The organism is Shewanella psychrophila, from assembly GCF_002005305.1.
Lineage (GTDB): Bacteria > Pseudomonadota > Gammaproteobacteria > Enterobacterales > Shewanellaceae > Shewanella > Shewanella psychrophila.
In genome coordinates, this window is record NZ_CP014782.1 from 2,710,557 (window position 1) to 2,768,227 (window position 57,671).

Annotated in this window: 48 protein-coding genes and 1 other annotated feature (1 of these 49 only partly in view); of the genes, 17 read left to right on the top strand and 31 right to left on the bottom strand. The window is 43.4% G+C overall.

The window, feature by feature from the left end:
- Nucleotides 1-17: 17 nt before the first annotated feature.
- Nucleotides 18-2,654, bottom strand: a complete 2,637-nt coding sequence (locus sps_RS11650; protein WP_077752683.1) for a TonB-dependent receptor — start codon at nucleotides 2,652-2,654, stop codon at nucleotides 18-20.
- Between the two features lie 432 nt (nucleotides 2,655-3,086).
- On the opposite strand from sps_RS11650, the gene sps_RS11655 reads away from it, so the two are divergent.
- A complete protein-coding gene (locus sps_RS11655) occupies nucleotides 3,087-4,100 on the top strand; it encodes a LacI family DNA-binding transcriptional regulator (protein ID WP_077752684.1) in 1,014 nt (337 codons plus the stop codon).
- A 94-nt stretch (nucleotides 4,101-4,194) separates the two neighbouring features.
- Here sps_RS11655 and sps_RS11660 read toward each other — a convergent pair whose 3' ends face one another.
- Entirely contained in the window at nucleotides 4,195-4,533 is a 339-nt protein-coding gene (locus sps_RS11660; RefSeq protein WP_076407836.1) for a P-II family nitrogen regulator, read from the bottom strand.
- Nucleotides 4,534-4,789: 256 nt separating this feature from the next.
- Here sps_RS11660 and sps_RS11665 point away from each other — a divergent pair, with 256 nt between their 5' ends.
- Together sps_RS11665 and sps_RS11670 are read left to right on the top strand one after the other, a co-directional pair.
- Nucleotides 4,790-5,299, top strand: a complete 510-nt coding sequence (locus sps_RS11665) for a GspH/FimT family pseudopilin (protein WP_077752685.1) — start codon at nucleotides 4,790-4,792, stop codon at nucleotides 5,297-5,299.
- Between the two features lie 164 nt (nucleotides 5,300-5,463).
- A complete protein-coding gene (locus tag sps_RS11670) occupies nucleotides 5,464-5,970 on the top strand; it encodes a GspH/FimT family pseudopilin (protein WP_077752686.1) in 507 nt (168 codons plus the stop codon).
- Between the two features lie 2 nt (nucleotides 5,971-5,972).
- Here sps_RS11670 and sps_RS11675 read toward each other — a convergent pair whose 3' ends face one another.
- The 12 genes from sps_RS11675 to murJ form a co-directional block, all read right to left on the bottom strand.
- Nucleotides 5,973-6,290 (bottom strand): TapY2 family type IVa secretion system protein, encoded by a 318-nt coding sequence (locus tag sps_RS11675; RefSeq protein WP_077752687.1) that lies wholly within the window; start codon nucleotides 6,288-6,290, stop codon nucleotides 5,973-5,975.
- Nucleotides 6,287-6,676: a type IV pilin protein gene (locus tag sps_RS11680; RefSeq protein ID WP_077755655.1), complete on the bottom strand. Its 390-nt coding sequence runs from the start codon at nucleotides 6,674-6,676 to the stop codon at nucleotides 6,287-6,289. Before sps_RS11680 ends, sps_RS11675 begins: the two co-directional genes overlap by 4 nt.
- A 28-nt stretch (nucleotides 6,677-6,704) precedes the next feature.
- Entirely contained in the window at nucleotides 6,705-10,220 is a 3,516-nt protein-coding gene (locus tag sps_RS11685; protein WP_077752688.1) for a pilus assembly protein, read from the bottom strand.
- A 2-nt stretch (nucleotides 10,221-10,222) separates the two neighbouring features.
- A complete protein-coding gene (locus tag sps_RS11690; protein ID WP_077752689.1) occupies nucleotides 10,223-10,654 on the bottom strand; it encodes a pilus assembly PilX family protein in 432 nt (143 codons plus the stop codon).
- 9 nt (nucleotides 10,655-10,663) lie between these two features.
- Nucleotides 10,664-11,647, bottom strand: coding sequence for a PilW family protein (locus tag sps_RS11695; protein ID WP_077752690.1), 984 nt, complete (start codon nucleotides 11,645-11,647; stop codon nucleotides 10,664-10,666).
- A 13-nt stretch (nucleotides 11,648-11,660) separates the two neighbouring features.
- Nucleotides 11,661-12,212: a type IV pilus modification protein PilV gene (pilV, locus tag sps_RS11700; RefSeq protein WP_077752691.1), complete on the bottom strand. Its 552-nt coding sequence runs from the start codon at nucleotides 12,210-12,212 to the stop codon at nucleotides 11,661-11,663.
- Nucleotides 12,213-12,454: 242 nt separating this feature from the next.
- Entirely contained in the window at nucleotides 12,455-13,402 is a 948-nt protein-coding gene (gene ispH / locus sps_RS11705) for a 4-hydroxy-3-methylbut-2-enyl diphosphate reductase (RefSeq protein ID WP_077752692.1), read from the bottom strand.
- A 3-nt stretch (nucleotides 13,403-13,405) separates the two neighbouring features.
- Entirely contained in the window at nucleotides 13,406-13,828 is a 423-nt protein-coding gene (gene fkpB, locus sps_RS11710; RefSeq protein WP_077752693.1) for an FKBP-type peptidyl-prolyl cis-trans isomerase, read from the bottom strand.
- A gap of 5 nt (nucleotides 13,829-13,833) precedes the next feature.
- A complete protein-coding gene (gene lspA / locus sps_RS11715) occupies nucleotides 13,834-14,364 on the bottom strand; it encodes a signal peptidase II (protein ID WP_077752694.1) in 531 nt (176 codons plus the stop codon).
- Nucleotides 14,365-14,501: 137 nt separating this feature from the next.
- Nucleotides 14,502-17,324 (bottom strand): isoleucine--tRNA ligase, encoded by a 2,823-nt coding sequence (gene ileS / locus sps_RS11720; RefSeq protein WP_077752695.1) that lies wholly within the window; start codon nucleotides 17,322-17,324, stop codon nucleotides 14,502-14,504.
- Nucleotides 17,325-17,355: 31 nt separating this feature from the next.
- On the bottom strand, nucleotides 17,356-18,291 hold the full coding sequence (gene ribF, locus sps_RS11725; protein WP_077752696.1) for a bifunctional riboflavin kinase/FAD synthetase: 936 nt from the start codon (nucleotides 18,289-18,291) through the stop codon (nucleotides 17,356-17,358).
- Between the two features lie 193 nt (nucleotides 18,292-18,484).
- Nucleotides 18,485-20,044, bottom strand: coding sequence for a murein biosynthesis integral membrane protein MurJ (murJ, locus tag sps_RS11730; RefSeq protein WP_077752697.1), 1,560 nt, complete (start codon nucleotides 20,042-20,044; stop codon nucleotides 18,485-18,487).
- Between the two features lie 248 nt (nucleotides 20,045-20,292).
- Here murJ and rpsT point away from each other — a divergent pair, with 248 nt between their 5' ends.
- Complete coding sequence (gene rpsT, locus sps_RS11735) at nucleotides 20,293-20,559, top strand: 30S ribosomal protein S20 (RefSeq protein WP_077752698.1); 267 nt, start codon at nucleotides 20,293-20,295, stop codon at nucleotides 20,557-20,559.
- A 137-nt stretch (nucleotides 20,560-20,696) separates the two neighbouring features.
- Here the strand turns inward: rpsT and sps_RS11740 are convergent, their stop codons facing one another.
- A complete protein-coding gene (locus sps_RS11740) occupies nucleotides 20,697-20,993 on the bottom strand; it encodes an ArsR/SmtB family transcription factor (protein ID WP_077752699.1) in 297 nt (98 codons plus the stop codon).
- 135 nt (nucleotides 20,994-21,128) lie between these two features.
- On the opposite strand from sps_RS11740, the gene sps_RS11745 reads away from it, so the two are divergent.
- Nucleotides 21,129-22,532, top strand: a complete 1,404-nt coding sequence (locus tag sps_RS11745) for a M20/M25/M40 family metallo-hydrolase (RefSeq protein ID WP_077752700.1) — start codon at nucleotides 21,129-21,131, stop codon at nucleotides 22,530-22,532.
- Between the two features lie 386 nt (nucleotides 22,533-22,918).
- Here sps_RS11745 and sps_RS11750 read toward each other — a convergent pair whose 3' ends face one another.
- The 3 genes from sps_RS11750 to sps_RS11760 all read right to left on the bottom strand — a co-directional run bounded on the left by sps_RS11750 (nucleotide 22,919) and on the right by sps_RS11760 (nucleotide 26,413).
- Nucleotides 22,919-23,473, bottom strand: a complete 555-nt coding sequence (locus sps_RS11750; protein ID WP_077752701.1) for a hypothetical protein — start codon at nucleotides 23,471-23,473, stop codon at nucleotides 22,919-22,921.
- A 601-nt stretch (nucleotides 23,474-24,074) separates the two neighbouring features.
- The gene (gene yaaA, locus sps_RS11755) at nucleotides 24,075-24,851 is read right to left on the bottom strand and encodes a peroxide stress protein YaaA (RefSeq protein ID WP_077752702.1); all 777 of its coding nucleotides are present in this window, start codon (nucleotides 24,849-24,851) and stop codon (nucleotides 24,075-24,077) included.
- A gap of 122 nt (nucleotides 24,852-24,973) precedes the next feature.
- Nucleotides 24,974-26,413, bottom strand: a complete 1,440-nt coding sequence (locus sps_RS11760; RefSeq protein ID WP_077752703.1) for an alanine/glycine:cation symporter family protein — start codon at nucleotides 26,411-26,413, stop codon at nucleotides 24,974-24,976.
- A gap of 432 nt (nucleotides 26,414-26,845) precedes the next feature.
- Here sps_RS11760 and sps_RS11765 point away from each other — a divergent pair, with 432 nt between their 5' ends.
- The 5 genes from sps_RS11765 (at nucleotide 26,846) to sps_RS11785 (ending at nucleotide 33,978) form a co-directional block, all read left to right on the top strand.
- Nucleotides 26,846-29,212, top strand: a complete 2,367-nt coding sequence (locus sps_RS11765; protein ID WP_077752704.1) for a phosphoketolase family protein — start codon at nucleotides 26,846-26,848, stop codon at nucleotides 29,210-29,212.
- A gap of 255 nt (nucleotides 29,213-29,467) precedes the next feature.
- Nucleotides 29,468-30,568 (top strand): OmpA family protein, encoded by a 1,101-nt coding sequence (locus tag sps_RS11770; protein ID WP_077752705.1) that lies wholly within the window; start codon nucleotides 29,468-29,470, stop codon nucleotides 30,566-30,568.
- Nucleotides 30,569-30,950: 382 nt separating this feature from the next.
- Nucleotides 30,951-31,907, top strand: coding sequence for a transaldolase (gene tal, locus sps_RS11775; RefSeq protein ID WP_077752706.1), 957 nt, complete (start codon nucleotides 30,951-30,953; stop codon nucleotides 31,905-31,907).
- A gap of 13 nt (nucleotides 31,908-31,920) precedes the next feature.
- Nucleotides 31,921-33,558, top strand: a complete 1,638-nt coding sequence (gene pgi, locus sps_RS11780; protein ID WP_077752707.1) for a glucose-6-phosphate isomerase — start codon at nucleotides 31,921-31,923, stop codon at nucleotides 33,556-33,558.
- A 234-nt stretch (nucleotides 33,559-33,792) separates the two neighbouring features.
- The gene (locus sps_RS11785; RefSeq protein WP_077752708.1) at nucleotides 33,793-33,978 is read left to right on the top strand and encodes a DUF3545 family protein; all 186 of its coding nucleotides are present in this window, start codon (nucleotides 33,793-33,795) and stop codon (nucleotides 33,976-33,978) included.
- Between the two features lie 385 nt (nucleotides 33,979-34,363).
- Here the strand turns inward: sps_RS11785 and sps_RS11790 are convergent, their stop codons facing one another.
- The 3 genes from sps_RS11790 to sps_RS11800 form a co-directional block, all read right to left on the bottom strand.
- Nucleotides 34,364-34,912, bottom strand: a complete 549-nt coding sequence (locus tag sps_RS11790) for a hemerythrin domain-containing protein (RefSeq protein ID WP_077752709.1) — start codon at nucleotides 34,910-34,912, stop codon at nucleotides 34,364-34,366.
- Nucleotides 34,913-35,055: 143 nt separating this feature from the next.
- Nucleotides 35,056-36,153 (bottom strand): response regulator transcription factor, encoded by a 1,098-nt coding sequence (locus sps_RS11795; protein ID WP_077752710.1) that lies wholly within the window; start codon nucleotides 36,151-36,153, stop codon nucleotides 35,056-35,058.
- A gap of 170 nt (nucleotides 36,154-36,323) precedes the next feature.
- Entirely contained in the window at nucleotides 36,324-38,366 is a 2,043-nt protein-coding gene (locus tag sps_RS11800; protein ID WP_077752711.1) for a hybrid sensor histidine kinase/response regulator, read from the bottom strand.
- Between the two features lie 156 nt (nucleotides 38,367-38,522).
- On the opposite strand from sps_RS11800, the gene nfo reads away from it, so the two are divergent.
- The gene (gene nfo, locus sps_RS11805) at nucleotides 38,523-39,377 is read left to right on the top strand and encodes a deoxyribonuclease IV (RefSeq protein WP_077752712.1); all 855 of its coding nucleotides are present in this window, start codon (nucleotides 38,523-38,525) and stop codon (nucleotides 39,375-39,377) included.
- 11 nt (nucleotides 39,378-39,388) lie between these two features.
- Here the strand turns inward: nfo and sps_RS11810 are convergent, their stop codons facing one another.
- The 4 genes from sps_RS11810 to thrA form a co-directional block, all read right to left on the bottom strand.
- Nucleotides 39,389-39,685: a hypothetical protein gene (locus sps_RS11810; RefSeq protein ID WP_418346733.1), complete on the bottom strand. Its 297-nt coding sequence runs from the start codon at nucleotides 39,683-39,685 to the stop codon at nucleotides 39,389-39,391.
- Nucleotides 39,686-39,944: 259 nt separating this feature from the next.
- The gene (thrC, locus tag sps_RS11815) at nucleotides 39,945-41,225 is read right to left on the bottom strand and encodes a threonine synthase (protein ID WP_077752713.1); all 1,281 of its coding nucleotides are present in this window, start codon (nucleotides 41,223-41,225) and stop codon (nucleotides 39,945-39,947) included.
- Between the two features lie 38 nt (nucleotides 41,226-41,263).
- Nucleotides 41,264-42,196 carry a homoserine kinase gene (gene thrB, locus sps_RS11820; RefSeq protein ID WP_077752714.1) on the bottom strand — a complete coding sequence of 311 codons (933 nt, stop codon included), beginning with the start codon at nucleotides 42,194-42,196 and terminating at the stop codon, nucleotides 41,264-41,266.
- A 61-nt stretch (nucleotides 42,197-42,257) separates the two neighbouring features.
- Nucleotides 42,258-44,723 (bottom strand): bifunctional aspartate kinase/homoserine dehydrogenase I, encoded by a 2,466-nt coding sequence (gene thrA, locus sps_RS11825; protein ID WP_077752715.1) that lies wholly within the window; start codon nucleotides 44,721-44,723, stop codon nucleotides 42,258-42,260.
- 715 nt (nucleotides 44,724-45,438) lie between these two features.
- Here thrA and slyD point away from each other — a divergent pair.
- Both slyD and sps_RS11835 read left to right on the top strand, forming a co-directional pair.
- Complete coding sequence (gene slyD, locus sps_RS11830; RefSeq protein WP_077752716.1) at nucleotides 45,439-46,071, top strand: peptidylprolyl isomerase; 633 nt, start codon at nucleotides 45,439-45,441, stop codon at nucleotides 46,069-46,071.
- A gap of 166 nt (nucleotides 46,072-46,237) precedes the next feature.
- Entirely contained in the window at nucleotides 46,238-46,624 is a 387-nt protein-coding gene (locus sps_RS11835; protein ID WP_077752717.1) for a hypothetical protein, read from the top strand.
- A gap of 11 nt (nucleotides 46,625-46,635) precedes the next feature.
- Here the strand turns inward: sps_RS11835 and trpR are convergent, their stop codons facing one another.
- Nucleotides 46,636-46,914 (bottom strand): trp operon repressor, encoded by a 279-nt coding sequence (trpR, locus tag sps_RS11840; protein WP_077752718.1) that lies wholly within the window; start codon nucleotides 46,912-46,914, stop codon nucleotides 46,636-46,638.
- A 231-nt stretch (nucleotides 46,915-47,145) separates the two neighbouring features.
- On the opposite strand from trpR, the gene sps_RS11845 reads away from it, so the two are divergent.
- Nucleotides 47,146-47,607 (top strand): c-type cytochrome, encoded by a 462-nt coding sequence (locus tag sps_RS11845; RefSeq protein WP_077752719.1) that lies wholly within the window; start codon nucleotides 47,146-47,148, stop codon nucleotides 47,605-47,607.
- Between the two features lie 112 nt (nucleotides 47,608-47,719).
- On the opposite strand, the gene sps_RS11850 is transcribed toward sps_RS11845, so the two are convergent.
- Nucleotides 47,720-48,388 (bottom strand): cytochrome b/b6 domain-containing protein, encoded by a 669-nt coding sequence (locus tag sps_RS11850; protein ID WP_077752720.1) that lies wholly within the window; start codon nucleotides 48,386-48,388, stop codon nucleotides 47,720-47,722.
- A gap of 303 nt (nucleotides 48,389-48,691) precedes the next feature.
- Between sps_RS11850 and hpf the strand changes: the two genes are divergently transcribed.
- Both hpf and pheA read left to right on the top strand, forming a co-directional pair.
- The gene (gene hpf / locus sps_RS11855; protein WP_077752721.1) at nucleotides 48,692-49,051 is read left to right on the top strand and encodes a ribosome hibernation-promoting factor, HPF/YfiA family; all 360 of its coding nucleotides are present in this window, start codon (nucleotides 48,692-48,694) and stop codon (nucleotides 49,049-49,051) included.
- A 1,112-nt stretch (nucleotides 49,052-50,163) separates the two neighbouring features.
- Nucleotides 50,164-50,284: a sequence feature (Phe leader region), on the top strand.
- 33 nt (nucleotides 50,285-50,317) lie between these two features.
- Nucleotides 50,318-52,300: a prephenate dehydratase gene (gene pheA, locus sps_RS11860; RefSeq protein ID WP_077752722.1), complete on the top strand. Its 1,983-nt coding sequence runs from the start codon at nucleotides 50,318-50,320 to the stop codon at nucleotides 52,298-52,300.
- Nucleotides 52,301-52,373: 73 nt separating this feature from the next.
- On the opposite strand, the gene sps_RS11865 is transcribed toward pheA, so the two are convergent.
- Nucleotides 52,374-52,709, bottom strand: coding sequence for a hypothetical protein (locus tag sps_RS11865; protein WP_077752723.1), 336 nt, complete (start codon nucleotides 52,707-52,709; stop codon nucleotides 52,374-52,376).
- A gap of 201 nt (nucleotides 52,710-52,910) precedes the next feature.
- On the opposite strand from sps_RS11865, the gene sps_RS11870 reads away from it, so the two are divergent.
- A complete protein-coding gene (locus tag sps_RS11870) occupies nucleotides 52,911-54,119 on the top strand; it encodes an IS256 family transposase (RefSeq protein WP_077751066.1) in 1,209 nt (402 codons plus the stop codon).
- A 54-nt stretch (nucleotides 54,120-54,173) separates the two neighbouring features.
- On the opposite strand, the gene sps_RS11875 is transcribed toward sps_RS11870, so the two are convergent.
- The 3 genes from sps_RS11875 to tyrA form a co-directional block, all read right to left on the bottom strand.
- Entirely contained in the window at nucleotides 54,174-55,277 is a 1,104-nt protein-coding gene (locus sps_RS11875) for an FAD-binding oxidoreductase (protein ID WP_077752724.1), read from the bottom strand.
- A 76-nt stretch (nucleotides 55,278-55,353) separates the two neighbouring features.
- Nucleotides 55,354-57,012 (bottom strand): hydroxylamine reductase, encoded by a 1,659-nt coding sequence (gene hcp, locus sps_RS11880; RefSeq protein ID WP_077752725.1) that lies wholly within the window; start codon nucleotides 57,010-57,012, stop codon nucleotides 55,354-55,356.
- Between the two features lie 336 nt (nucleotides 57,013-57,348).
- Nucleotides 57,349-57,671, bottom strand: partial view of a bifunctional chorismate mutase/prephenate dehydrogenase gene (tyrA, locus tag sps_RS11885; protein WP_077752726.1) — the 3' portion only. Its footprint extends 817 nt past the window's final position; only the last 323 of its 1,140 coding nucleotides appear in the window; its start codon lies off the right edge, out of view; the stop codon is at nucleotides 57,349-57,351.

Consider the following 57,671-nt stretch of genomic DNA (forward strand, 5'->3'; position numbering starts at 1 on the left):
CCTTAATTCTAATTAGATTAGAACCTTACACTCGCACCTAAAGTCACACGACGAGCCATTTCATATTCAAATGTAGGGAAACCATTAGTGAAACCGCTACGGTTTGTCTGGAAGTTATTGTTACCAGTCTGAACCGAACCTTCTTCAAGTAAGTTATTACCATCAAGTTTGATATCTAAATAATCAGTTACATGCCAGATAGCACTTAAATCTAAGCTACCAAATGCATCATGTAAGCGATTTCCATAAGAACCTTGCTCACGGATCATGTACTCACTACGCCAATTATATGCTAAACGAACTTGGAAAAGATCATTTTCAAAGTAACCTGTCACGTTATATGAATGTTCTGAGCTATCACTCAAGAATGGATTCATATCAGTGTAAGTATCCTCACCAGTCTCTGTATCAGTGTAGGTATAGTTAACAATAGAACCTAAACCATTACCGTAATCTTGTTGATACTGAAATTCAGCACCTTGGATAATCGCTGACTCACCGTTTTGTTTCTCTTGAACAGTCCAACCAGCAGCTTCTTCATCAGGTCGTAATGTTCCCTCGAATGGAATGTCTGCACTATCTGCACGGTATTCATTGATAGTTACGAAGTTCTTAACATCTTTCCAGAATAGGCCTACAGATACTAAAGAGTCCTCGTTGAAGTACCACTCAATACCTAAATCCATTTGGTTAGCCACGTATGGATTAAGACCAATATTACCTACTACCCAGTACTGATTATCAGGCAGATCATCATCAGCACCTAAAACATTCGGGTTAACATACATATCATCATATTGTGGACGAGCCATAACTCGAGCTGCTGAAGCACGCATTATCACATCATCAGAAAGGTCCAAGACTACGTTTAAGCTTGGTAACCATTCACCATAACTTGCATCATCCGAAACTTTCTTACCACTTTGATAATATGTTGAAGTTGCTTCAGTCCCAGCATAACGAACACCAAAGTTACCGCGCATGCCGTCTGTACCAAAGTTCGCCATCACATATGCAGCATAATTATCTTCATCAACTTCACGATATGAACCTAAATCTTCACTTTCGCCAATTATGCTAGATTTAGCCCACGCTTTTAGCGCTTCAGGATCAAACTTTGCTATCTGATAGTCACCGGCTCCGACATCTATAGTTCCAGCAGCAACACTACTTGTTGCAATAGTCGTATCAAAACCTTCAGCCTGAATATACTCATAGCGACGAGAAGTTGTATTGTGCTGTGCGTATTTAACACCAGTCTTAATCGCATTGATCACACCGAAATCAACATCGAATTTAATATCAGCTTGAATGTAGCTTTCATCATCAGTCTTTGGGGTGCGGTTAAAGTTTGAACCTGTCCCCATGGTTAATGACCCAGGATCGTAAGCTGCGATGTCGAAACCATTAGTATCCCAAGTCTGGCTTCCACCAGTAAAGTCATAGGAACCACCTGGGATTGGTGTGCCACCAGTACCGTCATCTACAACCATTTCAAAGTCTGTACCACCAGATGACGTTGTTGTGCCTATCTGTGTGGTAAATTCATAGTTATCACCTGCGTATTCCATCTTTAAATCGAATACTTGAGACTTCATTGTCGCTTCACGTGGACGAGCCTGCCAAAAAGCAACATTCAAAGGACCAGCAACTTGAGTCCCTGAACCATCAGCACTCGGAGCATCACCACCACATAGACCACAACCGCCTAACCAGGTTGTATCATCCCACGCACCAGAACCTGGGGCACCAGACCAAGATGTATCACCTTGAGTAAGCCAAAGTGCATAGTTGGTATTATTTGCTTCCATCTGCATATCAATCGCGTTGAAAACAAAGTTTAGCGAATCTGTTGGAGCATATTGGAAAGTAGCAGTAAGAGCAGAACGTTTACGCTCTTGCTCAAATGCAACGGGACCAGCTCCCCACTCCCAAAAAGCTTCATTACCCTGGCGCTGTAAGCTACGATCTTGCAAAACACCTGAAACTAAAACACCAAATGTTTCCTCATCATTTTTCCAAGAACCCAAAGCTGAAAACTGGGGGTCTACCGTATCAGAGTCACTCTGATATTGACCTTCAGCGGAAGCATAAAAAGTTAGAGAGTCCATATCAAGCGGTTTACGAGTATTAATAATTACCGTACCACCAATACCACCTTCGGCTAGATCTGCTTGAGATGATTTATAAACTTCTATATCGCCAACAAGCTCAGAAGGGAGTAGCTCATAGTTAAATGAACGCTTCGCAGGCTCTAATACGAACCAACCTGTTGACGCAACATTCTGACCATTAAGTGTAGTTAAGGTCAGATCTTGACCTGCACCTCGTATTGAAACACCTGCACCTTCACCGAACTGACGCTGGATAGTTACACCAGGAATGCGCTGTAAAGACTCAGCAACGTTTTTATCCGGGAACTTACCGATATCCTCAGCGGTAATCGCATCAACAGTACCGTCAGAGAAACGCTTGGCGTTCAAATTGGCCTGTTGCGAAGCACGAATCCCTCGAACTTCAATCTTTTCAATGTTTTCATCAGCCGTTACAGCTGAATCTGCTTCTGCCGCGATTGCAGACATAGAGACTGCAGTACCTAGCAATAGCGCTATATTTGTAGCTAGTACACTTTTCTTAAAATTAGATGGTCGCATCTCGTTTCCCTTCCATAACTTTATTTTATTTTTTAGTTTCCATAACCATTCCCTCAGGAATGACAACGCTGTCATGTCTAGTACAAACATTACACAATAATTTACATGGAAGCCACAAGAAAATAACCAAAAGAGCCGAAAACAAGTCTGTTTGAACATTTTTATTACAGGTGTCGGCCAGACACCCACTTGTTAAACCTTTGTTGCATGCGGGCTTGAGGGATAAAAATTCCTGTTATTAGTTATAAGAAAATTATTCTTATCGAAGGAAAATTACATTTGTCGATTGCTAATTAAGGTAAAAGTTCGCACTATAGACCGTAACAAAATGAAATAAAGTTCTTTGTAAACCTGAATACAAAAGACGTACACTCATCTTTACAAGTATTAGAGCTTACCTATAACACACTGATAAGACGAGTGTTTAGTTGTATGAAAGTCACAATAAATGACGTAGCGAAACATGCTGGTGTTTCAATTAAAACAGTTTCTCGAGTCACCAATAACGAGCCTTCTGTAAAACAAGCCACCATAGATAAAGTCAATAAAGCCATTACAGAGTTGGATTATCAACCTAATTTAGCGGCAAGAAACTTAGCAGGCACTAAGTCTTATGTAATTGGTTTTATCTATGATAATCCCAACGCTTATTATGTTATTGATATGCAAAACGGCATACTGTCCTCATGTAAAGATCTTGGATATGAGCTGCTAATTCACCCTTGCAATGCCAAATCTGATAACATTTGCGCCGAATTAACCACTTTGGTAAAGCATGCAAGACTGGCAGGTTTAGTCTTGACTCCTCCTCTATCTGAAGACCCAAAAATCCTCCAAGCATTAGATGAAATTGATGCGAATTATGTGCGGATTATTGCTGGAGAAAAAATAGATAGCGACACTGGGTTAGCCGTCCTTGTGAATGATAAACATGGAGCAGTTTCAATCACCCAGCACTTAATTGACTTAGGCCACAAAAACATCGCCTTTTTAAGTGGTGATCAACACCACGAATCTACCAAGGCACGTTTATCTGGTTATACCCAAGCGTTGCAGGATAATAACCTGAAGCTAGATAAACAAAACATTATTGAAGGCGAGTACTCTTTCGAATCCGGTGTATCCGGTGCAAAGACTTTACTTAACAGAGCAAACAAACCTACTGCAATCGTTGCTTGTAACGATGAAATAGCCGCTGGTGCACTGTTTGCTGCACGGCTCGAAGGATTGGATATCCCCAATGATATTTCAATCGTCGGCTTCGAAGATAGTCCATTTTCAAGACAAACCTGGCCAAAACTAACGACAGTTCATCAGCCTAATCAGAAAATAGCCCAGATGGCTACCGAACTCTTGATTGCGAAGAGACGATCTCAGAAGTCTGCGCAGGCGAAGATTTTCATACCTGAACCAGTGATCAGAGACTCATCTTCGAAAGCGACCTAGGTATACCGATTTATAACCAATACATATAAAATCAAAAATGGCGTTGAATCTCAACGCCATTTTTATAAATATCTACTAATGCTTATAAAGAGCGTTATACCGCCTCTTCATTCTCCTCACCGGTACGTATCCTAATCACACGCTCAATCTCAGTGACAAAAATCTTACCATCACCAATCTTACCTGTACGCGCCGTATCCACAATGACTTCAATGGCTTGATCTAGTTGCTCATCTTGGATCACTAGCTCTATTTTGACTTTAGGTAAAAAGTCCACCATGTACTCGGCACCTCGATACAGTTCAGTGTGCCCTTTTTGTCGGCCAAAGCCTTTGACTTCTAGAACGGTCATGCCGGTAATGCCGATCTCAGCAAGAGATTCACGAACATCATCCAACTTAAATGGCTTAATAATCGCCTCGACCTTTTTCATCAAATGCTCCTTAATAGGGTAATAAATTACTTATCAATATTATTGCTCAAGCTTATCACGAGCTTGTGGCTCTCCAAAGTTAATATACTAATCAATCTTATGGAAGGCATTTCCATTTCACAAAACAATAAAATTACCTTACCAATTCTTCCAATCTAACTATACTTTCACAATTGGCCACTGCTTTAATGTGATTGCAGGACGCAACACGGGTCAATGAAGATGATTTCTCGGGCTTATATTCAAAGGACTGAATATGAATACAAATAATGGCTTTACTCTAATAGAACTCATGACCACTCTGGTCGTATCTACAACCTTGATCAGTATTGCTGTTCCAAATTTCAATTCCCTCTATGAACACTATCGAGCAGATTCATCCATTCGAGTCATACAACAAACACTTCAACTGGCACGCAATACAGCCATCAACTACGGCGTACGTGTGACAGTTTGCCCCATAGTAGAAAACCAGTGTAGCGACGACTGGACGATTGGTATTACGGCTTTTATTGACTCAGGTGCCGGCAATGTCATAGATGGTCAAGATGAAATTCTGATCAAAACCGCCAGCTTCTACCACGATGACTTTGTCACTTATAACCGTAGCGCAATTAGATTTCAGACCGATGGACTAGCTTCTGGTACCAACGGTACCTTAAAATATTGTCCATCATCGACAATGAACGAATACTCGAAAGCAGTAATAATTAATCAATCAGGAAGGATCCGCTTCTCAAAAGCTAATATCATCGAATGCAGATAATGACTAAAGTAGAAATAACATTTTTAGGCCATAATAAAATAAACTGAAATAGTCAAAATTCCCTTTAAAGCCAATATATTGGCTTTAAATACTTGTTTTTTCATACTGTAAATAGACTGGTTCTCGCTTATACTTAATGGAGTACTAAAAACGAGGATGGTGTTATGCGGCCGCAACAAAATGGATTTACATTAATTGAACTCATGGTGACACTCGTAGTTGCCATGCTCTTAGTCGGTGTCGGCGCTCCGTCCTTAAAGTCCATGTATGAAGGATATCGAACTGATAGCGAGATACGTAAGGTCAACCAATCTTTGCAGTTTGCACGCAGCCACGCCGTTAGCTACGGCTCTAGAGTGACCATGTGCCCAATAGTATCAGGAAGCTGTAACGCAGACTGGAGTAAAGGCTTCAAAATATTTCTCGATAATGGCGCCCCAAATCAAATCGATGGCAACGACGAAGTTCTTACTGTCGTAGGCGCTTTTAATTCTAGCGATTTTGTTTCATTTGCACCCAGCGCAATAAACTTCACTACAGATGGACTCACCAGTGCAGGCTTATTTATCTACTGCCCCGGTAGTAAGGTGAGCGATGAAACTATGGGTCTGCAAATTAATGCCTCTGGAACAGCAAGGTTTAGCACAGCAACCAACCTTAACTGTAACTAACCCTACCTTGCAGTCTCTTCATCTAGTTTTTGAGCTGCGCCAGATGTAAATGAAGCATCAAGCTCTACACATTCTTCAACATTCTTGATATAGACACCTTTACCAGGGATCTTTCTTGACGGCAATTTGGCCATGTTTTTGGTAAAATTCTTTACCTCCCATCTATAGAAAGCAATTTCATGCCCTTTAGCCGTCTTCAAGTAACACTTATATTCAAGTTTTTCAGTTTTTCTATCATCCGCATTAACAGATGACGAGTTAACTAATAGTGCAGATGCAATAAATGAAAATATTATATATGTTAACTGTGACTTATTCATTCCCAACACTCCGCAGGTGACTTTTCTCCGATATCATTAATCTGAATAGTGATACATGCGCTATCTCTACTTGCCTGCTTCCCTTGAGCCGTTGCCACGACAATAAAGCTGGCCGTTCCGGTTGAATCTACACTATATAAGCCGTTATCAGTGACATAAGGATCTGCACCTAGGTTAAGGTCATTCATATCCGTAGCGTATTGCCTGTTATCCAGATAAAACTGCTCTTGCAAGTTCGCGACTCTCATTACCGCTGCCAAGCCATCTGCCCGTCCTCCCTTCGCCACAAAATCAGTATAAGTTGGGTAAATAACTGCCGCTAAGATCCCCATAATGGCAACAGCAATCATCAACTCAATTAAACTAAAACCTTTAATTTTATTCATCCGATTTTCACTCATCATATTGTAATCATTACTCGTTGATATGGTAGTAAATACGGTTGACACCTAAGCCACCACCAACACATTTCTCATCACCTGGAGGGCATCCATCTCCATCTCCACCTCCACCTCCACCGCCAGATTTCTCCATCTCATCACCAGCAGCACCGATACCTATCAGGTACATATAGGAATCTCCATTTCCATTAGGTGGAATAACCAATTGCGGCGTATCGGGCACTCTCTCGCCCATTTCTAGATATTCATGGGTATAAGAACGAGTCCCCTTATGAAGGTCGAACCCATAAAGTCGTCCGACGCCTGAAACTAGACACTGAGTACTCGAAGCCGTATCTCCGGGAACATATGAAGTAAAGAAAACTCGACCTTCAATGATTGAAGCACCTGCTAAACTTTTCTCGCCTAATGACCCAAAGCCATAATACCAGCCTCGCTTTAAGCCGAAGCTAATATTGTCTGCATCTGAGGAGGGCACTGCAGATGTCACATTATAAAGATTCGCTAAAGTCAGTGCTTCTGGTACCTCATTACCCGGTGCACCATTAAATGAGCGAGAAATAACATGGCGATCTTGAAGCATATAGAACATATCTGAACGTGAAGTGTCTGTCGGATGAGGTCTATGCCCAGTACCTACAACTACCGCATCATAAGCGACATTCTGATATGTTTTAGTTTTAGTTGTAGTTCCGCCGACAGTCACATCCACTTCAGACAGATTAGTAAATACCGTTTGCGCCACTGCAGGTTCTGAAAAGAATCGCCTATCAGAGGCTAAAGTACTACCGCCTAAATCAGCAAATTTAAACGCAGTCCAAGGATTAGTCGAGCTTTTAGGGCTAGCGCTTGGGAGATCCATACGCCAAACATTGCCGCCTGTATCGGTCGCATAAATTCTATCGGTCAACCTATCACCATTAGCATCGAGCACGGCAACAGAATTGGGAATGCTATCGGTTATCCCTGGCATCTGGGTCACACTTGTACCAGAACTAGGCCCAAAAGCGTGTACTAGCACTCCTGTTTTAGCATCTACAATAAATACACCGCGACCTTGTACATCAGGTAAACCAACAGCAGCTGGATCTTTTGATGAAGGAGAGTAACCAGCACCAAAAATAAGTACAGGTGAAGCAGAGGCTGGATCTGTATTACCTATTGGCCAGCCAGGGATAAGGGTAATAACAGGCTCAGACCAAGTTTGACCAAGCTCACTCATGCCTGCACTATCTGAATCAATTTTCCACATATAGCTAGGAGAGTCAGGACTAGTAATATCAATAGCATAGTAAGACTTGCCTCCACGTCTCATACCGGCAAAGATCCAAGCCTTCTCTATTCCGCCTGAGCCCGTTTTCACATAGGCCACTGGAGGGCTGTCCATCCCATAGACTGAGTGTACTCCGGTGGGAACATTCGCTCTTAATTCGACTAAATTAGGTAACAACTCATAGGGCATAAATGCCCATGACTCAGCGACTGAATCTCCCGAGTCCTTAAACATGTGTAAGAAGCCATGATTTGTCCCCACCAATATTCGCAGATCAGGTGATGATGAACTTCCGAAGTTAATGGCCAACGGCTTCGAGTGCAGCGGATCACCTAGTACATCCTCACGAATATCACTGGTGCTATTGTCATTATCGTCATCGTCGACATCTTTACCTTTAGCCCAATCAAATAACTTATTGAGTTCAGTGCTATTAACTCCCATATATGCCGCTAATGCACTGTCGCCGCCGGCAGAATTTGAAGCATTACTTTTTGTCAGCAACTTTAACGAACCACCTGTGCCTAGATTGCCATAGAGCTTCCTTGTAGTGGTTCCTCTCAAAGTATGTGCGGCTCCACCGACTCGGACATCATTACCATCACCTCCTCCACTAGAACCGGAGCAAACTGAATTTGGGGTCCAATATGAGCACGAGGATGCTTTGAGGTTACCATCAGTGCCTATTGCCAAAGCACCATTTTTATCGACGATATCACCACTACCTGTCACCCTAAACTTCTTGATATTACCCATCCATCTAGGCCCTTTGTTGGGCAAGAACATGGCGTAGTAAACAGAATCAAATGTTTGGGTTCTATCGAAATTATTACTTGCAATGGAAGGTGAAGTGAAGCTCGCATTGACCTCTAAGATCTGTGAGAAGACTTGTGAAAGTGCACTTTGTAATTGAGTCGCATCTTTCGCAGCAAAGTATGCACCTCCACCTAAGTCTGCCGTTTTCTTCAATATAGGAGCGGCATCATCAGCACCATCACTAAACCCAATAGTGAAAGTACTGACAAACTGATCACCCTCTAAATTTGTGTTTACATCTTTGCGATTTAAAATACTGGCGAGTGCAGGAAGATAGCTTCCATCTTCCTTATCGGCAGAGCGATAGCCCGACATACCTTTCACCAAAGAATTAGCTGCTGTATCACGAGTTGGCGAGCCATCGGTAACGTAAACGACATAGGAGCGATTCGAGCACTGAGTTTCACCAAATGGGGAAATATAATAGTTACCATCCTCGACACTTCTATCGCGTTCAGGATCTAAACTTCCCGCTTCTTTAGCAAACTTAACCTTTCCACCAGAAAAGTAACGATAGGCCTCATACAAGGTTTCACATAGTGGTGTCCAAGTATCAGCATCTAGATTATTAATCGTTTCAACTAATGTCTTTTTACTGGCCGCATTTCGTCTCTGTATTCCCGATATAATACGTCCACCATCACTGGTTCGGCCTGTATTATAGTTAAATACCGATAACCCAAAATCAACACTGGGTGTAGTGACAACAGTGTCCTCCATGACTCGCTTGGCAATCTCCATTCGAGTTGTCCAGCGTTTACTTTTGGTGCTATGGTACCAATCAATATAAGTTTTTGTGTATAAAGTAACAGATTTACCTATACCAAACTTTGTCAAAAATGCTTTATCAATAGCAGCTGTTTTATCTGAAGAAGATGAACTACTGGTTACATTGGTATAGGGTATTGGCGATGCTTTAGAGCCTAAGCTATCTACAGGAAAACCATCGGAAACCCCTGTAGCATTGCTAAATTGTAAAGCAGCATCATCTTCGAAATCTTCGAAGCAATCCACGTATGTAACAGTACTTCCTAGTTCATCAGGTAACTCTGTCCAGGTACCATTTTCACCTGTAAACCCATACTCCCTAATAAACCCAGTGAAAAACCCATAAGATTCCAGATATACTTTTGAGGTTTTACAACCATTTACACTTTGAAAAATATAGTTATTACTAGCGGACTCCGGAACCCCAACACCGCCTTTACTGTAATAGAGTTTGGTAGAATCACTGACTGTTTCCCCACGCTCGTAAAAAGTCTCCGTATATTCACTGGTATCCATACTGCCCGAATTATCGAAGATAATCAGAACCTGTGGCCTTGCACCGGAACGTGCCGATGACTCAAATACATAGAGCTCAGTATCATCTCCATGAGTCACTCCAGATATCGTGCCTAAACTCACGATAACGGCACAAAGAAAACGTTTAATCCACATAATTAACTCCCGGTTAATACTTCCTGTTCAACACCAGCGACCACGCTCAATTGCCCCAGATTCTTTTTCCCAAATGTTGCAGCACTTGAAATCTCTATCCGTCTACAACTCACTAAATTTGCCGAGCTAGCTTTTGTGCTTCTCTGGCAGTTCACATCTCCAGCGGCCAATGGATTAAGTGTATTGGTAACCCCAAGTGCGGCATCCACGAAAGTCATAGTGCCTTCCATGTTAGCCATCGTTGCCCCTTGATTGTTTGCAACCACCCTATCTTGCGCTCCTTGAGCGGCAGACATGGCTTCGATACGTTCTGAGCCAGCACCAGCCATCTTCATCGATTGACTAGAGTTGACGGCGAGTGCAACGCCAATAACAGTCATGATAATCAGTACTATCAAGGAGAAAAAAAGTACCATACCTTCTTGTTTCTTCATGATGACCTCCTAGTTCCTTATCAACACGGGGTTTTCGAGTACTATGGTGGCTGAAACCACCTTTCTTCTAAAATGGTCATTCGTAGCAGCAATGACTTTATCACCTAGCTGGTAACTAGATTCGTTGGTGAAACCTCTGTCTTCATCAATAGATCTGACTAAAATAAATATCCTTAAAGCAACCAAGCGTTGAAATAGCTCATTATCCCACATCAAGTTAGTGACATTTTGTACAGGCATAAAACTATCGGCGGTATCATCACCATCGTTATCGAAACCATAGAGCACACGAATATTCTCGATACCTTCCACCAGCTGTTCATAACTGCCCGAAGTATTCATTCCACCATTTCTCAGCACGCGGCGGCGAAGCACCGGGACACCGCTATCTTCCTGTATGTAGTAAATATGATGCTGATACTCCCAGAAACGAGCATTGTTCATAACCGGAGTGACTTGGTCACCACTGAAAATCACAGCTTCGTTGGCTGTCGCGCCCATGTAATAACGGTTATTATCATTAGGAACAGCAACAGATGGTCCGACTAAGCGTTTGATTTGTAATACATCGGTCGAAGCTGACACTCCTGTTAAACAGGCGAAGGAATCGGCTGAAACTCCTTGTTCATATCCCCAGAGTCGACGAAAATGTGCAGGGTTATTATTGGGCAAACTCGCATTATTAGCCCCACCGCCGACACAATCACTGCCAGCTGGAATAGCAAGGGCGTTAATCTGGGTGTTAGTCCCTATAATAAAATCGGTACCCGTCATATCCGCCATAAAGCCAAGTTGGCTGACATCACGCTCAATTAAAGCTAGCGCAATACGACCGTTTTCCTGTAGCTGGTTAAACTGACTAGTCGTTACCACATTTGTTGCTGACATATTAAACATTGAAAACAAGCCGGCACTTAAAAACAACGAGATAACCATAGCTACCATTAACTCTACTAATGATAAGCCTTGTTGTACTTTTAATTTATTGCTCATAGGATTAACCAAACTAAATAATCACAGTATTAACTGAATAGGCTCTTCTACGCTTGTTAGCGGTGCCGCAGGATTTCACAAAATCTCCTGCACTGGCTGCACCATCAGAAACAGCACGAATCCCCCTCCAGGTCATCACAACCAATACGTCTCCAGTACCCGATATCTGGATACATGCGGTCGGAGCATCCAAACCACCAATAGAACGGGTACCTTTGGTTTCACCAGCCCCATTCATTGACTGCTCCCACTGAAAAAGATCCCAAGCACGCGTCTCGATGCTGGTACAAATAGCATTTCCCCCCACAGCCACATCACAGGACTTTCCTGGTGCAGATAAACTACCAGTGTAAGTACCGGCATAGCCGGCTAACTGGCTTCTATTGAGTTTCATCCGATTGATAATATCGATGGCATAAAAGGATGCTTGTGTCTGCTGGAAGGATTCGAAGCTGCCTCTCTTGGCAACAAGGTGCAGATTAAAAATACCAATCAAGCCAATAACCAAAATAACTAAGGAGACTAAAACTTCAACGAGTGAGAATCCTTTGGTTTTATTATTCATAAGCGTCAAACTCCCTTCATCCGCCACATATTTGACGCTTTAATTAGTGATTTACCTGTTAAAAATCTGTAAGTTAGCATTCTAAACCATGATATAGGTTAATCATAGTTTAGTCGAATGTTACCCGCTAGTAATATTAGTGTCTAAAAATGGAACTTGTTAGACCCGGCTTAAACTTCAAACAATAAAAAAGGAGGCCTAAGCCTCCTTTTTTATTTGTTTTCATCAATTTGCAACGGCTTCTACCTCAGCTCAGCTGGCACAGCAAAAACGGTATCTTCTTTGCGCCCCTCAACTTCAGTGATCACACTGGGTGCGAGCTCAGCAATAGCATCTATCACTTGCTTAACCAGCACCTCTGGAGCCGATGCTCCCGCAGTTACTGCCACTTTAGTCACGTTAGTGAACCAAGCAGAGTTAATATCATCAGCATTATCAACCAGATATGCTTCTGTACCACGTTTCTGTGCTAATTCTCGAAGACGATTCGAGTTAGAACTATTCTTAGATCCCACAACAATAAACAGATCCACATCATCGGCAACATTGCGTACTGCATCTTGCCTATTTTGTGTGGCATAACAGATATCATCTTTACGCGGACCTTCAATCGATGGGAAGCGTTTCTGCAACGCTGCGATGACACCTGCAGTGTCATCCATCGACAAGGTTGTCTGAGTGACGAAACACAAATTATCTGCATTCTTAACCACAAGAGACTCGACATCTGCTGGAGACTCGACCAATAAGACTCCCCCTTCAGGGTTATCGTACTGGCCCATGGTGCCTTCAACCTCAGGGTGGCCGGCGTGTCCAATAAGAATACACTCGACTCCTTTACGGCTTGCACGAGTGACCTGAAGATGAACCTTAGTAACCAGAGGGCAAGTTGCATCGAATACCTTAAGACTGCGACGCTTAGCCTCGGCTCTCACTGCCTGTGATACACCATGTGCACTAAAGATAACGATACTATCATCAGGAACCTGATCCAGTTCCTCGACAAACACAGCTCCTCGCGCCTTAAGGTTCTCGACCACATAACGGTTATGCACCACTTCATGACGCACATAGATAGGTGGAGAAAACAGCTCTAACGCACGCTCGACTATGCTGATGGCTCTATCAACACCGGCACAGAAGCCTCTGGGATTGGCAAGCTTAATCTGTAGACCATTTGCTTTATTCATACACTAAAGTACCTGTATCACTTCCAACTCAAACGTAAGCACCTGACCCGCTAAAGGGTGATTAAGATCCACCGTCACAGAATCACCAGCTATATCCCTAACGATGCCTGGAATTTCACTGCCACCCGGACCACCGAAGCTCACAATAACACCAGGCTCGAGTTCCATATCTCCGGGAAACTTACTTCTATCCATATAATGAATCGCGTCTGGATTAGACTCGCCAAAGGCATCGACAGCTTCGAGAGTGAAACTATGGGTATCACCTTCCCCAAGAGACTCGATTTGTGCCTCAAAAGCCGGACTTAAACTTTCATCACCGATATTAAGCCTCACAGGTTTACCCGAAGCCTTGGTGCTATCGGCGGTAGAGCCATCTTCAAGCACAATATTCATATGACATAAAATAGAACGTACATCAGTCAATTCAATTACTCCTTTGCAGCACTTTTTTCATCTTGCGCTTTTTTCTGTTTCTCGAGGCGATCTGAGATAAATGAGTCAATAATAATAAGTGCAGCACCGACACAAATTGCAGAATCTGCGATATTAAATGCAGGAAAGTGACTCTTGTTCCAATAAAAATCCAAGAAGTCGACCACGTATCCATGTTGCAGACGATCGATAAGATTACCTAAGGCACCACCGATAACTAAAGTATAGGCAAGGTTGAGTCGCCACATCTTTGTCGGTTGTTTTCTTAACCAGAATGTCAGCAAGGCACTAAATCCCACTGCTATAAAGGTAAATAACCATTTCTGCCAACCACCAGCATCACTCAAAAAGCTGAATGCAGCCCCATAGTTACGCACATAGGTAAAATTAAATATAGGTAATAGTTTTACAGATTCATAAAGGTCAAAGTTAGCTAAGACCCATTGCTTAGAGACTTGATCGACAATGAATATCAGTACAACCACCCAGTACCAGCGTAAACCACTCTCTTTCCAATTAATTGGCATAGGGCCTTCCTCTTAAAAAAAATGACGCATAGTAGCGTCACTTTCCATAGTTCAAATATTCATGGCAGCTTTATTATTCAGCCGCCATATATAAAATATTGAGCCTGAAGATGTTATCAGGCTCTTAGTATCACAAGTTAGGCAAACTGGCGTACTTCACCCTCGCCTTCGATGTTAGTAACACATCGGGTACAAAGAGTTGGATGTGCTTCAACTTGAGCAACATCTTCTCTGTGATGCCAGCAGCGCTCACATTTAGCTGCTTCGGACTTCAACCAGCCAAGTTTAAGCGATGCAAGCTCAGTTTCAATCGCATCACTTGGCGCCTTAGACAAATCAAGTACTTGTGTTTTAGATGTCAGCAGTACGAATCTCAACTCGTCACCTAGACTGTTTAACGCTGTAGATAACGCTTCATCAGCATATAGGGTGATCTCAGCTTCCAATGAACCACCGACCAGCTTTTCACGTCTGGCTTGCTCGATAACCTTGTTGACTTCACCGCGAACGCTAAGCAACTGCTCCCAGAACTCATCACTAAGATCAGACTCTACAGTCACTGACTCTAGCCCTTGGAACCACTCTTGAGTGAATACATAAGCATCACGCTCACCAGGAAGTAGCTTCCAGATCTCATCGGCTGTGAAAGATAAGATAGGTGCAATCCAACGTACCATAGCTTCAGAAATCAAATACAGTGCACTCTGGCAACTGCGACGGGCATGGCTATCGCCTTTAGCTGTGTACTGTCTATCCTTGATGATATCGAGATAAAAACTACCAAGCTCAACCGAACAGAACTGCATTAATTTCTGAGTCACTGTGTGGAAGTTGTACTGCTCGTAGGCTTCTAATAGCTCTTCTTGCAAGGCTGCAGCACGACGTACCACCCAACGGTCCAGGGCTACCATATCTTCAATGGCGACCGCGTCTTTTACCGGGTCAAAACCGTTGATGTTAGCCAGTAAGAAACGTGTGGTGTTTCGAATTCGGCGATAGGAATCGGCGCTACGCTTGAGGATTTCATCAGAAACCGTCATTTCCCCACTATAATCCGTTGCTGCCACCCATAGACGTAGAATATCCGCGCCTAATTTATTGGTCACAGTCTGAGGAGCGATAACATTGCCCACAGATTTTGACATCTTACGGCCTTTACCATCGACGGTGAAACCGTGAGTCAATACTTGCTTATAAGGTGCTTTGCCATTCATCGCGGTCGATATCATCAAAGATGACATAAACCAACCACGATGCTGATCGCTGCCTTCAAGATAAAGGTCTATGCCATGCCCATGATATTCGGGGCGAGCCGCAACGACCGATGAGAATGAAGAACCTGAGTCATACCACACATCTAAGGTGTCAGTGACTTTACGGTATTGGTCGGCTTCATCACCTAGAAGTTCTGCCGCATCAAGATCCCACCAGGCTTGGATGCCCTCTTGTTCGATCTTATTAGCAACGCGTTCCATCAAGGAGATGCTGTCAGGATGCAACTCTTCGGTTTCACGATGAACAAACAAAGTAATAGGAACGCCCCAGGTACGCTGACGTGAGATACACCAGTCCGGACGATTCTCCACCATTTTCTCGATTCGACTCTGGCCCCAATCAGGGATCCACTGAGTCTTCTCTATTTCGCCCAGAGCTTGCTTTCTCAGGCCCTTATTATCCATAGAGATAAACCATTGAGGTGTCGCTCTAAAGATAATAGGAGTCTTGTGTCTCCAGCAATGAGGGTAACTATGAAGAATACTCTCGTGCTTGATCAACGCGCCCTTCTCTTCAAGAAGAGTGACCACATTCGCATTAGCTTTAAATACGTGTTGGCCAGCAAAAATTTCGGTATCTGATTTATAAACACCATTATCGCCAACAGGATTGGCAACTTCTAGACCATATTTCTGACCAATCACGAAATCGTCTTGACCATGGCCAGGTGCGGTATGAACAATACCCGTACCCGAATCGACAGTAACATGATCGCCTAAGATAACTGGCACATCGAAGTCATAGAAAGGATGGTCAAAGCGTAAAAGCTCTAATTCCTGACCTTTAACTTGAGCAAGGACCTTATGAGAATCGACTCCATAACGCTCCATGCATGACTCGACAAGCGCCTCGGCTAAGATAACGACTCTGGTGGCATCGTCCTTAACAAACTCAACCAATGAGTAATCAAGATCCGCTGCGATTGACAATGCACGGTTTGCAGGCAAGGTCCATGGTGTCGTAGTCCAGATAACCATAGAGACATCAGTTTCAGTCTCAACGCCACCAAACTTAGCCAACAAAGCAGCCTTATCCGTTGCAACAAAGGCAACATCGATAGCCGGAGACTTCTTATCTTCATATTCGACTTCAGCTTCGGCCAGTGCCGAGCCACAATCGGTACACCAATGCACAGGTTTGACACCTTTATGCAGATGGCCACTCTCGATCACCTTAGACAGTGAGCGCACTATGTTAGCTTCGGTATCGAAATCCATCGTTAGGTAAGGCTTATACCAATCGGCAAATACACCAAGACGAATAAAACCATCACGCTGGCCATCAACTTGCTTAGCCGCATATTCACGACACTTCTCGCGAAACTCAGCCGCGGTAACCTTATGACCAGGCTTACCCACTTTCTGCTCAACTTTTAGCTCAATAGGTAGACCATGACAATCCCAGCCAGGAATATAGGGCGCATCGAAACCAGATAGCGTCTTAGATTTTACAATAATATCTTTGAGGATTTTATTAACAGAATGACCAATATGAATATCACCGTTGGCGTAAGGAGGACCATCATGCAAAATAAATGGTGTACGGCCAATACGGCTATCACGGATCTGTTGATACAGTCCGTCTGCAGCCCAGGATTTCAACATTTCCGGCTCACGATTAGCCAGATTACCACGCATCGGAAACTCAGTTTCCGGTAAATTCAAAGTAGATTTATAGTCGCTCATTGATCCTATACCATTAATTTAGCAAAGCAGTTTAGCCTGCATCATTGCCAAGCAGAGCCTTGGCTTTGTCAGCGTCATTGTTAATTTGTTTTTTCAGCGCATCCAACGACTTGAATGGCTGCTCATCTCGAATCTTCGCTACCAACTCAACTTCGACGGTACGACCATAAAGATCATCATCGAAATCAAACAGGTGCACTTCTAACTGACAGATCTGGCCATTGACAGTCGGTCTAAAACCCACATTGGCCACGCCATCATAAATATCACTGCCGTCCCAATACAACTTAACGGCAAATACCCCCCTCACCGGAGACACTTGACGTTTAAGCGCTATATTGGCTGTTGGAAATCCTAAAGTCCTGCCTAATTTTTCCCCGTGGGCGACTTTACCACACAAGGTGAAAGGATGACCGAGCAGACGTCTCGCTTGCTCTAAGTTACCTTTAGCCAACTGATTTCTAATTTCAGTCGAACTGACTCGTTTATCGCCTAAAACGAAACTTTGAGTACTCACCACGGCAAACTGATGCTTTTCCCCAGCTAACTTAAGCATCTCAAAGTTACCTTTGCGCTGCTTACCAAAGCAAAAATCATCCCCTATTACCAAGTATTTAACCCCTAAGGACTCAATCAATAATTTGTCGATAAAGTCCTGAGCCGATAGATCAGCAAACTTAGCATTAAAGTTAATACATACTAACCTGTCAACCCCCAGCTCTTCGAGTAAAATGATTTTATCTCTAAGAGTACTGAGCCTAGCTGGCGCATTATCGCCTCTAAACATCTCTTGAGGCTGAGGCTCAAAGGTCATCAAGGTTGCAGGGACATTTAACTGTCTCGCCTTCTTGACTAACTTAGCGATAACTTCAGCGTGGCCTCGATGAACCCCATCAAAATTACCGATAGTGAGAACACAACCGTGATGTGCAGGTAAAATATTGTGAATACCGCGGATTAGTTCCATTAAATTACATAACTAGCAGGCCTAAGTGGGCGGATTATATACCAGCTGACGAGGATAATCAGCAAGGATCTTTCCCTGAGATAATTGATGTCAGTTTTAATAAACAATCAAAAGGTAAAATGCCGCCTTAATTAAGCAGGCATTTTACGGTTCACACAGCTTAGTCTCTGCAAGATATCAGCAATTCACAGCGTTACAGGCCGGTTTTTATTTTCCAGGGTCTGACTCCCAATATCACCAGAGTGATAAGATAACTGGCTCCACCACCCGCAATAAGCAACAACAAGTTCGCGGCTCGTTCATGGAACACTTGTCCTACCCAAATTTCTTGGGATGGAAGGAACTGCAGCAGTAAACCTATCATGACTCCACAAGATAACAGTGCCTTAATAAAGAAAAACGCTGTTTGTTTAGTGACCCTATATACACCAGCTTTATGCAGACCTCGATAGAGTAAACCAGCGTTGAGCAGTGCGGACATCGAAGTCGCCATGGCTAACCCAACATATCCAAAAGGAATCGCTAAAATCAGGTTAAATACCATATTACTGACCATAGCAATTATGCCATAGCGAACCGGTGTCCTCGTGTCTTGTCTAGAATAGTAACCTGGCGCCAACACCTTAATCAGCATAAAGCTCAATAACCCACAGCCATAAGCCACCAAGCTATATGATGCCATTTCAACATGGTGCAGAGTAAACTCACCACGCATAAACAGCACCATCAACATAGGTTTAGCCAGTACAATCAAACCACACATGGCGGGCATTCCTAGCAATAAAATCGCTTTAACGCCCCAATCCATAGTGGACTCAAATCCCTTTCCTTCGGCATTAACGTGCTTCCTCGACAGAGCCGGTAAAATAACCGTTGCGATTGCGATACCAAATAAACCAAGGGGGAATTCGAGCAAACGATCGGCGTAATAGAGATAACTGATAGAGCCCGTCATCAGAAAGCTAGCTATAAAAGTATCTAATAGCAGGTTAATCTGAGAGACAGACACACCAAAGAGTGCTGGTATCATCAAGGTACGAATTTTAGTCACACCTGGGTGGTTCCATCCCCAAGAAGGCTTGACTAAGGCTTTCTCTTTTAAGAGAAAAGGAATTTGAAACAAAAATTGAATTAGACCACCAAGAAATACACCAATAGACAGTCCTATCTCGGCCTGTTCCATACGAGGAGCCAGAAAAATAGCGGCACTGATAATGGCTACATTTAAAAATACCGGCGTAAATGCAGAAACAGCGAATCGTCCTCGGCTGTTTAAAATAGAGCCTGCAAGGGCGGTAAAGGTGATAAACCAGAGATAGGGGAAAGTGATCTTCAACATCAAGGATGCTAACTCAAATTTAGCCCCATCAGGCTCTCCATTTAACCATGCGAGAAACCAGCCACCACCGAATAGTGCCGTTAAGGCGGGCGAAGCGATGACACCGATTAGGGTCACCACTGTGATGATAACGCCTAATGTACCCGCCACCTTAGACAGTAAATCTCTTATCTCCTCGGAAGTTTGTTTCTGCTGATATTCAGTTAAAACAGGAACGAATGCCTGAGCGAAAGCGCCTTCTGCGAAGAGACGCCTTAGAAAGTTGGGAATTTTATTCGCGAAGAAAAAAACATCTGCGCTGGTTCCAGCCCCCATGAGATTAGCGATAACGACATCTCTGACTAAACCCAACACACGAGAAATCAACGTCATAGCACTAACAATCATGCCTGACTTAAATAAACTTTTACTCAAAAAACACCCCAGTTATGAGCGATACAATTCAGGCGAGTAGTCTCAAATATTGATTCTCCCCCTGTCACTGGCTAGCAATTGCTGCTAGAATAGTCGCCCATATTACACGAGTTAGGTTGAAGATAGCCAAGTCTGGTTGGATTAATTTATCTTTAAGATAAAGATTCAATCATTGTCATTGACAAAGTGACAAAAAAAGGGCATATTCCCGACCTTTAAAATATCTAACCCTATTTAGGAGTTGCACCTTGGCTAATAGCAAGTCTGCAAAGAAGCGCGCGCTTCAATCTGAAAAACGTCGTCAGCATAACGCTAGCCGTCGTTCAATGTTACGTTCATACGTAAAGAAAGTTATCACAGCAATTAAAGCTGGCGATCACACAGCGGCTACTGAAGCATTTAATGCTGCACAACCAATTGTTGACCGTATGGCGACTAAAGGCATTATTCACAAGAATAAAGCTGCTCGTCAGAAGTCTCGCATAAACGCTAAGATCAAAGCACTTGCTGCTTAATTTTTAGTTTATGTTTAAAAAAACCGGCCTTGGCCGGTTTTTTTATGCCTGCAATTTATGGATACTAATTCCACTCAATTTCAGGCATAAAAAAAGCAGAGCCTTCAGGCTCTGCCAATTTGATTCCCTTCACTGCTTCAATGACAATATATGTTATTGAGCAATTTGATAATTTCCGATACTTCTTTACTCTTCAAAGAGTAAAATACCGTCTGAGCTTCTTTACGAGTCTCAACTAGATTATCTTTTCGCAGCCAGGCTAAATGTTGAGAAAGAGCTGATTGACTCAAACCCAATTTCTTATTCATCTCACCAACACACATCTCTCCTTCACTAAGAAGATAGCATAGGATAAACAGACGACGTTCGTTTGCCAAAGCCTTCAACATCACAACGGCTTGGTCTGCCCGCTGCTGCATTAATTCAATATTCATTACGAGCAATTTCTCCTAAAACAATCCCCGTGACTAATATAGCGTTGCCTTACAGATATAGTCGGGACATAAAGCACACTTTTTGCTAGATTGTTTTCAAAAATGGGACATGAGTAATAAAAACAAAGGAAACTTATGAAAAACACACCCCGTAACCTGATCATTGGACTCCTCTTTGGAAGCCTTTTTGGTTGTCAGAACATATCAGCAGAAAAACCAGATGTTAAAATACCTCAGCAGTTACAGCAAAAAGCCTTGGGATCAAATTTGGCATACGAGCTGGTCGAATCCCTCACTGTAGAAGTGGGACCCAGATTGGCTGGCAGTGAAAAAGACCTCATTGCGGTTCAATGGGCTGAAGACAAACTCAATAGCCTGGGATTCGACAGAGTCTATAAGGAAGCGGTTCAAGTTCCCGTCTGGAACCGTGGGGAAGCTAAAGCAAAAATCATATCACCCTATAGCCAACCCATAGTGGTAACCGCTCTGGGTGGCAGTATTGCAACGCCAAAGACAGGAATACAGGCCTCCATCGCCCGATTCGATAGTTTAGCGGCATTAAAATTGGCCTCTAAGGCTGAAGTCAAAGGCAAGATAGTCTTTATCGACCATATCACCGAGCGTCATATCACAGGTAAAGGCTATGGAAAAACCGTGGGTGGTCGTTCTCGCGGCGCCATCACGGCAGCGGAGAAAGGCGCATTGGCTATTGTGATCCGCTCCATAGGCACAGATCACGACCGCATGGCTCACACAGGTATGATGCGCTACAAAGAGGGAGTAGCTAAAATCCCTGCTGCCGCGATGTCTAATCCGGATGCAGATCTCATCAAGTTGATGCTCAAACGAGATCCTAACGTGGTGCTTGACCTGTTCATGTCTCCCCAGCGTTTAGGGTATGCGACCTCATATAACGTTATCGCTGAAGTCACCGGCGGCAGCAAGCCCGATGAGATAGTGCTCATTGGGGCTCATTTAGATTCTTGGGATGAAGGAACAGGCGCCATCGATGATGGCGCAGGCGTGGCCATCGTTACATCGGCAGGGAAGCTCATTCAAGATCTGCCCATCAAGCCAGCACGTACGGTTAGAGTCGTACTCTATGCGGCCGAAGAAGTAGGCTTGGTCGGTGGTAAAGCTTACGCTAAGGCACATCAGCATGAGCTAGCCAAACATTACATAGCTGCCGAATCAGATTTCGGTGCAGGTCGTATCTATCAGATCGATTATAAAGTCAATGAAAAGGCCTTCACGCCATTACAGGCTCTTAGCTCCCCTATGATTCAAAACGGTGTTGTAATGGGCAATAATACTGCCTCAGGCGGCCCTGATGTCTCTATGCTGCCAAAGCAAGGCGTACCAGTGGCTTCACTGAGGCAAGATGGACGTGATTACTTTGATTATCACCACACACCAAATGACACCTTAGATAAAATCGATCCAGAGTCGTTAAAGCAGAACGTGGCCGCTTATGCCCAATTTGCGTATCTGATGGCACAATCGGAAATTAATTTACGCCCAATTGAGGTCGCTAAATAGCTGTTTAGCGGTTCAGCTGTTTTTGCCTTTGGGCACGATTTAGCTTTCATCTGATAACTAGTTAAACCACCGTCTATCGTCACGGTGGTTTAACTTTTTGATATTGGGTAGTTTGTTTGAAGATCGATCCTTCATGGTTATCTATCGCCTGCAGCGGGCTTATGTGCAGATACTTCTGCGAGACGCCGTGAACACATCCCTGTGGGCTCTGCGGTTTCATCCCTGAAACCGAAGCTCGCAGCCGTATCTACACAGGGTGATTCAAAAGAAGGTTATTTATTTAACCTTACCTGTAAACAATTTTAAATCATGAGACCTACCTAATTAGCTGCGACCCCTTTGTTCGATTTTTATCTTATAGCGACTAACATCGAGTAGTAAATAACTCACTTATCGTTAATTTTAGACAGTTCTATGGTTAAATCTATGTAGTATTCAGCTTCTTGATCAAGTGCATCAAGGCTTACATCAGGAACAGAAGAACTGTTATTAGCTATTTGAACATCTTTAAGAGCTTGTTCAATAGTTACACTGGCAGCTAGTTCATCTGTGCTTACATATTTCTTGAGGTAGCTGGTGTAGCTGTAGCGTGGAAAGTATAAATTGATAAGCATTTCTAGGTGTTTATGCTTCTTTAGTAAATCGTCCTTTACCTCAGAGTAAACTAACCCAGCCTTCTTCACATTCATACCAGCCATAACACTATCAAGATGGCGCTGCTCTTGGGCTCCTATTTCCTGCATATTTTCAATTAGGTGGATACAGTCATTAGTTATTTTGTATAGTTCTTCTATTTTAGAAACTCTGAATGCCGTCGATTCTCTCTTGGTAATTTGACGTTGTGTGTACCAAACCCCAACCCCTACAAAGAAAGCTGATAGTATAATTGCTAAGAACCTCGCTCTGTCTGAAGGGTCTGCAAACATCTCAACTATGTACATAAAGTCAACTCACTGTATTCGTTGTTTAAATCAATGCCACTATACCTTAATTTTGGGATTAATACGGGGCGCCTAAAACTTATTAAGGTTAAGCACGTTCACTACATTAATTTCTACTTAGCAACTACTCCTATCTCAATCCTCAGAACCCACAGATAACATAAGAGATACCCTAATTTTTCCCCCCGATACAAGATAAAGGGATCGTAGCTAACTTAAATCGAAGAGATAAACACTCAGGTGTGAACGCGGCTGTGACCTTCCGTGACAAGGATGTCACGGCAGAGCCCACAGGGATTGTGCTCGCGGCGAGCCACAGAAGTGTTGCACTTAAGCTCACGGCAGATGATAGATAAAACTGAAGTAAAATGATTCATTAAGCTAACCAAGTAACAAACTAACCTAATGAACCCTATCTAAAAAGCTATTTGAAACTTGCTAGCTGGCAAGTAGCACAAATGGCGTGTCACAGAAGTGTTTGCACTTAAGCCTGCTGCAGGCAATAAACACCATTGAAGCTATGGTACTTAGCAAACTAATCAAGTACCAAACCAGCTAAATGAAACTAAAAAATGTAATCCAGCTTCATTCGAAGGCTTACCTACAATTGTTCTTCACGCAAAAATACGGGTGAAAGCTGCGTTGATTCAGCTTCACAGTAGTGGTAGCCAGCACTATCAAATTTGATCAGCTCAGTAAGGGTACTCACCTTGTTGTCGAGAATATAGCGAACCATCATTCCGCGGGCTTTCTTGGCGAAGAAACTGATCACCTTGTATTGACCGTTTTTACGGTCTTTAAATACCGGCGTTATGATAGTACCCTTCACTAGCTTGGGCTTAACCGACTTGAAGTATTCGTTCGAGGCCAGGTTGACGAGGATATCATCGCCCTGCTCTTCCAGAGCGAGATTTACCTCATCGGTAACCGCATTGCCCCAAAACTGATAAAGGTTTGTGCCTTTCTGGTTAGTTAATCGGGTGCCCATCTCTAAACGATATGGCTGCATCAAATCCAGAGGACGCAAGAGGCCGTATAAGCCTGAGAGTATTCTAAGGTGCTTCTGAGCACGTGTTATGCCTTCTGCGGGCAAAGTGTCAGCATCTAATCCGGTATAGACATCACCGCGAAATGCATACAAGGCCTGCTTAGCATTGTCGGTAGAAAACAATGGGCTCCAACTCTCGAAGCGTGCAGCATTTAATCCGGCAATTTTATCACTCACCTTCATCAGGGAAGCTATCTCCGCTGGCGTCAATTTACGACACTCTTCGATTAACTGAGCGCTGTAATCGACAAGCTTAGGCAAGGTAAATTCAGCCGTCCCTGCGGGGTTCTCATAGTCTAATGTTTTTGCTGGTGAAACTAAAACTAACATAGCTGATCCTTATTGAACTTTATTGCTTGCTATCATACTGATGCAAACATAAAAAAACCACGCTAATTAGCGTGGTTTTTTAGATAGAGCCGATTCAGTTTACCGAATCAGTTCAACGAAAATTATGCCTTTTCAGCCATTTTTGCCGTTGACCACTCACCTTCCTCAATACCCTCAATCTCAGGGAATTGTTTAGGATCGAATGTTGGGGTAAGCCCATTTTTCATCTGTATTTCATAGTCTTTAATCACTGCGAATGCCACCTTAGATAACATGGTAATTGCCGCGATATTCACTAGTGCCATCAATCCCATAGAGACATCGGCAAAGTTCCATACTAGCTGTAGTGATGCTACAGAGCCCGCCATAACCATAGCCAAAACCAGGCCACGGAAGATATAAAGCACCTTCTTGCTCTTAGTTAAGAACATGATGTTGCTTTCCGCATAACTGTAGTTCGCAATGATCGATGTGAAACAGAACAGCAAAATGGCAAAAGAGATGAAATATGCTGACCAGCCACCTAACTCATTAGTCAGAGCCAACTGTAACAATCCAATTCCTTTCTGCTCTCCAGGGTTATCTAACACGCCAGATAGCAAGATAATCGCAGCCGATGCAGTACAGATAACGATAGTATCGACAAACACGCCTATCATCTGCACAAAGCCTTGAGATGCCGGATGATTAGGGTTCGGTGTAGCTGAAGCCGCAATATTAGCCGCACTACCCATGCCCGCTTCGTTAGAGAACAGACCACGAGCGATACCCGCCATCAAAGCACCCATTGCGCCACCAGCGGCCTCTTCCCAACCAAATGCGCTCTTAACGATTAAGGTCAATGCTGCAGGTACTTGATCAATATTCAATACCAGAACAACCATGGCAATAGCTAGATAAGCCACAGCCATCACAGGCACTATCAGCTCGGAAGCACGAGCTACCTTTTTAAGGCCGCCACAGATGATATAGGCTGAAGCGAGTACTATGATGACTCCAACAATCGTCTTGTCAAAGCCGAAGGCATTATTGAGGGCATCGGTCATGGTATTGGCTTGAGCCGCATTGAAAGCGAAGCCAAAAGCTATGATAAGCAATATGGAGAAAAGGGTTCCCATCCAACGCTTACCTAAGCCTTGCTCCATATAATAGGCTGGGCCTCCACGAAACTGACCTTCGCTGTCTTTAACTTTATAGACTTGAGCCAAAGTTGACTCAACGAATGCCGTCGCCATGCCTAATAATGCGATTAACCACATCCAAAAAATAGCACCCGCACCACCTACGGTAATCGCTACGGCAACGCCGGCCATATTACCAGTACCGACACGAGCAGCCATTGAGGTACAAAAGACCTGGAATGACGAAATCCCATCGACCTTTTCACGGCCTTGAATAACAATCTTGGCACCATGACCAAATAAACGGAACTGAATAAACCCCAGACGAAGTGTAAACAACACACCCGCAGCGACCAGTACATATATAAGCACGCTACCCCATAACATGCCATTAATGGCATTCACTACAGATTCAATAGCGCTAATTAATGATTCAAACATAATTCTTAATCTATCCCCATGATAATTACGGAAGCTTATACCATCAGCTCCGTGACTAACGTGTTTTAGTTTTCTTCCATCTATTCGATAAAAATTGGTAATTTTCTTTTAGAGTTTTGCTTTCGTGAATTTATTACATCACGCCCACCAATTTTCGCTGAGGCAAAATAGCATACCATCAAACTCACCTCGCGTGACCCAGATCACAGTTAATCATTTACATAACACCACCATCACCATCACATACCAAAACAAAATTAAGTTAGGCTAGCAACCGATTATACAAGTTTTTCACCTACACATCGCAACAAAATTGAAATGTTATGACTTTACAAAAACAAGATGTAGGACACATTCTTGTAATAAAATTACAAATATAGTGGTTTACATGAGCTTTGATTAACTTTTTGCTTACTATAAATGGGGTTATTTATGTCACAACAGCAAGAGATAGGCGCATTAAAGAAATTTGTAAGGGCTACAAACTTTCTAGCGACATCACAAATTTATCTAAAGAATAACGTACTTCATAAGCGTGCACTTGCGCACACAGATATCAAGCCTAGACTGTTAGGTCATTGGGGGACTTGCCCTGGTATCAACTTTGTCTACGCTAACATCAACCGTCTTATCGTTAAAAACAACCGCTCATTCGTCTACCTAGTAGGCCCAGGTCACGGTTTCCCTGCAGTACAAGCTAACCTCTTCATGGAAGGTTCTCTTAGTCATTATTACCCTGAAACCATTCCATACAATGAAGAAGGTATCACAGATATCTGTCAGAAGTTCTCTGCAGCTTATGGTTACCCTTCTCATGCAAACCCTGAAGCACCAGGACAAATTCTCGAAGGTGGCGAACTAGGTTATTCACTTTCAGTTGCTTGGGGGGCTGTGCTCGATAATCCAGGCCTTATTGCAGCGTGTCTGATTGGTGATGGCGAGTCGGAAACAGGTCCTCTTGCCGCTTCCTGGTATGCCAACCGTTTAGTAGACCCGGCCACTAACGGTGCGGTACTACCCATAGTTCATATCAACGGCTACAAGATCTCTGGCCCCACTCGTATGGGTCGAATGAGCCACGAAGAGTTAGATCTCGAATTCCGCGGCCTAGGCTATCACCCAATCATAGTTGACGATGAACTTGAAGAAGACGTCTATGTGCAGATGATAAATGCTATGGACAAGTCATATGAGATGATCACAGACATTCAGAAACGCGCTCGCAGCGGGGAAGATGTGGTTAAGCCACGCTGGCCGGTGATCTTGATGCGTACCGCAAAAGGTTGGACGGGTACAGCTCAGTACAATGGCAAGAAGCTTGAAGGTAACTGCGAATCTCATCAGGTTATTGTCAACAAATGTGCTAGCGATAGGGGTCATCTAGACGCACTCGACACCTGGTTAGCAAGCTATAAGTTTAATGAACTTTATTCGATTAACGATAAAGGCGAGCTCATCTTCGATGAAGAGATTCAATCTCTGCTTCCGCCTAAAGAGTTAACCTGTGGTCGTCAGCACCTAAGTTATGGCGGAGAGGTGGTCCGTGCACTTACAAACCCAGATCTATCTAAATTAGCTTACGGTCCAGAAACGCCTCGTGGTACCCGTGGTCACTCCATGTACAAGATGGGGGAGTGGATGCGTGATGCGATGAAACTTAACCGTGACCAACGTAATCTTCGTATCTTCAGCCCTGATGAAACTTATTCAAACCAGCTTCAAGCCGTATTCGAAGAGACAGACAGAGCATGGCAGTGGCCCATAGAAGAGTGGGATCAAGACATGGCCCGTGATGGTCGCGTCATCGAGCTACTATCCGAGAACTTGCTCTTCGGCATGATGCATGGTTATACAGTGACAGGTCGTCACGCCATGTTCCCAACTTATGAGTCATTCTCGCAAGTTGTTTCATCAATGGCAGACCAATACTGTAAGTATGTCTATGCCAGTCAGGGCGTTCATTTCCGTAAGCCGGTACCGTCATGTAACGTGGTACTCTCTTCATTGCTTGAACGCCAAGACCACAATGGTTACTCGCATCAGAACCCATCATTTTTAGGTGCTATGCTTGAGAAGCATCCTAAGATCATCTCGGCTTATCTGCCTGCCGACGGTAACAGCACATTAGTCTACACAGAACGCGCCTATGCCGACCGAGATAAATTAAACATCTTAGTGGCCGGTAAGAAAGATCTTCCACAATGGCTATCACTCGATGAAGCACGCCAACAAGCGAAAGATGGTGTCATGGTTTGGGATTTTGCCTCTGACGATAACCCTGATGTAGTTCTGGTAGGTTGTGGTGATTACGTCACTCAAGAAGCCATGGCCTCTTTAGTCTTAATCAGAGAAATCTTACCACGTGTTCGTATTCGTTTCGTCAGTGTCACCGAACTTACCAGCAGCGGCTTGGGTAGCCTCGACTTCCAAAGCAAGCCTTGGTTAATGGATGAAGTATTCACCTCAGATAAGGGCGTAATTTTCAACTACCACGGCTATCCAAATACCATTAAGAAACTGGTATTCGATTATAAAGGCAGTGACAGGTTCAGAATCAAGGGCTACGAGGAAGAAGGCTCTACTACCACGCCATTCGATATGGGTGTCAGAAACGGAACCTCACGTTACCATCTCGTTATCGACATGGCCTACAAGTTATTCCAGCAAGGCGTTATCGATGAGACACAACATGTCACCATCACTACAGATATGCTTCAACGCTTGGTAGAACACAGAAATTATATCAAAGCAAACGGTGTCGACCCTATCAGTTTAGAGAACTGGGTCTGGACTCGATAAAGAACATAAATAAAACACCATAGAAACACGTTAACAACAACTCGGAGTGCATTCTTTTAGAATGCACTTTTTTTATGCATATAAAACTATAAGCTTGATGATTTAAATCACATTTGCATTGGAAATAGATCGCAATCCCGTAGATAATAGCGACAGCTGGCGATAAAACTAAAGGAATCCCCTCCCAAAGTGCTGGCGGTGTTTCATCTTCAGGTGAAATAGCATTGGGGAATGATTAATAACAAAGGAATTGAAATGATGAACAATACATTGAAAGCTATTCTGCTGACTTCAATGCTCCCTTTCGCTGCTAACGCGGCACAAGAACTCACTCCTTGGTATGTCGGTGGCGGTCTTGGCGTAAATAATTACGAGCCAAACTGCGACATGAAGACCATGAAGAGCTGTGGCAAAGATGATCCTTACGCATGGGATGTGTTTGGTGGTTATCTTTTCAACGACTATTTCGGCGTTGAATTAGGTTATCGCGATCTTGGCCGTGCCGAATGGGTCGATTACGCCAACAAGATGAATGATGTAGGTGCTAAAGGATTGACCCTAGGTGTTGTGGGTTTCTGGCCAATCGCTAACCGCTGGAGCCTATCGGCTGAAGCTGGTGCGATGAATTACACTCTGTCGAACAACAAAGAGTATGGCAGTGAGTATTACAGTGACAGCGGTATTGCACCATACATTGGCGCAGGTATCGGATATAACATCACCGAAAACTTGAAACTTCAGGCCAAGTATCGTCGTTACGAAAACTTAGATGAAGACAAGTGGAACACACTTGCTATGGAAAGCAACTACTGGGGTCTAGAGCTTAGCTACCGTTTCGGTACTCCGGCACCCGTCGTAGTCGCTCCCTTGGTCCTAGCGCCTATCGATTCAGACAATGATGGCGTCACCGACGATATAGATCAGTGTCCAGACACTCCTGCCAACCACAAGGTTGATGCGAAAGGTTGTACAGTTTACACAGAGACGACAGAACAGCGCGATGTGGGCTCTATACAGTTCGCGAATAACTCGTCTGTGGTAAAGACTGAGTCTTTCGAGCGCATTGAGAAGCTGGCCACTTACATGAACAAGAACCCTAAATCGACTGTGTTGATCTCGGGTCACGCTTCAGATATAGGTAAAGCCGACTACAACATGGCCTTGTCAGACAAGCGTGCGAAAGCCGTTGCTAAGATCCTTGTCGAGAAGTATGGCATTAGCCAAGATCGCGTAGAAGCTAAAGGTTTCGGTATCACACAGCCTGTTATCCAAGGTAACAGCGCCGAAGCCAATAAGGCTAATCGTCGTATCGAAGCTCACGTTACTGGCGTGAAAAAAGAAGCACTGATTAAGTAATCACACTCTCTTGTCGATACATAAAAAATCGCTGCCTAGTGCAGCGATTTTTTTATGAGACAGATTCAATCCAAGAGCTTAATCTTGTCTATTTTCTAACTAGGCCTATTCTTTCACTCATTATTATCCAGAGCTTAATGATGCTGTAATAGTAAAGCTGGATTTTATCTATATCCAAATTAGGCTTACAGGCTATACTCTGCCCTACCTATTTTTGACTAATATTTAGGGTAAACTGGCTCTTTAAAAGCATTTTTACTGATATTTTACAACTTTCCTGTAATTTTTTTTCATTTACGGTTGGAAATATCATCAAGATCGCTTCTAATACTCCCAAGCAATCACAAACCTTAAGCTGCTTCTTAAGAAGGATGTTATTTTTATGGCTAATACACTCGAGCAATTGAAATCTTTTACCACCATAGTCGCCGATACAGGTGACATTGAGGCCATCAAGCGTTACCAACCACAAGACGCTACTACCAACCCGTCTCTCATTTTGAAAGCAGCCCAGATCCCAGATTATGGTCATCTAATCGACAATGCTATCACTTGGGCTAAATCACAAAGTGATGTAATTGAGCAACAGCTCGAGGATGCGGGCGACAAACTTGCGGTTAATATTGGCGTTGAGATCTTAAAAATAGTACCTGGTCGTATCTCCACAGAAGTTGACGCTAGGCTCTCTTTTGACCAAGCCGGTTCGATCGAAAAAGCTCACAAGTTGATTGAACTTTATCGAGAAGCTGGCATAGATAAGTCTCGTATTCTGATCAAGCTGGCATCTACGTGGGAAGGCATATGCGCCGCTAAACAACTAGAACAAGAAGGCATTAACTGTAACTTAACTCTACTATTTAGCTTTGCTCAGGCACGCGCTTGTGCTGAAGCCGGTGTTTATCTTATCTCTCCGTTTGTCGGCAGAATCTTAGATTGGTATAAGAAAGACACAGGTCAGGACTACAGTGCTAGTGAAGACCCAGGTGTTGTTTCGGTTACTGAAATCTACAACTATTACAAAAGCCATGGCTTTAACACTGTCGTCATGGGCGCCAGCTTCCGCAACACAGGTGAAATCATTGAGCTTGCGGGCTGTGACCGTCTAACTATTGGCCCTGCACTACTCGAAAATATGGCTAATTCACAGGCTCAGGTGGTCCGTAAACTTATTCCAACTGAGTCATCAGTTATCACTGGTGAGCCACTGACAGAGGCACAGTTCCGCTGGGAATTTAACGAAGATCCTATGGCGGTTGAAAAACTTGCCGAAGGGATCAGAAACTTCGCTATCGACCAAGGCAAGCTCGAAGTGATGCTGAAAGAGAAACTGGCTTCTTAAGGAGTAAGACTAGATGACAGAGCTAACCCTGAGTCAGACTTGGAATGAGCTAAAGGCTCATTCCAAGGAGCTGCCTCATATGAGAGAGCTTTTCGAACAAGATAAGCTCAGGTTCGATACTATGTCGACATCAGCTTGTGGTCTGTTTTTGGATTACTCTAAAAATAGGGCTAATAATGAGACTTTATCTCTCCTATTCAAGCTTGCAGAAGAGACTAAGCTAGCGTCTAAGATCAAGGCAATGTTTGACGGTGAGGTGATCAACACCACCGAAAAACGGGCGGTGCTGCATACTGCACTGCGCGCTAAGCCAGGGCAAACGATCGTTCTTGATGGTGTAAATATCGTCGAAGAAGTCCAACAGACTCAAGCTAAGATGGCGACATTTGTCACAGCCATCACCTCTGGAAGCTGGAAAGGATACACAGGCAAGTCGATCACCGATATCGTCAGTATCGGTATCGGCGGTTCCTTCTTAGGCCCTAAGATAGTGTCTCAAGCTCTCAGACCTTACTGGAATAAAGATCTCAATTGCCACTTCGTTGGTAATGTTGACGGAACATCCATCACCGAGAAACTTAAACTTCTCGATGCTGAAACCACATTGTTTATCATGTCATCTAAGTCTTTCGGTACTCAAGAAACCTTGACTAACACCTTAAGCGCTAAAGATTGGTTTATGAGCAATGGCGCGAGCCAAAAGGATATCGCACAGCATTTTGTTGCGGTCACGTCCAATGTAGCCAAAGCGACAGAGTTCGGAATCGATGCCGATAACATCTTTCCAATGTGGGATTGGGTTGGTGGTCGTTATTCACTCTGGTCAGCCATAGGCTTGCCCATAGCATTGATGATAGGCATGGATAACTTCCGTGAACTGCTCGATGGTGCTCATGAGATGGATAAGCATTTTGCCAACACGCCGCTATCAGAAAATATGCCTGTGATTATGGGACTATTTTCACTACTGTACGGCAACTTCCATAATGCTCAATCTCATGTGGTATTGACCTATGATCATTATCTGAGAGGACTTCCTGCATATTTCCAACAGCTGGATATGGAGAGTAACGGTAAGTCGGTTACCTTAGATGGAACTCAAGTAGATTTTAGCACTGGGCCGGTTATCTGGGGTGGTGAAGGCACTAACGGTCAGCACGCCTATCACCAACTGTTGCATCAAGGCACGGCGCTTATTCCTGCCGACTTTATCATGCCTCTCAAGAGCCATAATCCCTTAGGAGAGCATCATGTCCAACTCGCATCAAACTGTTTTGGTCAAACCCAGGCACTGATGCAAGGTCGCTCTTATGAAGAAGCCTTGGCTGAGCTTGAAGCCAGCACGCTTTCGAATGATGAAAAGAGTAGCATAGCCAAGCATAAAGAGATGCAAGGTAACAAGCCAAGCAATACCATTTTAATGGATAAGCTGACGCCTGGAACTCTAGGTTCCCTCATCGCACTCTATGAACACAGAACCTTCGTTCAAGGCGCAATTTGGAACATCAACTCATTCGACCAATGGGGCGTCGAACTAGGTAAAACATTAGGCAATGATGTTTTAGCTAGACTCGGAGCTGAAAAAGATGCAAGTGAACTCGACTGCTCAAGTAATGGCCTTATCAATATGTTCAGGCAGCAATCTCTCTAGATCACACTAAAAAGCTCTCACAATAAAAAAGCCAGTTTACACTGGCTTTTTTTTATTTCGTAGTTCATATATCTAAATACTGCAAATATTCTTTGTACTTAGCGCAAGATCATCGCCTTTCACGCCATAAAAACTTCACTATGCGTTAACAGAAATGAAACATTTTTCTTGCACACTATTTTAAAAGTGTGGTATTTATTTGATTGAACAGAAATACAACAACAGGAGGTCGCCATGAATCGACTCGATTATGGTAGTGCGCTAGATACCGTGGTAGAAAGACCAAGCCGCTCGAGAAGCTCTAACAAGAAGCGCAAATGGCGTGAAATTGAAGCGCTGCAAGAGAAGCACCGTTTACTCAAAGAACTGCAAGATATAGATAGCAACTTCGATGGTGAATTAGACAACCTCCTGATGTAAAGACATCAACAAAAAAGAGCGCATTAGCGCTCTTTTTTGTGTCTGGAACACTTATGCAAATTTCCCATGGGTCAAAGATGCTCCAGGCATCTAGACGACATTCCCTCCATCCCTGAAGGTCATGGCTAGAAATTTACTTTGTGTCTGGAACACTTATGCAAATTTCCCATGGGTCAAAGATGCTCCAGGCATCTAGACGACATTCCCTCCATCCCTGGAGGTCATGGCTAGAAATTTACTTTGTGTCTGAAACACTTATGTAAATTTCCCATGAGTCAAAGATGCTCCAGGCATCTAGATGACATTCCCTCAATCCCTGGAGGTCATGGCTAGAAATTTACTTTGTGTCTGGAACACTGCTCCTAGGAACTAGAACTTAGGGCTTCTATTCATCCTTAGTGATGTAGTCCCTCAGTTCCTCGAATAGTACATTGTCATTATCACTAAATAGCGGATCGTCAATAAGCTTCAGCGAACATAAAGCACGTATTTCCTGCCAATCAGTTTGATCTATCACCTCAGCCCATCGAGGAAAAATGTCCCTCTCTTCAAATAACATGTGATCTTCTTGCAAGATAACATATGCCTTGAGATCCAGTACAAGCTGCTCTTTAGACACCACAACATCACTTAAAATAAGATTTAATGATGCCATTAGAGATGCCGAGGCATCAATTAACCCCTGATGTTGATCAGCAAGCTTTTCAGTACCTGTCTCAGCCGTTTTCTTTAAATAGTAGCTATAGATAATATCTTCTAAAGGGTGATGGCTATGCTCGGCATAACTCTGCATATACTCAACAACATCCCTGATGAGGTTAAAGTTAACCGCCTCCCCTTGAGCTAATCTGTTGTGTTTCACCTTCAGAATATTGAGCAATATCGCGATATGCTTATGATCATGATTAAGCCTTGCAAGCATAGTAGTCCCCATAAACCGAATACCTTATATACAATACTAGTAAATAGATTAAATAATACCCAATATATCAAAGGTGATTATTATGGAGTTCTGATTAAGATCAATAAAACAGAAACTATTTAAATTAATTAAATCAAAGAGTCATTATTGTTCCTTTAAGAGGCAACACTGGATTCGACAACATTTTTTACCGTTTTTAACGAGCCCTGTAAACGATAGAAGGCATCCCCAGCCGAATTGGCTTCCTTTAAGTTTCTCTCCAACAAGGAAGCAAAATAATGCTCCTGCTCTTCGGTCATGTCTAACACATGAAAGCTACTACGGATCTCGGTTGTCATACCTGTTAAGGCTGCACTGAACTTCTCATCATGTTCTAAGATTGCCCCATTGATCTTGCTAAGCAGACTTTGGATTTCCACAAATACATGTTGTAATGTCTGTTGACGACCGATATCCATCACCCTAGCCTCCAGCCCCTCAACAATAACGGCAATAATATCCCTGAGCCGTCCATAGAGAACCTCGTCATCTACTGGCATATTCTTTATCAAGAAAGAAACATGCTTATCATTACAGATTGTGCGACTACCGAAATCATAAAGACGCCCATGCTTATCTAACAACTCAAGTATATTAGCCTCTATGGGGCTGAGCTCCGCATGCTTTGGACCAAAGTAGTGCACCTCAGTATCTCTTATCTCCAGACAGGTATTAAGGTTGAGTTGTTGCATCAACTCAAAGAAGGCATCCGCCAAGCTTTGATAATCCTGACATAAGAAACATTGCCTGAAAAACTGTAAAACTGCGCCATATTGCGATGACTCAGTCATAGACTGAAATGCCATATTCCTCGACATAGATTCAGCTTGAACAAGTGTACGTTTCTTTGACTGATAGGAAGCTACAGCCTGAACTTTTGCCAGTAGTTCTTTTATTTCAAAAGGCTTGGCAATAAAATCCACAGCACTTACATCGTAGGCTCTCAACCTTTCCTCTAGGGTATTCATACCGGAGACAAAGATCACTGCACTGTCTTTGCCTGACTCCGTGAGTTCCCGGCAGAGTTCGATGCCACTCACATCGGGTAAATTAATGTCCATCAACACAAGATCTGGTGTGATATCCACTAAAGATTCGCGATAGGTACTCGCCTCATGGAATACCGCAACCTGATAATGATCATCAAGCACTTCCTGAATCAACTCACAATAATCTTCATCATCATCCACGACCCATACTAATATTTCTTCCATCACAAAATCCCTCTCGAATAGCAGCCAATGTACATTGAAAAAACGTCACAACCGTTAGCATTAACTGAATTTATAACGATTTGATTCATATCTATTACATCCTTGTGTTAGATCTAAATGGACTTAAATGCCTCAGAATTAGCACATTACTACGTATAACTTTTCTATCTCTACTGAGAAAAGTTGATACCAACCTGTTGCAGAGCCCCTACCAAACCATCTATAGAAAACGGTTTATGCAACACCTGATAGGGCATTTCCTCGTTACTGGTTAAACCTATATCACCAATAAACCCAGAAATAAGCAGTACCGCAATATCCTCCTTAGCACAGAGCTCCTTGGCCAGCTCATAACCATTAATCCCTCCAGGCATGAGTACATCGGTGATCAATAACTCAATGCCATTAAGCCCTTCTTTATACTTTTCCCTTACGATTAAAGGATCGGAATACGCCTCAACTTCCATACCCAAGATCTCACAATAATCTTGTAAGACACTCAGCAAATCTACTTCATCATCGACAATAAGGACTTTAAGCTTTTGAGATACCTTAAGCGCCTCAGGCCTCTCGACTACGCCCTGTACTTGTCGCCCCTTCTGTTTAGCCACGGGAAACCAGAGCCTGAATTCTGTACCTGAACAATCTGATTTCATCACACTCATATAGCCATTAGATCGCTTCACAAAACCATAAACCATAGAGAGTCCGAGACCAGTGCCATCGCTTTTATCTTTCGTGGTGAAGAAAGGCTCGAAGATTTTCTCTAATAGATGAGGAGCAATACCTGTTCCTGTATCTAATACAGACACAGTAATGTAATCACCAGATTCCACCATAGGGCGACCGCTTAAGCCAGGCAGAAGCCCTTCCAAAGCCTCTCTGCCGCTACGTATGGTTATCTTCCCCTCGCCTCCCATGGCATCTCTGGCATTTAAGACAAGATTTAATAACGCATCTTCTAGGTCGCCACGATCAACGAGTATTTGATCCAGTTCCTCTCCAGGCTCTAATATGAGGTTTACTTGTGTGGTTAAAGATTTACCTATCAGCTCTTCAATTCCTTCAATAACATCATTAACCTGATACAGGTTGGCACTGAATTGTTCCTGCCTGGAAAACTGTAATAACCGCCGAGTTAAGTCTGTCCCCCTCTGGCATGCTTTGAAGGCAGTGGCAAGATAGCGGGCAATTTTCTCTTCACTGGTTTTAATCTCCATTAGCTCCAAATTGCCCTTCAACACTCCCAGAATATTATTAAAATCATGGGCGATACCACCGACTAACTGTCCTATAGCCTGCATTTTTTTTGTTCGCGCCATGATCTGCTGAAGCTGCTTGTGGTCAGTAATATCTCTGCCGACTAGCGCAAACAAGCTGCCATGTTCACTGTGTTCTTCCAGCGCGACCAAGTGCATATGTAGCACAGCAGTCTCGTTATCGGCCTTACTACAAATGAGCTCTCCATCAAACTCACGTCGCGAATTAATCGCTTGTAGCAGCTCACTCTCTTGACCACCAGCAGCGGATGGATTCAGCTCCTCTTGAAATAACAGTGTGATGGGTTTTCCTATAAGCTGACTGCGTGGATAATGGCTGATGCTGGTTGCCGCCGCATTCGCGTACATGATACTCGGCACTCCAAAGGGCGAACGGCTGGCGACTAGAATTAAGTCTTCACTGTTACTGACTATAGATTGGAACATCTCGCTATCTACTGAGTTAACACCTCTGTCTCTGCCTCTCTCTTGCCATTCAAGAGTCTGCTGTACCAACATCCCCATGACAATATCTGACAAGAGATCGCCTGAGCTTAATAGAAATGACAGCCATTGATCGCTAGATGAATGAAAAAATATCTGTATATTGACTCGCTTTGCAGGCCAGATGACAAAAGATTGCCAACGATGAACCATAGGCTCCTGATTGAAAAACGGCCAAGCCTTTGCCTCTTTCCATAGAGTTAAATAGCGAACAGGATCTCGACACCAGCATGTTGCAGAAGCGGGCATATCATCACAATCCAGTGAATCTTTAGGAATAATCATGACTGCTTGAGATTGGCTGACTTCCGCTAATATGCGGCACAGCGGCAGCAGTATGTCTTCGCCATTGATGAAATTTGCTTGTAGTTTTCCGAGCTCGGCCAATAGCCTAGGCCAAAAGGGATTGATGTCAGTTTGAGAGAATTCTTTAAACACTGTAGAGTCCATTCCCTATAATCCATGAAGTTGCCGTTTCTACATTTTTATGAAGATAATCCAAATAGCAGAATTGAATAAAGCATAGTAAAACTTGGATAATTCGCGACAATATTAATGATAAAGCTTGTAACTAATTCTTTCTGTTCAACCATAAGGCCCGAGTTAATGACAGATTCAAGATGGATTGGTGCTCATGTGAGTGCCGCAGGGGGAATACAAAATGCGCCTATCAATGCAAGGAAAATTGGAGCCAACGCATTTGCACTATTCACTAAGAATCAACGCAGATGGCAGGCAGCTCAGCTAACTCAAGATCAGATAGAAACCTTCAAACACAATTGCTTAGAAGCCAATATAACCAGTGAGGGGATACTCCCCCACGACAGTTACTTGATTAACCTTGGGCATCCGGATACAACCCAGCTGGATAAGTCCAGGCTAGCATTCTTTGATGAGATGCAAAGATGTGAACAGATGGGACTGACGTTACTAAACTTCCATCCCGGCAGCCACCTGAGAAAAATAGAGATAAGCAAATGTCTAACACGTATCAGCGACTCTATCAATATGGCACTAGATAGAAGTAGCAAGGTCACAGCCGTCATTGAAAATACTGCTGGGCAAGGGTCTAATTTAGGCCATAGCTTTGAGCAATTAGCACAAATTATAGAAGGTGTGGAAGATAAGACACGGGTGGGGATCTGTCTCGATACCTGTCACATGTTTGCCGCCGGCTATGATCTGACCACCGAAGAAGCCTGCCAACACAGTTTTAAACAGTTCGATGATATTGTGGGCGATAAATATTTAAAAGCTATGCACTTAAATGACAGTAAGACGCCGCTGAACAGCAGAGTAGACAGGCATGAGTCCCTGGGATTAGGCCATATTGGCAAAGCTGCCTTTTTCTTTATCATGAACCACCCCGCGACTAAGGGGATCCCTATGGTGTTAGAGACGATTAACCAAGATATTTGGCCTCAAGAGATAAACTGGCTACGTAGTTTAAGCCAAGATTAGTGGAATATAAGTTACTGCAGGCATTTATAGATAACTGCAACCACCTTAGTTTCTTCCCCCTCATCGATCTGTAACCAAACGATATGAGTACCACCAATCTCCTCGCCGTAATTCATCGCCTGCATTTTTGCATCTCTTAATGCAAACTCACCTTTTCCCTTACCTCTGGCCATGGCGAAGCTATCACAATGTGTGACTTCAAAGTCGTAAGCTTCATTAATTCGGCGGTAAAACTGCTGTTGTTCATCTGAATTTGCACAACCTATGAGGAAGTTGCAGGCAAGCAGAACCATGATAAATTTTAACACCGTAGAAAACCTTTTGGATAAACTGCGGCGTAAGATATAAAAAACCGCCCAAAGGAATTGTGATCCAGATCACACTCAAAACCAACGACATGATACAGCTAGATACACGGGTAACCACTAAAGAGTAAAACTTCCTACTCGGATCATCTTGGCGATGATAAAACACTAAAAAAACACACAGGGCACACAAAAGAAACGCTTAATAAAAAGAGAGCTAACGCCCTCTTTTTATTTCTATTTATGTTTCAGCGAGTCAGGTTTATAGCACCTTAAAAAGATGTGCCTTCAGAACGGTAAAATTGTCATTTATGGTGACAGATAAGATCTCTTTATCGGCAACTGCCGCTAACTCTGGTGGCAGAGGTAAATTCATGTCGAGTTCACGGTCGACCACATCTTTAAATTTAGCCGGGTGAGCGGTCCCTAGAAAGATGCCTTTCTCATCTTTTTCCATTGTCATAGTCAATGCCTGAGCTGCAATTGCAGCATGAGGCTCCGAGAGATAACCTACTTCATTTAACTGCTTGAGTGATGCGGAAGTATCTGATTCTGACAATGCCACACCAGAGATATCCGACAGTGACCAATTCATCTTCTCTATGATGGCTTCAACTCTTGGCCAGTTACTCGGCTCAGCAACATCCATGGCGTTGGACATAGTCCCGACTGTTGCATGAGGTAACCAATCTCCCTCATCTAAATAACGTGGCACAGTGTCATTACTGTTGGTGGCAGCGATAAAACGCTTAACGGGTAAGCCCATGGCTTTAGCGAACAGGCCAGCCGTTAAGTTACCAAAGTTACCACTGGGCACAGATATCACAGGATCTTGATCATGTTGACGCTTAAACTGAGCCACAGCTTCGAAGTAGTAACAAATTTGCGCCAAAAGACGACTGATATTTATTGAATTAGCCGAGTTAAGATGTAAACCATCACGGACATCGCTATCTTCGAATGCTTGCTTTACCAGCGCCTGACAGGCATCAAAATCGGACTCAACTGAGACTGTATGTATGTTGTCACCTAAGGTGGTGAACATCTTCTCCTGCAGTAGGCTTATTTTTCCCTTGGGATAGAGTACGACGACCTTAATCTTATCTAAGCTGAAGAAAGCATCGGCAACCGCCGCACCTGTATCGCCTGAAGTGGCTGTCAGGATATTAATTTTATCGTCTGAAGCCAGCTCATTTAAGCATTGGGCCATAAATCTGGCACCAAAGTCCTTAAAAGCTAAGGTAGGTCCATGAAATAACTCTAAACAGTGTCTATTTTTATCGACTTTTGCCAACGAAAGTTCGAAATTAAATGCTTTTTCAACCAGACTATCGACTGTATCTTGTCCAAGTTCAGAGGCTAACCAAGCACCCAATATTTTTTTACATCGAGCGACAAACGGTAGGTCCAATAACGAGTCTACACCGTCCAGTACAGGAATAGAGGTAGGAAAAAATAGCCCCCTGTCTTTGCCTAAACCTAGTTTAAGTGCCTGAGTAAAGCTCACCACCTGAGAAGGATGCTTTAAATTGTACAGTTCCATAATAGATAACCTTAATTCTGAATCTTAAAATTGTTTATTTAATCGGTTCTACGAGTCCCTTGGGCATCGATTTTACAAATATGAGAAAAGCCGCCCTGCTTGACATAATTGTCCTCAAGCCAGGCTTGCGCTTTTTTCGCTGTCTGTAAGTTATCGGTAACAGAGAAAAGTGTCGGGCCACTGCCTGAAATTCCGCTAGTTAGCATGCCGATCTCAGTCAAGGCAGCTCTGGATTCTTCATAGCCAGGAATAGCCGCGGCGCGATAGGGCTCGGCCAGCACATCTTTAAGCACTGAGATAGCCAACTCAGGATCTTTCTGATAGGAAGCATGAACGAAAGCACTTAAATATCGACCGAAATCTATCGCCACAGACTTATCGTATTGCTTTGGCAAGAGATCACGCATCTTAGCCGTCGAGAGTGAGATCCCCGGATAAGCAACGACCCAATACCAGTCATCGAATGTCGGAATGGTATCGCACACTTTGGAAGGAGTATCCAGCATCAACTGCATACCACCTAAGTAACAGGGCGCCACATTATCATAATGAACTGAACCGCTGATTTTCCCCTCGAACTCCCCCATCAGACGCAGCAATGCCTGCTCGTCATAGGGACTGTCGAAATATTCATTGAGTGCATAAAGCGCCGCAACCACAGAGCTGGCGCTGGAACCTAAACCGCTACCGACAGGCAGGTTCTTCTCCAAAACAAGAGTAACGCCATCATTTCGTCCAAGCTGCTTGAGAAAAAAATCGGCACATTGATAGACGATATTCTCTTGCGGATCTTGGGGCAGCTTGTTGGCCCAGTGACCAGAAAGAGACAGATGTATCCCTGTATCAGCCGAACAGATAGATACCCGGTCTCCAAGTAAGCTACCGTCTATTGGCGCTAAAGCAGCGCCAAGCAGATCAAATCCAACACCCACGTTACCCATAGAAGCCGGTGCATATACAGTTAGGCTCATGAGATCACCTCAACGACAACATTGTTTCCCATAGAAGCCGGTGCACTATAAAAATTCAAACTCATGCACTCATCTCCCGTGTCCAGTTCAGCGTCCTCAGAAGATCGGCAAAAACTCCCGCAGCTGTCACGTCCGTCCCGGCTCCATAGCCTCTAAGCACAAATGGAATGGGCTGATAATAACGGCTGTAGAAGGCCAAAGCATTCTCGCCACCTTTAACGCTATATAGGGGGTCTTGAGCATCGACTTCGGCTATTTTAACCCGGCAGCCTTCATCATCTATCTGGCCAACATAACGTAATACCTTGCCTTCGCGCTTCGCTTTTTCAACCCATCGGGCGATCTGCTGATCCAACTTTGGCAAGTTAGCCATAAAGGTATCCACATCGCCGCCAGCATCGAATGACTCAGGTAAAACAGATTCTATCTGGATATCTTCAAGCTCCAAATCCATACCGACTTCACGTGCAAGAATAAGTACTTTTCTGGCAACATCCATCCCACTAAGATCCTCACGAGGATCTGGCTCAGTAAAACATTTATCTCTGGCAATTCCCGTCGCCTCAGACAGAGACATTCCTTCATCTAACATTCCGAAGATGTATGAAAGAGACCCTGACAATATACCGTTAAACTTGAGGAGCTTATCACCGGCAAACAGGAGCTTCTTCAAGTTATCGATAACAGGAAGTCCGGCACCTACTGTAGTTTCATATAAAAACTGCCTACGCTGCTTGAGCGCCATTTCACGCAGTGCACGGTAATAAGCGATATCACGAGTATTAGCCTTCTTATTAGGTGTTACCACGTGCAATCCAGCATTCATAACATCAATATAGCGATCAGATACATGCTCGCTTGAAGTACAGTCGACCAAGACTGGATTTAGCAACTGTTCCTCTTTGGCCCATTTAAGCATCTGTTCGAGATCGCATTGAGTCTGACAATCAGCGAGAAGTCCCTGCCACTCGTTAAGATTGACGCCTTTGGCATCGAGTAACATGTGACGGGAGTTGGCAATTCCACACACTCTGATACTAATGTGCTCCTGCTTTAGCATCTCAGTTTGTTGCTTAATCTGTTCCAGCAGACCTGCACCTACATTGCCACAACCGACTAGGAATACATCTAGGTAATGCTGAACATCGAAGAAACTTTGATGACAAGCTGAGATAGCGTGCTTGGTTTTACGCTGCTCGATCACGGTAGAAATAGATCGTTCGGAGGAGCCTTGAGCGATAGCAATAATATTCACTGTTGCTTGAGCAAGAGCCTGGAAAAATTTACCCGCGACACCTTTATGGGTGCGCATACCATCACCAATAAGTGACACTATGGCTAAATCATGGCGCATCTCGATAGGTTCGAGAATGTCACTCTTAAGCTCCAGTTCAAACTCAATCTCTAATGAAGCCTTGGCTTTTTCTGCATCCTGAGTATTTATACAAAAACTTATACTGTATTCAGATGAGCTTTGAGTGATCAATGAGATCGAGATCCCGGCTCGAGAGATAGCGCCTAAAGTTCGACTCGCCATCCCCACCATGCCTTTCATCCCTGGTCCCGAGATATCAAACATGGTTTGATCGTCTAAATTAGAGATAGCTTTAACATTTAAACCACTCTTATCAGCTTCATTTGAAACTAAGGTCCCCGGCGCCTTTGGATTAAAGCTATTACGGATATAACAGGGTATGTGATATTGAGCGATAGGAGAAATGGTCTTTGGATGCAGTACTTTAGCCCCAAAATAGGATAACTCCATTGCCTCTTGATAACTCAACTGAGAAAGTAATTTAGCATCGCTTACGACACGGGGATCGGTATTATAGACGCCATCGACATCGGTCCAAATCTCGCAGCACGTAGCATCTATACACGCCGACAATACAGCTGCAGAATAGTCAGATCCATTGCGACCTAAAATCACAGTACGACCTTGTTTATCTCCTGCGGTAAAACCCGGCATTACCCAAACTCGATGTTCATCTAAATTAATTTTACTAAAGCGCGCCTTACTCGACTCTATATCGACCAGTGATTCCAGCGGATCTCCGGTCCCCAGAAGCAAGTCTTGAGGGACGAGTTGCTGTGAACTATGACCTTTAGTTTTCATCAGCTGCACCATAAGCGCAGCTGATAACTTCTCACCACCCACTAAGATCTCAGCTCTCACAAAATCAGGACACTCCTTGAGTAGGCTGATACCAAGCAGTTTATCTTCCCAAAAGCTAAGCTGCTCAGTCAGTTTCGACATCAGTGAATCATTCTGCGACGCTTGCAGTACAGCAGAGGCTTCTTGATAAAGTCCGCTAAACACAGACTCCACTCCAGTTAAAACAGATTTAAAATCTCCACCACTCACGGCAGCTTCGACCATCTCAAGTAAACCGTTAGTCACTGTGGCCGGAGCAGACAACACTAAGGCTACCGACTCGTCCTTTGCTGTATCGGCGACGATGTCCGCTGCGGTGTTAAATCTTTGCCAATTGGCCAGCGAGGTACCACCAAATTTCATAACTTTCATATCTTCTCCTTGTACCACGCTACCTTAAGAAACAAAAAAGCCCGCTCCTTGGTATGGAAGCGGGCTGTTGTTTACATTCTGTTAGAGTATGTTCAGCCTGCCCCCACGATAATAATCGTGGTGGTTGTAATAATGGTCGTTACAACTGAATTAAGGCTAGGCATTATAAAAAGCTACTCTTCAAAATAATATTAAAATCTGTGACTACAGAATTGCTTTTTTTTAAGGTGTGTGTCAACCCTTGATTTACAAGTTAATCAAAAAAACACAGTTAGAACCTATTACCTGCTAATACTCACCAGATAAGCAGTGTCTAAGTAGAATTTTTGGATAATTGGGGTAACAAGCTTAAAGGCGTGACGTTTACGACAACGTAAGCACGATTATACTGCATTGTTAATAAAAGGTTTAATTAAACTATTCATTCTAATTCGTGAGTAAACTAGATAAAAAATACCTCTACTTGAATAATTCAGATATACCGAGTGAAATAGCCAGTCTTTCCTTCTTATGTTTATCAGTACTCACAATGAATTTTATCGCATAAAATATAACTAATTAGTCACTTCTACTCAATTTCCCCAATAAACCTCGCTTTATACTTAAGGGAGTCCTGCCTTTTTAATCGTAAACTTCATACCATAAGCTGATTCAAATCATCGCTAACTAATAAAAACCGCGCTAGAATGCGCGCACATTTTGAATTGGAGGCGATATGAAAATCACCCAACACAGCGCTGTTAGCATCCACTACCGTTTAACTGATGAAAAAGGTGAGTTAATTGAAGACTCCTTCGATGGCGAACCTATGCTATACCTTCATGGTACTGAAAACATGATCCCAGGCCTAGAAGCTGAACTTGAAGGTAAAGTTGCAGGCGACAAGCTTGAAGTTCAGGTTGGTGCAGAAAATGGCTATGGTCCTTATCATGACGGACTACGCCAAGAAGTCCCCTTGAGTGCATTCGGTGATATAGAAGATATTGTTCCAGGTATGCGTTTCATCGCTGAAACAGAAATGGGACAACGCCCAGTTCAAATCAAAGAAATTAAAGATGATGTAGTCGTTGTCGACGGTAACCACCCTTTAGCCGGTCAATCGCTTCATTTCAGTGTCGAAGTACTGGAAGTCCGTGGAGCCACAGCCGAAGAGATAGCCCATGGCCATATTCATGCCCACGGTAGCTGTGGTTCTGAACATAACCATAGTCAGGAAGGTGGATGCTGTGGTGGCGGTTCTGAGCACGCTCATGAACACAGTCACGAAGGCGGTTGCTGTAGCGAGAAAAAAGATGAGCCAGTGAAAGAAGGCTGTGATGGCAATGGTGGCTGTGGTTGTAAAAGCTAGCATGCCTATTTAGCAAAAGAAGATACTCTATTTTCCACTCTATCCGCTCATAAGTATCTGATATAAACCTGTTACACTTTAAAGGGGGTTGCAGGTTTTTTTGCTCTATACTATCCAATATTCAATTAGCGAAGGATTCGCAACCACTCAAACAAAGGACTGTTTTATGTTAACCAAATCCATGTACGAAATTCTCCCCGTTAGCTATATCGCCATAGGCATTACCAGCTTACTCATGCTAGATCAAGGCTATGCTATAGCTTCGGCCCTCACCATTTTCACCTTAGGGGCAAAAATTTACAATATGCGCTCACAGAACAGACGTACAGATCCTCTGAGAAAGCGTAAATCAGGTACTCTTCCCAGTTCAGTCTATAACGCCACCCCCTTTGTCTACCTCTTGCTTGCCACGCTCGTGTTCAAACTGTCCCCATCTGGTATTGGGCCCGTGATAGGTATTTCGCTAATGACTTACTCTCTGTATATTTTAGTCAGACGTTCATCAAACAGGCGCCACTGCTTACAGTCTTCTCAGGGATATCCGAACTTTTAATAGATGCTCGACTACTCAAGTATTAACAGTTTAATTTTATCTCTTTGCTCTTCTGTCATATTTTTCAGATAATTTGAACAACGAGTGATCGTCGCAATACTGATTTGAAACTCTCCGGCGATCTGACGTTGGCTCAACTCCCCCTTCAGAAGGGCTTGAAACACCTTGAGTCGACTGGCGATTGCACTCCGCTCATCTTCAGTGAGTAACAGCTCAAACAATTCCAGAAGCGCATTATGATCATGATGGTTTACCACCTTCTCTAACACTAATCCCCATTCGGCTCTCATAAACTCCCCTACGTACTGGTCACCCATTACAGTAGTGTACCAACAAATGCGCCGAAGCCAAACCATTCCAAGTAAATTACATTGAGATTTACTCACAATTGAACATGAGTCATAACTTGTTGCATCTTTACATGTAAACCCTTGAATATTGCCATGGTGTCTGAACATATAAACAGAATACAATACCCAGTGGAACATCACATAATCAGAACAATTCGTGAGAGCAATACAATGAACAAAAAAGTAAAAATGACCGTTTTGGCATTAGTATCGAGTGCCATCTTGTCTACAGCAGTACAGGCAAGTAATTTTAAAGAAGCTGATGATGCAATACATTACCGTCAATCAGCCTTCAGCCTGATGGCACATAACTTCGGTGATATGGGTGCCATGTTAAAAGGCAAGAAGCCATTTGACTCAGAAGTTTTTGCCATGCGCGCCGAAAATGTAGCCGCACTGTCTAAACTTCCTCTGGAAGGCTTCATCCCAGGTTCAGATCAGGGAGAGACCGGAGCCCTAGCGAAAATCTGGACTGAAAAGTCAGATTTTGACGCTAAGATGATAGCCCTTCAGGACAATGCTGCAGCATTGCTTCTTGCTTCTGCATCAGACGATAAAAAGTTGTTGAAGCAATCTTTTATGAAGGTCGCTAAGAGCTGTAAAGGTTGCCATGACGTGTATAAGAAAGATTAATTCCTACCTTTCTTATATCTAACCATAAAAAAAGGCCAGAGTCTGATGAACTCTGGCCTTTTTTATGGCTGTGTCTTGTCCTGGAATGTGTTTACAGTTCAGAAGTCATACATCACAACATCTGGATAATTGGCAAGATAAGATAATTCCCCACAACCCCAGCCAGGAGTGAAAAAAGTAGCAGTGCGATGAAGAAAGATCTGAATACCAGCGTGCCGCCAGATTGCTCTGATACTTTCTTATAGCCAGTGATCATAGGCAAGATAAGCTTATCGCCTTTAAGCGTATGTACCAGCACAGCCAATACATGAATAGCTGCCAGCAATAAGATGAAATTGAATGTTTGTTTATGTAGCCAGGTCAACCACATGGCTGCTTCATGTGAGACATAAGTATAAAGTGGACCTTCGGTAAAAATATCGTCAGTCGCGAACAGTCCTGTCGATAGCTGAAGCGTCAAAATACCTATCAATGCCAACACCATATAACCACCTATCGGGTTATGGCCTAAGCTAGGCGGCACACCATGACGTTTGAGATTAGTAATATATTGAAACACTGTTTTTGGGTGCTTGATAAAATGACTGAATTTGGCTGTATCACTTCCAACGATGCCCCAAATAATACGAAATACAATCAGTACCAGCATCGAATAAGCCATTACCTGATGCCACACTAATTCTCCGGCATCTGCCGACCACCATAAGCCCGCTAACAAGCCTATCATGCCCCAATGAAACACTCTTGTTGGGATATCCCAAACTCTCACTCTATTATTCATGTTTTACCTAGTAAAAACCTAAAGACTAAACACCATTGTGGATGCTTAAAAGGATACGCGGCAGATGATATTTGAAGACGGTTTTAGAGGCAAGGCTGGATAAGTAACTAAATTTATCCATTCAAATATGAGCCTGTTTTGAGCAGTTTTCAAGGCTTTTTGAACAGATACCTTCAAAAAATACCTGGGTGATCAAATTAAAAGCTAACAGTTAAAAATCACCACAAAAATGTGATCTAGATCACGACTTTTACTGCTGAGCTTGGTAATCTGAATTCAAGGAAACAACAAAAGGTTCAATATATGACAAAGATTACAAGTAAACACCTTGAAGTTACTCCACTTATCCGCGAACGTATTCAGGCACGCTTAGAGAAGCTCTCTAGGCATGATATACAGCTCATCAATCCTCATGTGATTATTGTTCAAGAGAAGCAGCAGTTTAAAATTGAAGCGTCTGTAGGCATTCCCGGTCATAAGCTATTCGCTCAAGCCAAACATGAAGATCTTTATTCTGCCATCACCGCAATGGGACAGAAACTTGAGAAGCAGCTAAACCGCCAGACTCATAAGCCAGAGGCTCAACGCTATACTTCCCTAAAAAGAGATGAAGCAGTCGATGATGGTCTTGAAGGCGAATTTGAAGAGGATTATGCAGCCTGAGTCGCCAAAGATGCAGCTCTTTTCAAGCATAAACACGTATTCTTAAAAACGGTCGATTTACATCTCAATAAAACGTCTAAAAACCGACCGTAAAACAGAGCTAAACCCATACACCATGCTACTATTAAGGTATGGGGTAAAATGAAAAAAACGTTAACCCAATAGGGAGGTCAAAACCTTTCCACTTGCTAGATAGGCGTTAAAATGTCACTTGGGATGCTAAGTCTTCAGCAATAATAGTGACCGACTCTGAGTCTAACACTCGCCTAGTCATAAGAGGAGCATCTCCAGCAGGAGCTGCACATGAGACAAATAATCGAACTTTCCACAACTTAGGTGGTGAAGTATCGCTAAAGTCCATATCAGAGGAAGATAATTAACGAGCTTGGGAAACTTAGCAAATCAGTTTGTACAAGGGAACGGGCGACAGAAACGCCACAATGCGACGATAGCTAATGACAATAGCCTCAGCAATGCATTAGGCCAATAAGCTAAAAACAGCTAACACGCCCGATTTTGTAAAGTACGCATCTCAGTAACGCTTTTGAATAGGTTAATGGTAGCAATGAACAGAAACATGTAAACAGAAAGACCATTGACCGGGATGCGGTGAAATCAAGACTCCACTTTTCATCATAAATGGTAAAGTGAAAGATGGGTTTCCATTAGACAGTAGAAGGTATACAGACAAATAAAACAGTTATACGCGTGATGCTAAACGTAACATGAGTACGGGCTATGTAAAGCGCCACTATGCGGCAAATGCTAATGACAACAGCACCGCATTCGGTCATTGAGCTAAAAACAGCCATAAAGCCTGAACAGTTAACGATATCTGCTCCAGATTTTCTTAGAGATATCGAATGAAGCTAAAATCTCGCTTCCCTCATATGAGGTTAAGAAGCTAAAGATTGAAGGTTCAATCAATATTCGGAGGCGTTCTCAGTTTGATTTTTATTTGTTTCACCCCAAAGCGCACCTCAGGTGCGCTTTTCTATTCTAACATTCTAAATACCTTTTTATTTCTAAATACAAAGCACCACAAAAGTTATATTTCAATATGCATAAATTTTCATTGACACTACAGAGCACGAGCTTTAGTTTGTAGTGATGAAAATATTCAGCGATCACTTTTTTACTTTCTTTTTTATTCCCCCCACCTAGGGAGGCGGAATTTCGGTGTAAAAACGAAAGTGAAAATTCCAAAGCCTCCCTAAGGGAGGCTTTTTTGTAACCGTTTTTTGTAGTAGCTAGATTGAGGGCAACATGAGCAAACCACAAGCTTTGAACCAGACACGTGAGCAGATCACCGCTTTAGATAAAGATCTATTAGCACTCTTGGCTAAGCGTCGTAATTTAAGTCTGGATGTCGCCCGCAGTAAAGAGGTGGATATTCGTCCTATCCGAGATACACAAAGGGAAAAAGAGTTACTAGCAAGGCTCGTAAAAGAAGGACGTGACCATGGGCTTGATGCACATTATATTATCTCTCTTTATCAGAGTATCATCGAAGACTCAGTACTGAACCAGCAAGCTTACCTACAAGGTAGAGCAAATCCAGACAGTCAAAAACAGCAGTATTGTATCGCATATCTCGGCGCAAGAGGCTCTTATTCCTACTTGGCAGCAAGCCGTTACTGCGATAGACGTCAGGTTGATATGCAAGATTTAGGCTGCAAGAGTTTCGATGAGATAGTAGAGGCTGTTGAGTCAGGTCATGCGGATTATGGCTTCCTTCCTATCGAAAACACTTCTTCGGGTTCAATTAATGAAGTTTATGATGTTCTCCAGCACACCAGCCTAGCTATCGTTGGCGAGACCACCATAGAAGTCGGACACTGCCTACTGGCCAAGAACGGCAGCACAGTCAAAGAGATAAAAACGGTCTTCGCCCACCCACAACCTATCAGTCAATGCAGTCGTTATCTAAGCTCACACCCTGAATTTAAACTCGAGTATTGTTCTAGTAGCGCCGAAGCTATGGACAGAGTGATGGAGAGCGATGATTCGAGTGTGGCCGCTATTGGTAGTGCAGAAGGGGGTGCCCTCTATCAACTCGAAGCCATACAAAATGATTTAGCCAACCAAAAGATTAACCAAAGCCGCTTCATCGTTGTTGCCCGAAAAGCAATTGCAGTGCCTGAGCAACTTCCGGCCAAAACAACGCTCATCATGGCCACCGGCCAAAAACCGGGTGCTTTAGTCGAAGCCTTATTGGTTCTCAAGGCCCATAACTTAAATATGAGCAAACTCGAATCACGCCCCATTCCAGGCACACCTTGGGAAGAGATGTTTTACTTAGATCTCGATGCAAATTTATCTGGTTCTGAAATGCAGTCAGCTCTCAAAGAGTTGGAGCGTATTACCCGTTTCATTAAAGTTTTAGGCTGCTACCCCTGTGAAACGGTTAACCCGACACAGCTGTCCAACAGTCAACTTATGATTGAGCCTGATACCAGCAGAGTACAAAATTCGAGTGATAACCTAAATAAGCAGGCTAGCTCGAATCACCTACGCTCTGGTAAAGAGCATAAACAAGATGCCTCTCAGATCAGCTGTGGCCAATTACAGATTGGCGAAGGTCAATTCGGCGCATTAGCTCTCATATCATTACCCCAAGAGAGTGAACGCTTCAACCAAAAAGCTAAATCTTTGAAAGAGGCTGGATTTCAAGCCGTGATACTGGAAGGTTTATCACGCCAACAAAAGGCTGAGCACAATATCCTCGCCTTTAAGAAGTCCCTCTATCAGTTTGGTTTAGAGTGTATCATCTCGGTCGAACACGAAGTCGAGCTAAAGCTAGCGGCCGAGCATGGAACTTTACTGTTAATCACAGGTAAGCAGATGCAGAATCATAGCTTACTAAAGCAAGTTGGCTCCCTGCATATGCCAGTCATTCTAGAGCGTAACACCATGGCCAGTGTAGAGGAGTATATAGCAGCTGCCGAAGTTATCTTAAGCCAAGGAAATCAACAGCTAATTTTGTGTGAATCGGGGATCAGAACCTTTAGTGATTCGGTCAAACCCGCACTGGACTTAGCCGCATTAGTGGAGATTAAGGGGTTATCTCATCTTCCTATCTTAGTGAATCCAAGCTACGCATCTACGCCAACGACACTAATGGCACACTCTATCGCAGCCAAGCAGCTAACAGCCGACGGTCTTGTACTCAATTTTTCATCGAGTGATGAAACCTTCGAAGCCGAGTTGCAGCTTCGCGGTGAGATCCTTAGAAAGCTTTATCTGTAAACTTTCTAAAAGAGAATAAAAAAAGAGGACATAACTGTCCTCTTTTTTTATTCGCTGGCCTACTTATACCAAACTACACGGCGGCTCCATCGGTGAGATTCAACCAACCTTTGACTATTCTATGACAAAACCAGAGTATCGCGACCAAGTAGACAAGGGAGCTCAGCCATATTTGAGTTAATGATAAACCGATCCCACCCATCAGCATAAAACCAATAATAGAATGTCTCTGCCAGCGAAGATGCGACGAGATCATGGCACCGGAGCATGAAGTCCTCTGCCCTAAATTGATAAAGAGTCCGACTAAAGTTGGCAGAAATAAGATGGGGAATGCTGACATCAAGGCATAGAGAAAATGCGCCAAGCTTGGGTCGTCTACAGAGACTCTCTCGGAGGTTGTCGATATCATAGATTAGCTCCACAAACACAAAATTAAAAATAAAGCAGTGAGTTTCATCTTTAACAATACGTTGTCATAGGCTATAGCGCAAATTCAGCCTTATAAAAACTCACAGTTTTTCACTGACTAGCTAGAAAAGACGAGCCTGTAAATAATTTTGTGTAACTACCTTTCAATCAGTACCCTATGTGGGTCAATGGAAGGTAGAGTATGAATAAAAAAGAACTAGAAGCATTCGCTAAACAAGCCGCTAAAGGCATTAAAACCGAAGCCGATTTAAATGACTTTAGGGCTATGCTAACCAAAGTCACTGTTGAGGCCGCATTAAATGCTGAACTCGATCATCACTTAGGCTATCAAAAAAACGAGAAGGTCGCGGCTGGTAATAACCGCAATGGCTACTCCCACAAACAAATAAAGACCGAAGATGGATGCTTCGAGTTAGACACTCCCCGTGACCGAAATGGTAGCTTTGAGCCTGAGATTGTTAAAAAGAACCAAAGCCGCTTCACCTCGATGGATGACAAAATTTTACATCTTTATGCGAAAGGAATGACGACACGAGATATTGTCGATACCTTTGATGAGATGTATGGCGCAGAGATATCACCAACGCTAATTTCTCGCGTCACTAACTCAGTCCTTGAGCGTGTCGTCGAATGGCAATCTCGTCCGCTAGAACCCGTGTATCCTATCGTTTACCTTGACTGTATTGTGGTTAAAATCAGGGAGAACAGTAAGGTCATCAACAAAGCTATTTTCCTCGCGCTTGGCGTTAACCTCGAAGGCCATAAAGAGTTACTTGGCATGTGGATAGCAGAGAACGAGGGCGCTAAGTTTTGGTTAAATGTACTGACAGAGCTTCAAAATCGTGGACTCAAAGATATCCTCATCGCCTGCATTGACGGTCTAAAAGGTTTTCCTGATGCCATAAATACCGTGTTCCCAAACACTCAAATCCAGCTCTGCATCGTCCATATGGTTCGAAACTCGATGAAGTTTGTGCCGTACAAAGATTACAAGGCGGTGACAGCTGATTTAAAGAGGATTTACCAGTCAGTGACCGAAGAGGAAGCGTTGCTTAATTTGGAACGTTTTGGCGAGCAATGGGACGCTAAATATCCTAGTATCTCAGCATCCTGGCACAGGCACTGGACTAATCTTAATACGCTATTTAATTACCCTCAAGACATCCGGAAAGCCATCTATACAACTAATGCTATCGAGTCATTAAACAGTGTGATTAGGAAAGCAATCAAGAATCGTAAGCTCTTCCCAAATGATGACTCAGCGAAGAAAGTCGTTTACTTGGCGATTATGCAAGCTTCGAAGAAGTGGACCATGCCGATAAGAAACTGGAAACCAGCACTCAATCGTTTTATTATTGAATTTGAAGATCGAATAGCAGACTATATATAATTTAGGTAGTTACACAGAATCTGCTACAGGGTCGAAAAGACTGGCCTTAAATCCCTATAACTGCAGTAAAACATCACTCTTTAATTTAGTAGAGCATGCCAGCACATAGCCTTGCGCTATCTCGTCTGGAGTCAATGTTATCTCACTAATCGACTCAGTCTTACCTTCGATAACTCTACACTTACAAGCACCACATACACCTGCGCGGCAAGCGGCTATTATGGGCAAGCCTTCAGCCTCGATCCCCTCAAGTAGAGTTTCATTCTGCCCCATAGCACGTGCAATATCACCGATACGAAGCATGAAATCACTTTCAGTATTCTCGACTTCAGAGATAGTCGTTTCACCAACCTCGAATGACTCAGTTCCAAAACTCTCATCATGGTAACGGTTCATATCGAAATTTAAAGATTCTAGTAAGGACTCTACTCCCTTCATGAATGCCTCTGGACCACAGACGAAAATAGTTCTCTCTTTATAATCTTGTACCAGTCTGGTGAGTTGTTCAGCATTTATACGCCCCTCTCCACAACTCAGCCCTAGAGGAAGTTGATCTGCGCCTGACTCCAGAATATAGCTGAGATTAAAGGCCGAATTATTAAACCTAATGGTATCCAACTCAGTCCTAAAAATTAGGTCCTCCGGGCTCTTAGCACAATTGAGAAAAGCGATATCGGCACCAACCTGAGTATCGGTTAACCAACGAGACATTGAAAACATGGGAGTAATGCCACTACCTGCACTTAAAAACAGATATTTATCAGCCTTGATATCGACCAGATTGAAGACTCCATCGGGTCCGCTAGCATTAATGGTATCACCGACATTTAGTGATTGAGCAAAGTAATTCGATACCCGTCCCCCCTCTATACATTTTACCGTCACGACTATCGAATAGGGGCGAGAAGGTGAAGAGGAAATGGTATAACTGCGATATGTTTTCTTGCCGTCAATGTCCATATTAAACGTAAGGAACTGGCCGGGCTTGAACTGAAATTTTACCGGCTCAATTCCCTGAAATCGATAACTGAACACATCATGGGTTTCTTGCCACTTTTCGACGCACAGGAGCTCTACTTCCCCATGTTGCCAGTTATTGGATGCCAGTTGATGTTCATTGCTGTGTAATGAAGGCCGAGAAATAGTGTCAATACTCATGTAAAACCTTAAGGATCGAAAATACAAATAACTGACCAACTAATAAACGAGTCGGTCAGTTATTTCAGAGGGCTGATTAAGCGGCGTTTAAGATAATTTTAAGATCATCTTCGGCAGTTGTAGTAGTACGTAGGCCAAATTTGTCTTCTAGAATCTTGACCAAATTATCACTCAAGAAAGCAGGTGGAGTTGGACCGGTACGGATATTCTTAACGCCTAATGACAACAAGGTCAGCAAGACCACAATCGCTTTTTGCTCGAACCATGAAAGCACGATACTTAAAGGCAACTCATTGAGTTCACACTCGAATGCCTCAGAAAGAGCTACCGCGAGTTGAATGGCTGAGTATGCATCGTTACACTGACCAATGTCGAGCAGACGTGGGATGCCATTGATTTCACCAAATTCGAGTTTGTTGAATTTATACTTGCCACAACCTAAGGTCATGATGATCGAATCATCGGGAGCCTGTGTCGCTAAGTCGGTGAAATAACTACGCTCATTCTTATCACCATCACAACCACCAATAAGGAAGAAATGCTTGATCGAGCCATTCTTCACATTCTCGACTACGGCAGGAGCCGCCGCCATTAATGCATTACGGGCGAAACCTATGGTGATCATATGAGGGATCTCATCATAAGCGAATCCATCAAGGGATAATGCTTTATCTATCACCAAGCTAAAATCTTCACCGGTCAAATGAGTAACACCTGGCCAACCCACGATACTACGGGTAAAAATACGGTCGGAGTAATCACCAACATTAGGATCGATAATACAGTTAGAGGTCATCACTACAGCGCCGGGGAAGTTGGCGAATTCTTTCTGTTGATTCTGCCAAGCACTGCCGTAGTTCCCCACCAAATGCGGGTATTTCTTAAACTCAGGGTAAGCCAGTGCCGGTAACATTTCACCATGGGTAAAGACATTGATGCCCTTACCCTGAGTTTGCTTCAGAATAAGCTCAAGGTCGACCATATCATGGCCAGAAACTAAGATAGCCTTGCCTTTCACAGCAACCGTATTGACTTGAGTCGGCTCAGGATGACCGAAAGCCATGGTTTCGCCTTTATCCAGCATCTCCATTATGCGAAAGTTTAACTGACCAATCTCCATTGCTGTACCGAATAGCTTATCGCCATCTACCGAATCTTCACCTAAGAACGCCATGATTTCATGGAACTCACCAGCAACTTCATCATTGGTCTGACTGAGCACACGTGCATGCTCCATATAAGCCGCCGCACCTTTTAAACCATAGAGGCACAGCAGACGCAAACCCAAAATATCTTCGTGAACATCGCCACGATTTGGCAGTGCAACCACAGCCTGAGCCAACATTTCCGGCTTAGATGCACCAAGTACTAGCTGAGCTGGCGCACTCAATTCGACAGGAGTCTGACCCGCCGCGGTACATGCAGCTTCATAGGCAGTCTTTAGACGGGTACGCAGTTCATTCGCTTGCTCTACATAACCAACAATTCGGTCATCATCGAAGTTGACATTGGTCAGAGTGGCGAAGAAGGCTTTAGGCACAAACGTATCGACTTCGCTATCTATTATATCGAATTCCCGCGCTTTAACCGCATAAGCTGAGACGCCCTGAAGTAGATAGATAAGTAGATCTTGCAGATCCGAAGTTTCGGCAAGCTTGCCACACATGCCCTGGGCATAACTACAGCCATTTCCGACTGGCGTTCTCATTGTTTGTTCACACTGAATACAAAACATTACTACTGCTCCTTAATCATGCTTTTTATTTGCATGTTTTAAAATAGTTTAAAGCCATAGTCCTAACAGAGGTAGGGTTTTCTATTTTAATGAAGAGAACTATGCGCTAGATCAATTTAGCTTTTCTCTAATATAGATGGGAAAGCTTCTAGCAATATAACTGCAGTAGAAAACAAAAAAGGAGCCTAAGCTCCCATTTTTCACAAAGATATAAAATTACTTAATTTTAGTTACTTAGGTGATTATGAAGATGTAAATACAAATGAAAAACCTTACGATTCGCTCATTTAAGCTAATACATTCACCCGGAAGTGAGCGTATTGATATCGATAGAAATTAATCAGTCTTCATATCATTAACGCTCTGTAGCATGGCACGACTCTCGCGTTGGAACTGAGGCGCGAAATCACCAAACCATTGCGCAACTTCCTCAAACTGAGCAACAAACGCACCCCTATCGCCAGCCTGTAGAAGAGACAGGGCTTGAGAATAGTTATCCAAATAATCCCCTATCGCATGCATGCTCTCTTTCTGAGCAAAGATAATATCGGCGTACAGCTCCGGACTCTGAGCAAATAAACGACCCACCATGGCCAATTCCAATCGGTAAATTGGCGAGCTAAACTGTAACAGAGTTCCGATATCGGCTGCTTCTTTGT

Excerpts from the sequence above, each read along its gene's own strand:
- sps_RS11650 (WP_077752683.1), bottom strand. The coding sequence starts at position 2,654 with ATGCGACCATCTAATTTTAAGAAAAGTGTACTAGCTACAAATATAGCG.
- sps_RS11655 (WP_077752684.1), top strand. The coding sequence starts at position 3,087 with ATGAAAGTCACAATAAATGACGTAGCGAAACATGCTGGTGTTTCAATT.
- sps_RS11660 (WP_076407836.1), bottom strand. The coding sequence starts at position 4,533 with ATGAAAAAGGTCGAGGCGATTATTAAGCCATTTAAGTTGGATGATGTT.
- sps_RS11665 (WP_077752685.1), top strand. The coding sequence starts at position 4,790 with ATGAATACAAATAATGGCTTTACTCTAATAGAACTCATGACCACTCTG.
- sps_RS11670 (WP_077752686.1), top strand. The coding sequence starts at position 5,464 with ATGCGGCCGCAACAAAATGGATTTACATTAATTGAACTCATGGTGACA.
- sps_RS11675 (WP_077752687.1), bottom strand. The coding sequence starts at position 6,290 with ATGAATAAGTCACAGTTAACATATATAATATTTTCATTTATTGCATCT.
- sps_RS11680 (WP_077755655.1), bottom strand. The coding sequence starts at position 6,676 with ATGAATAAAATTAAAGGTTTTAGTTTAATTGAGTTGATGATTGCTGTT.
- sps_RS11685 (WP_077752688.1), bottom strand. The coding sequence starts at position 10,220 with ATGTGGATTAAACGTTTTCTTTGTGCCGTTATCGTGAGTTTAGGCACG.
- sps_RS11690 (WP_077752689.1), bottom strand. The coding sequence starts at position 10,654 with ATGAAGAAACAAGAAGGTATGGTACTTTTTTTCTCCTTGATAGTACTG.
- sps_RS11695 (WP_077752690.1), bottom strand. The coding sequence starts at position 11,647 with ATGAGCAATAAATTAAAAGTACAACAAGGCTTATCATTAGTAGAGTTA.
- pilV (WP_077752691.1), bottom strand. The coding sequence starts at position 12,212 with ATGAATAATAAAACCAAAGGATTCTCACTCGTTGAAGTTTTAGTCTCC.
- ispH (WP_077752692.1), bottom strand. The coding sequence starts at position 13,402 with ATGAATAAAGCAAATGGTCTACAGATTAAGCTTGCCAATCCCAGAGGC.
- lspA (WP_077752694.1), bottom strand. The coding sequence starts at position 14,364 with ATGCCAATTAATTGGAAAGAGAGTGGTTTACGCTGGTACTGGGTGGTT.
- ileS (WP_077752695.1), bottom strand. The coding sequence starts at position 17,324 with ATGAGCGACTATAAATCTACTTTGAATTTACCGGAAACTGAGTTTCCG.
- ribF (WP_077752696.1), bottom strand. The coding sequence starts at position 18,291 with ATGGAACTAATCCGCGGTATTCACAATATTTTACCTGCACATCACGGT.
- sps_RS11740 (WP_077752699.1), bottom strand. The coding sequence starts at position 20,993 with ATGAATATTGAATTAATGCAGCAGCGGGCAGACCAAGCCGTTGTGATG.
- sps_RS11745 (WP_077752700.1), top strand. The coding sequence starts at position 21,129 with ATGAAAAACACACCCCGTAACCTGATCATTGGACTCCTCTTTGGAAGC.
- sps_RS11750 (WP_077752701.1), bottom strand. The coding sequence starts at position 23,473 with ATGTACATAGTTGAGATGTTTGCAGACCCTTCAGACAGAGCGAGGTTC.
- yaaA (WP_077752702.1), bottom strand. The coding sequence starts at position 24,851 with ATGTTAGTTTTAGTTTCACCAGCAAAAACATTAGACTATGAGAACCCC.
- sps_RS11760 (WP_077752703.1), bottom strand. The coding sequence starts at position 26,413 with ATGTTTGAATCATTAATTAGCGCTATTGAATCTGTAGTGAATGCCATT.
- sps_RS11765 (WP_077752704.1), top strand. The coding sequence starts at position 26,846 with ATGTCACAACAGCAAGAGATAGGCGCATTAAAGAAATTTGTAAGGGCT.
- sps_RS11770 (WP_077752705.1), top strand. The coding sequence starts at position 29,468 with ATGATGAACAATACATTGAAAGCTATTCTGCTGACTTCAATGCTCCCT.
- tal (WP_077752706.1), top strand. The coding sequence starts at position 30,951 with ATGGCTAATACACTCGAGCAATTGAAATCTTTTACCACCATAGTCGCC.
- pgi (WP_077752707.1), top strand. The coding sequence starts at position 31,921 with ATGACAGAGCTAACCCTGAGTCAGACTTGGAATGAGCTAAAGGCTCAT.
- sps_RS11785 (WP_077752708.1), top strand. The coding sequence starts at position 33,793 with ATGAATCGACTCGATTATGGTAGTGCGCTAGATACCGTGGTAGAAAGA.
- sps_RS11790 (WP_077752709.1), bottom strand. The coding sequence starts at position 34,912 with ATGGGGACTACTATGCTTGCAAGGCTTAATCATGATCATAAGCATATC.
- sps_RS11795 (WP_077752710.1), bottom strand. The coding sequence starts at position 36,153 with ATGGAAGAAATATTAGTATGGGTCGTGGATGATGATGAAGATTATTGT.
- sps_RS11800 (WP_077752711.1), bottom strand. The coding sequence starts at position 38,366 with ATGGACTCTACAGTGTTTAAAGAATTCTCTCAAACTGACATCAATCCC.
- nfo (WP_077752712.1), top strand. The coding sequence starts at position 38,523 with ATGACAGATTCAAGATGGATTGGTGCTCATGTGAGTGCCGCAGGGGGA.
- thrC (WP_077752713.1), bottom strand. The coding sequence starts at position 41,225 with ATGGAACTGTACAATTTAAAGCATCCTTCTCAGGTGGTGAGCTTTACT.
- thrB (WP_077752714.1), bottom strand. The coding sequence starts at position 42,196 with ATGAGCCTAACTGTATATGCACCGGCTTCTATGGGTAACGTGGGTGTT.
- thrA (WP_077752715.1), bottom strand. The coding sequence starts at position 44,723 with ATGAAAGTTATGAAATTTGGTGGTACCTCGCTGGCCAATTGGCAAAGA.
- slyD (WP_077752716.1), top strand. The coding sequence starts at position 45,439 with ATGAAAATCACCCAACACAGCGCTGTTAGCATCCACTACCGTTTAACT.
- sps_RS11835 (WP_077752717.1), top strand. The coding sequence starts at position 46,238 with ATGTTAACCAAATCCATGTACGAAATTCTCCCCGTTAGCTATATCGCC.
- trpR (WP_077752718.1), bottom strand. The coding sequence starts at position 46,914 with ATGAGAGCCGAATGGGGATTAGTGTTAGAGAAGGTGGTAAACCATCAT.
- sps_RS11845 (WP_077752719.1), top strand. The coding sequence starts at position 47,146 with ATGAACAAAAAAGTAAAAATGACCGTTTTGGCATTAGTATCGAGTGCC.
- sps_RS11850 (WP_077752720.1), bottom strand. The coding sequence starts at position 48,388 with ATGAATAATAGAGTGAGAGTTTGGGATATCCCAACAAGAGTGTTTCAT.
- hpf (WP_077752721.1), top strand. The coding sequence starts at position 48,692 with ATGACAAAGATTACAAGTAAACACCTTGAAGTTACTCCACTTATCCGC.
- pheA (WP_077752722.1), top strand. The coding sequence starts at position 50,318 with ATGAGCAAACCACAAGCTTTGAACCAGACACGTGAGCAGATCACCGCT.
- sps_RS11865 (WP_077752723.1), bottom strand. The coding sequence starts at position 52,709 with ATGATATCGACAACCTCCGAGAGAGTCTCTGTAGACGACCCAAGCTTG.
- sps_RS11870 (WP_077751066.1), top strand. The coding sequence starts at position 52,911 with ATGAATAAAAAAGAACTAGAAGCATTCGCTAAACAAGCCGCTAAAGGC.
- sps_RS11875 (WP_077752724.1), bottom strand. The coding sequence starts at position 55,277 with ATGAGTATTGACACTATTTCTCGGCCTTCATTACACAGCAATGAACAT.
- hcp (WP_077752725.1), bottom strand. The coding sequence starts at position 57,012 with ATGTTTTGTATTCAGTGTGAACAAACAATGAGAACGCCAGTCGGAAAT.